At 68.9% G+C, this 47,077-nt stretch carries 41 protein-coding genes; 26 read left to right on the top strand and 15 right to left on the bottom strand.

Annotation, left to right across the window (positions count from 1 at the left end; all coding sequences use genetic code 11):
* Positions 1 to 1,406 (bottom strand): DEAD/DEAH box helicase (locus RJ03_RS07410; RefSeq protein WP_051024427.1); only part of this gene is annotated, 1,406 nt, incomplete at its 3' end.
* A gap of 345 nt (positions 1,407 to 1,751) precedes the next feature.
* Here RJ03_RS07410 and RJ03_RS07415 point away from each other — a divergent pair.
* Together RJ03_RS07415 and RJ03_RS07420 are read left to right on the top strand one after the other, a co-directional pair.
* Positions 1,752 to 3,905, top strand: a complete 2,154-nt coding sequence (locus tag RJ03_RS07415) for an ArnT family glycosyltransferase (protein ID WP_036499417.1) — start codon at positions 1,752 to 1,754, stop codon at positions 3,903 to 3,905.
* Positions 3,906 to 3,968: 63 nt separating this feature from the next.
* Entirely contained in the window at positions 3,969 to 4,460 is a 492-nt protein-coding gene (locus RJ03_RS07420) for an NUDIX hydrolase (RefSeq protein WP_036499494.1), read from the top strand.
* A 3-nt stretch (positions 4,461 to 4,463) separates the two neighbouring features.
* Here RJ03_RS07420 and RJ03_RS07425 read toward each other — a convergent pair whose 3' ends face one another.
* Positions 4,464 to 5,054, bottom strand: coding sequence for a condensation domain-containing protein (locus RJ03_RS07425; protein ID WP_036499420.1), 591 nt, complete (start codon positions 5,052 to 5,054; stop codon positions 4,464 to 4,466).
* A gap of 100 nt (positions 5,055 to 5,154) precedes the next feature.
* Positions 5,155 to 7,551, bottom strand: a complete 2,397-nt coding sequence (locus tag RJ03_RS07430) for a phosphoketolase family protein (RefSeq protein WP_083870656.1) — start codon at positions 7,549 to 7,551, stop codon at positions 5,155 to 5,157.
* A gap of 310 nt (positions 7,552 to 7,861) precedes the next feature.
* Between RJ03_RS07430 and RJ03_RS07435 the strand changes: the two genes are divergently transcribed.
* The 5 genes from RJ03_RS07435 (at position 7,862) to clpX (ending at position 13,258) form a co-directional block, all read left to right on the top strand.
* Positions 7,862 to 8,443 (top strand): FKBP-type peptidyl-prolyl cis-trans isomerase, encoded by a 582-nt coding sequence (locus RJ03_RS07435; RefSeq protein ID WP_036499499.1) that lies wholly within the window; start codon positions 7,862 to 7,864, stop codon positions 8,441 to 8,443.
* Between the two features lie 206 nt (positions 8,444 to 8,649).
* Complete coding sequence (tig, locus tag RJ03_RS07440; RefSeq protein ID WP_036499500.1) at positions 8,650 to 10,029, top strand: trigger factor; 1,380 nt, start codon at positions 8,650 to 8,652, stop codon at positions 10,027 to 10,029.
* A 264-nt stretch (positions 10,030 to 10,293) separates the two neighbouring features.
* Positions 10,294 to 10,881, top strand: a complete 588-nt coding sequence (locus RJ03_RS07445; RefSeq protein ID WP_036499422.1) for an ATP-dependent Clp protease proteolytic subunit — start codon at positions 10,294 to 10,296, stop codon at positions 10,879 to 10,881.
* 40 nt (positions 10,882 to 10,921) lie between these two features.
* Positions 10,922 to 11,590, top strand: coding sequence for an ATP-dependent Clp protease proteolytic subunit (locus tag RJ03_RS07450; protein ID WP_036499423.1), 669 nt, complete (start codon positions 10,922 to 10,924; stop codon positions 11,588 to 11,590).
* A 387-nt stretch (positions 11,591 to 11,977) separates the two neighbouring features.
* Positions 11,978 to 13,258, top strand: a complete 1,281-nt coding sequence (gene clpX, locus RJ03_RS07455) for an ATP-dependent Clp protease ATP-binding subunit ClpX (RefSeq protein WP_036499502.1) — start codon at positions 11,978 to 11,980, stop codon at positions 13,256 to 13,258.
* A gap of 88 nt (positions 13,259 to 13,346) precedes the next feature.
* Here clpX and RJ03_RS07460 read toward each other — a convergent pair whose 3' ends face one another.
* On the bottom strand, positions 13,347 to 13,922 hold the full coding sequence (locus tag RJ03_RS07460) for a carboxymuconolactone decarboxylase family protein (protein WP_036499426.1): 576 nt from the start codon (positions 13,920 to 13,922) through the stop codon (positions 13,347 to 13,349).
* A 161-nt stretch (positions 13,923 to 14,083) separates the two neighbouring features.
* On the opposite strand from RJ03_RS07460, the gene RJ03_RS07465 reads away from it, so the two are divergent.
* Positions 14,084 to 14,683, top strand: coding sequence for a TIGR03086 family metal-binding protein (locus RJ03_RS07465; RefSeq protein ID WP_036499428.1), 600 nt, complete (start codon positions 14,084 to 14,086; stop codon positions 14,681 to 14,683).
* Between the two features lie 109 nt (positions 14,684 to 14,792).
* The gene (locus tag RJ03_RS07470; protein WP_036499430.1) at positions 14,793 to 15,251 is read left to right on the top strand and encodes a MarR family winged helix-turn-helix transcriptional regulator; all 459 of its coding nucleotides are present in this window, start codon (positions 14,793 to 14,795) and stop codon (positions 15,249 to 15,251) included.
* A 204-nt stretch (positions 15,252 to 15,455) separates the two neighbouring features.
* On the opposite strand, the gene RJ03_RS34895 is transcribed toward RJ03_RS07470, so the two are convergent.
* From RJ03_RS34895 to RJ03_RS07490, 4 genes are all read right to left on the bottom strand, one after another.
* On the bottom strand, positions 15,456 to 15,989 hold the full coding sequence (locus tag RJ03_RS34895) for a hypothetical protein (RefSeq protein WP_051024428.1): 534 nt from the start codon (positions 15,987 to 15,989) through the stop codon (positions 15,456 to 15,458).
* Positions 15,990 to 16,086: 97 nt separating this feature from the next.
* Positions 16,087 to 16,461: a nuclear transport factor 2 family protein gene (locus RJ03_RS07480; RefSeq protein ID WP_030512726.1), complete on the bottom strand. Its 375-nt coding sequence runs from the start codon at positions 16,459 to 16,461 to the stop codon at positions 16,087 to 16,089.
* 77 nt (positions 16,462 to 16,538) lie between these two features.
* Entirely contained in the window at positions 16,539 to 17,375 is an 837-nt protein-coding gene (gene fdhD / locus RJ03_RS07485; RefSeq protein WP_036499434.1) for a formate dehydrogenase accessory sulfurtransferase FdhD, read from the bottom strand.
* Between the two features lie 45 nt (positions 17,376 to 17,420).
* A complete protein-coding gene (locus RJ03_RS07490; RefSeq protein ID WP_036499437.1) occupies positions 17,421 to 19,724 on the bottom strand; it encodes an FdhF/YdeP family oxidoreductase in 2,304 nt (767 codons plus the stop codon).
* A gap of 102 nt (positions 19,725 to 19,826) precedes the next feature.
* Here RJ03_RS07490 and RJ03_RS07495 point away from each other — a divergent pair, with 102 nt between their 5' ends.
* Positions 19,827 to 20,366, top strand: coding sequence for a hypothetical protein (locus tag RJ03_RS07495; protein ID WP_157163369.1), 540 nt, complete (start codon positions 19,827 to 19,829; stop codon positions 20,364 to 20,366).
* A gap of 3 nt (positions 20,367 to 20,369) precedes the next feature.
* Here the strand turns inward: RJ03_RS07495 and RJ03_RS07500 are convergent, their stop codons facing one another.
* Positions 20,370 to 20,654: a winged helix DNA-binding protein gene (locus tag RJ03_RS07500; protein ID WP_051024429.1), complete on the bottom strand. Its 285-nt coding sequence runs from the start codon at positions 20,652 to 20,654 to the stop codon at positions 20,370 to 20,372.
* A gap of 147 nt (positions 20,655 to 20,801) precedes the next feature.
* Between RJ03_RS07500 and RJ03_RS38780 the strand changes: the two genes are divergently transcribed.
* Positions 20,802 to 20,933: a hypothetical protein gene (locus RJ03_RS38780; RefSeq protein WP_269750229.1), complete on the top strand. Its 132-nt coding sequence runs from the start codon at positions 20,802 to 20,804 to the stop codon at positions 20,931 to 20,933.
* A 22-nt stretch (positions 20,934 to 20,955) separates the two neighbouring features.
* Here the strand turns inward: RJ03_RS38780 and RJ03_RS07505 are convergent, their stop codons facing one another.
* Positions 20,956 to 22,428 carry an MFS transporter gene (locus RJ03_RS07505; RefSeq protein WP_232329650.1) on the bottom strand — a complete coding sequence of 491 codons (1,473 nt, stop codon included), beginning with the start codon at positions 22,426 to 22,428 and terminating at the stop codon, positions 20,956 to 20,958.
* Between the two features lie 99 nt (positions 22,429 to 22,527).
* On the opposite strand from RJ03_RS07505, the gene RJ03_RS07510 reads away from it, so the two are divergent.
* Positions 22,528 to 22,965: a MarR family winged helix-turn-helix transcriptional regulator gene (locus RJ03_RS07510; RefSeq protein WP_036499443.1), complete on the top strand. Its 438-nt coding sequence runs from the start codon at positions 22,528 to 22,530 to the stop codon at positions 22,963 to 22,965.
* A gap of 20 nt (positions 22,966 to 22,985) precedes the next feature.
* Here the strand turns inward: RJ03_RS07510 and RJ03_RS07515 are convergent, their stop codons facing one another.
* On the bottom strand, positions 22,986 to 23,483 hold the full coding sequence (locus tag RJ03_RS07515; protein WP_036499445.1) for a winged helix-turn-helix transcriptional regulator: 498 nt from the start codon (positions 23,481 to 23,483) through the stop codon (positions 22,986 to 22,988).
* Positions 23,480 to 25,723, bottom strand: a complete 2,244-nt coding sequence (locus tag RJ03_RS07520) for a molybdopterin-dependent oxidoreductase (protein WP_036499448.1) — start codon at positions 25,721 to 25,723, stop codon at positions 23,480 to 23,482. The genes RJ03_RS07515 and RJ03_RS07520 overlap by 4 nt, the downstream gene beginning before the upstream one ends.
* A 154-nt stretch (positions 25,724 to 25,877) precedes the next feature.
* Between RJ03_RS07520 and RJ03_RS07525 the strand changes: the two genes are divergently transcribed.
* Complete coding sequence (locus RJ03_RS07525) at positions 25,878 to 26,672, top strand: VOC family protein (RefSeq protein ID WP_036499451.1); 795 nt, start codon at positions 25,878 to 25,880, stop codon at positions 26,670 to 26,672.
* A gap of 98 nt (positions 26,673 to 26,770) precedes the next feature.
* The gene (locus tag RJ03_RS07530; protein ID WP_051024435.1) at positions 26,771 to 27,613 is read left to right on the top strand and encodes a patatin-like phospholipase family protein; all 843 of its coding nucleotides are present in this window, start codon (positions 26,771 to 26,773) and stop codon (positions 27,611 to 27,613) included.
* Positions 27,614 to 27,619: 6 nt separating this feature from the next.
* On the opposite strand, the gene RJ03_RS07535 is transcribed toward RJ03_RS07530, so the two are convergent.
* Both RJ03_RS07535 and RJ03_RS07540 read right to left on the bottom strand, forming a co-directional pair.
* Complete coding sequence (locus RJ03_RS07535; protein WP_051024431.1) at positions 27,620 to 29,200, bottom strand: glycerol-3-phosphate dehydrogenase/oxidase; 1,581 nt, start codon at positions 29,198 to 29,200, stop codon at positions 27,620 to 27,622.
* A 45-nt stretch (positions 29,201 to 29,245) separates the two neighbouring features.
* Positions 29,246 to 29,851 carry a TetR/AcrR family transcriptional regulator gene (locus RJ03_RS07540; RefSeq protein WP_051024432.1) on the bottom strand — a complete coding sequence of 202 codons (606 nt, stop codon included), beginning with the start codon at positions 29,849 to 29,851 and terminating at the stop codon, positions 29,246 to 29,248.
* Positions 29,852 to 30,009: 158 nt separating this feature from the next.
* Between RJ03_RS07540 and RJ03_RS07545 the strand changes: the two genes are divergently transcribed.
* From RJ03_RS07545 to proB, 12 genes are all read left to right on the top strand, one after another.
* Positions 30,010 to 31,587: an FAD-binding oxidoreductase gene (locus RJ03_RS07545; RefSeq protein WP_036499516.1), complete on the top strand. Its 1,578-nt coding sequence runs from the start codon at positions 30,010 to 30,012 to the stop codon at positions 31,585 to 31,587.
* Entirely contained in the window at positions 31,584 to 32,555 is a 972-nt protein-coding gene (locus RJ03_RS07550) for a diacylglycerol/lipid kinase family protein (RefSeq protein ID WP_051024433.1), read from the top strand. Before RJ03_RS07545 ends, RJ03_RS07550 begins: the two co-directional genes overlap by 4 nt.
* A 341-nt stretch (positions 32,556 to 32,896) precedes the next feature.
* Complete coding sequence (locus RJ03_RS07555) at positions 32,897 to 35,599, top strand: valine--tRNA ligase (RefSeq protein WP_036499454.1); 2,703 nt, start codon at positions 32,897 to 32,899, stop codon at positions 35,597 to 35,599.
* Between the two features lie 50 nt (positions 35,600 to 35,649).
* Positions 35,650 to 37,074: a bifunctional tetrahydrofolate synthase/dihydrofolate synthase gene (gene folC, locus RJ03_RS07560; RefSeq protein ID WP_036499520.1), complete on the top strand. Its 1,425-nt coding sequence runs from the start codon at positions 35,650 to 35,652 to the stop codon at positions 37,072 to 37,074.
* A 165-nt stretch (positions 37,075 to 37,239) separates the two neighbouring features.
* A complete protein-coding gene (locus tag RJ03_RS07565; protein ID WP_082857361.1) occupies positions 37,240 to 37,581 on the top strand; it encodes a DUF4233 domain-containing protein in 342 nt (113 codons plus the stop codon).
* Positions 37,582 to 37,626: 45 nt separating this feature from the next.
* Complete coding sequence (gene ndk / locus RJ03_RS07570) at positions 37,627 to 38,028, top strand: nucleoside-diphosphate kinase (protein ID WP_036499457.1); 402 nt, start codon at positions 37,627 to 37,629, stop codon at positions 38,026 to 38,028.
* Between the two features lie 253 nt (positions 38,029 to 38,281).
* Positions 38,282 to 38,479 carry a hypothetical protein gene (locus tag RJ03_RS37005; RefSeq protein WP_143859875.1) on the top strand — a complete coding sequence of 66 codons (198 nt, stop codon included), beginning with the start codon at positions 38,282 to 38,284 and terminating at the stop codon, positions 38,477 to 38,479.
* Between the two features lie 127 nt (positions 38,480 to 38,606).
* A complete protein-coding gene (locus RJ03_RS07575; RefSeq protein WP_036499459.1) occupies positions 38,607 to 42,035 on the top strand; it encodes a translation initiation factor IF-2 N-terminal domain-containing protein in 3,429 nt (1,142 codons plus the stop codon).
* A gap of 339 nt (positions 42,036 to 42,374) precedes the next feature.
* Complete coding sequence (gene rplU, locus RJ03_RS07580) at positions 42,375 to 42,686, top strand: 50S ribosomal protein L21 (RefSeq protein WP_036499461.1); 312 nt, start codon at positions 42,375 to 42,377, stop codon at positions 42,684 to 42,686.
* Positions 42,687 to 42,734: 48 nt separating this feature from the next.
* Positions 42,735 to 43,001, top strand: coding sequence for a 50S ribosomal protein L27 (gene rpmA, locus RJ03_RS07585; RefSeq protein ID WP_025352062.1), 267 nt, complete (start codon positions 42,735 to 42,737; stop codon positions 42,999 to 43,001).
* Between the two features lie 126 nt (positions 43,002 to 43,127).
* Entirely contained in the window at positions 43,128 to 44,588 is a 1,461-nt protein-coding gene (gene obgE, locus RJ03_RS07590; RefSeq protein ID WP_036499485.1) for a GTPase ObgE, read from the top strand.
* A gap of 107 nt (positions 44,589 to 44,695) precedes the next feature.
* On the top strand, positions 44,696 to 45,814 hold the full coding sequence (gene proB, locus RJ03_RS07595; protein WP_036499487.1) for a glutamate 5-kinase: 1,119 nt from the start codon (positions 44,696 to 44,698) through the stop codon (positions 45,812 to 45,814).
* A 60-nt stretch (positions 45,815 to 45,874) separates the two neighbouring features.
* Here the strand turns inward: proB and RJ03_RS37935 are convergent.
* Positions 45,875 to 47,077, bottom strand: a 1,203-nt coding sequence (locus RJ03_RS37935; protein ID WP_218000936.1) for a superantigen-like protein SSL4, incomplete at its 5' end; no start/stop codon positions are given.

The following is a 47,077-nucleotide window of genomic DNA, read 5'->3' on the forward strand; positions in this document are numbered from 1 at the left end:
AAACGGTCGCGTGGCGGCGCGGTGCGGTCCGCGGTCGCGGTGCGACCGGTAGCTGTGGTGGTGCGGCCGGTGGTGGTGCGGCCGTTGTGCGCCGATTCGCCGCGTTCGTTCCTCGTCGCCGGGCCGCGCCGCCGGGGGTTGCGGGCCGCGCTGCCGCCTCGGGCGGGGCGGCGGGAATTCTGCTCGGCGCGTTCAGGTTTCGCGGCGGGCGCGACCGGTGCCGCGACCGTGCCGACCAATGCGGTGACCTGGGCCGAATCCGGGCTCACCTGTTGCGGGCGGACGTCGAGTCCGGCCTTGCGCAGCAGTACCGCGACGTCCTTGCGCTGTTCCGGCAGCATGATCGTCACGACGTCGCCGGTGCTGCCGGCGCGGGCGGTGCGCCCCGAGCGGTGCAGATAGGCCTTGTGTTCGGCGGGCGGGTCGACGTGCACGACGAGTTCGACATCGTCGACGTGCACGCCGCGGGCCGCGATATCGGTCGCGACCAGGACGCGCGTGGTGCCGTCGGCGAAGGCGGCCAGATTGCGGTCGCGCGCGACCTGCGACAGATTGCCGTGCAGATCGGCGGCCGGAATTCCGGCGGTGGTGAGCTGTTTGGCCAGCCGCCGCGCATGATGTTTGGTGCGCATGAACAGGATTCGCCGTCCGGTTCCGGAGGCGAGGGTCTGGACCAGCACGCGCTTGGCCTCGCTGTCGCCGATCTCGAAGACGTGATGGGTCATCGCGGGCACCGGTGAGTGGGCCTCGTCGACCGTGTGCGACAACGGGTTTCGCAGGAAGCGCTGCACCAGCTTGTTCACGCCGTTGTCCAGGGTGGCGGAGAACAGCATCCGCTGCCCGTCGGCGGGGGTCGCGGCCAGGATTCGGGTGACGCCGGGCAGGAAGCCGAGATCGGCCATGTGGTCGGCCTCGTCCAGCACCGTGATCCGCACCTCGTCCAGGGCGACCAGGCGCTGTTTGATCAGATCCTCCAGCCGGCCCGGGCAGGCGACGACGATATCCGCCCCCGAGCGCAGTTCGCGGACCTGGCGCGCCTGCGGCACCCCACCGAACACCGTCACCACTCGCAGATCGCAGGCATCGGCCAACGGCTGGAGGGTCGCGGCGATCTGAGTGGCCAATTCGCGGGTGGGCGCCAGCACCAGACCTGCGGGCCGGCCCGGGACGCGCCGGTGACCGAGGCGGTGCAGCCGGTCGACCATCGGAATCGAGAAGGCGAGGGTCTTACCGCTGCCGGTGCGCCCGCGAGCGAGCACATCGCGGCCGGCCAGCGTGTCCGGAAGTGTCGCGGCCTGGATCGGCAGCGGTGCGGTGAAACCCTGTGCGGTCAGCGCGCGCACCAGCGGCGCATCGACGCCGAGGGTTGCGAAGGTGGCGGCAGGGCTCGATGAACGAGTCGTCATGAGTAGTCGTGGTGCCTTTCGAGCAGCAGAGTCAACCGCAGCGGCGCTGGGGTTGCAGCGGCGCCGGGCTTCGTAGCACGCACGGAGGCTGACCGCTGGGTGGCCGACGCGAAGAGTAGACATCCACGACGGAGGGAGTACGAGTAACCGATACTCCTCGATCAGCCTATCCCGTCCCGGCGGTTTCCCGGGCATCACGGGACAGTGACGGTTCTCTCCTCACCGGGCGACGTGGATCACCGGGCTGTGGGGACCACTCGGCCGCGTGAACCGCTGGGCGAGTTCACAGGTTTCTCCCAGCGGCGTCCCAGCCGGTCGGCGGCGCGGACGACCATCATGGCAGCCATGACCGAAACTGCTATCGCGCCGGGCCGGCCGGCGGACGGCGTGACGACGCCCGGCCGGGGCCGCACGCGGAGGCTGCCGTGGGAGCACCTGGGACTCGTCGCGCTGCTGGGCGGCACCGCGATCGCCTATCTGTGGAATCTGAGCGCGAACGGCTGGGCCAACTCCTTCTATGCCGCCGCGGTGCAGTCGGGTGCGAAATCGTGGAAGGCGTTCTTCTTCGGTTCCTCGGACTGGGGCAATTCGATCACCGTCGACAAGACGCCGGCGTCGCTGTGGCCGATGGAGATCTCGGCTCGCCTCTTCGGGATGAACAGCTGGAGCATGCTGATCCCGCAGGTGCTGATCGCGGTCGCCGCGGTCGCCCTGCTGTGGGCGACACTGCGCCGGACCTTCGGCCCCGGGGCCGGGCTGCTCGGCGGTCTCGCGCTGGCGGTGACGCCCGTCGCGACGCTGATGTTCCGCTACAACAACCCCGACGTGCTGCTCGTCTTTCTGATGGTCGCGGCCGTCTGGGCGATGACGCGTGCCCTCGAGGACGGCCGGTGGCGCTGGCTCGTGCTGTGCGGAGGTTTCGTCGGCATGGGTTTTTTGGCCAAACAGCTGCAGGTGCTGCTGGTGGTTCCCGCGCTGGCGCTGACCTACCTGTTCGCCGGACCGCCGAAACTGGGTAAACGGCTGCTGCAACTGCTGGCCGCCGGTGCGGGTCTGGTGGTCGGCGCGGGTTGGTGGGTGCTGATCGCCCAGCTGTGGCCCGCCGACGTGCGGCCGTATTTCGGTGGGTCCAAGAACAACTCGATCATCGAACTCACCCTCGGCTACAACGGTCTGCAGCGACTGGGCATGGATTCCGGCGGTTTCGGCGGCGGTCTGCCCGGGCCGCCGCCCGGCGGTGGCCACGGCCGCGGACCGTCCTTCGGGTCCGAGGCCGGGATCACCCGGATGTTCAGTGAGACCGTCGGCGGTCAGATCGCATGGCTGATACCGGCCGCGCTGATTCTGTTCGTCGCGGGACTCGCGCTGCGCGGCAAGGCTTCTCGCACCGATCCGCGGCGCGCCTCGCTCCTGCTGTGGGGCGGCTGGGCGCTGGTGACCGCGCTGGTGTTCAGCTTCATGAAGGGAATCTTCCATCAGTACTACACCGTGGCACTGGCTCCGGCCGTCGCCGGTGTGGCCGGCATCGGCGCTGTGTTGCTGTGGCGCGAACGCGACCGCTTGTGGGTCCGGCTGGCCCTCGCGGGCGCCTCGGCCTCGACCACGGTCACCGCGGTGGTTCTGCTGAACCGGACTCCTGATTTCGTTCCGTGGCTGCGATGGGTGATCGCGGTGACCGGAGCGGTGGCCGCCGTCGCGCTCATCGTTCCTCAGCCGCGCCGGATGGCGGGCTGGGCCGCGACCCTCGCCGTGGTCACCGCTCTCGCCGGGCCGGTGGCCTACTCGATCCAGACCATCGCCTCCGCCCACAACGGCGGCATCGTCCTCGCCGGACCGAAGACCAGCGGCGGCTTCGGCTTCGGCTTCGGGCCGGGTGGCCCAGATGGCGCGTGCGGCCCCGCCGGGCCGGGTGGTACCGGCAGCGGACCCTCCGCACCCGCACCGGGCGTGAACGGAACTCGTCCGGGTGTCTCGGGCCAGGAGGTACCCGGCGCCCCGCCCGCTGGGGCGGAGAACGGATGCGCGCCGGCCGGACTCAGCGCAGGACCGGCGAACGACGGTTCGGATTCGGCCGGCACCGCCCAGCCTCCCGGACAACCGGGCCGGGCGCCGCGGTCCGGCGAGCCGACGGCTACCGGGCCCGGCATGGGTGAGCGGACGAATCAGCAGTTGATCGATCTGCTGAAGAACACCGGCGCCGGCTACACGTGGGCGGCCGCGGCGATCAGCTCGATGGGTGCCGCGGACCTGCAGCTCGATTCCGGTTACGCGGTCATGTCGATCGGCGGATTCGGTGGCGGTGATCCGTCGCCGACCCTCGATCAGTTCCGCGCCGATGTCGCGCAGGGGCGCATCCACTACTTCATCGGCTCCGAGCGGCGCGGTCCCGGATCGGGTGAAACCTCGGAGGCGAGCCGGATCGCCCAGTGGGTCGAGAGTACGTATGTGGCGACCGATGTCGGCGGAACGAAGGTCTACGACCTGACGGCCACCCGGTAACCCGCGGGGCGGGTGGCGGCCCCGCGCCGCCACCGCCTCGGTTCGGTGCGGCAGACTGCGACCATGACCGGAGCCACGGCGTCGAAATACAGTGCGGGAGTTCTGCTGTTCCGGCATGCCCCGCGGCTGCAGGTGTTGCTCGGACATATGGGCGGTCCGTACTGGGCGCGCAAGGATGCCGGTGCCTGGTCGGTCCCCAAGGGCGAGTACGCACCGGATTCCGAGGATGCCCGGACGGCCGCGGCGCGTGAGTTCACCGAGGAACTGGGCCTGCCCGTACCCGACGGTGACTGGATCGCGCTGGGGGAGTCGCACTACGGCAGCGGTCGCTCCCGCAAGCGGGTCACCGTATGGGCCGTGGCAGGCGATCTGGATCCCGAGCAGGTGGTCCCCGGCACCTTCGAGATGCAGTGGCCGCCGAGATCCGGCCGCACGCAGACGTTTCCGGAGATCGATCGGGTCGAGTGGCTCGAACCGGAGCTCGCGCGCGAGAAGATCGTTACTGGTCAGCGTCCCTTTCTGGACCGGCTCACCGAGGTGCTCGCGGACGGCTGAGGTTCAGCGGTAGGCGTCGGCGGTCCCGTCACCACCGGATTCGACGAGCCGTACGCCCCGGAGTTCGTGCACGGTCAGCCGATGGGCGGGGCGCGCCCCGTCCCACGTCGGGACGAGGTTGCGACGACGCGCGGCGTAGGCGGTCATGAGATCGCGCGCCAGCCGGGCCGGCGATACCCGGTCGACCGCGGCCCGCCGCAGAATCACCACCAGCAGATGGTGCGGAATGTCCTCGGGATCGCCGAGCGGCCGGAACATTCTCGCCCGCACCGGAACCGACAGTGGCGCAGCCGTTTCCGCGTCCATGAATTCGGTGATCGCGTCCGGCAATTCGGCTGCGATCACCGGCGTCGGCACCAGTCGTGGCAACACCGCGGCGGTCGCGGACAAAACCCGGGGCGCCGCACTCGAACCGGGCATCGGGTAGACGGTGCGTAGCTGTGCGTGCCGCGCGATCAGATCGGCGAAGGCGTCGCGCAATCCGACGGCATAGAGATATCCCGTGAAATGCACGGTGAACGATGCCGTCCCCGCGGGCGTCGGACCGACAGGCGGCACGGCGGGGACCACCGCGGCGGTAGAGCGCAGTTCCATCCGGCATTTCCGTTCCTCGTCCGTACCCCAGTCCCGGCGGGCACACGCGGAGCCTAACTCCGAACACGCGTCCGCGCTGTTCGACGGGTACGGGCGAGGGTTATCGGCCGTACGGCCAGCGCCAGTCGGCCACCTCCGGAATATCGGCGCCGTGCTCGCGCGTCCAGATACGCGCGGCCAGACGGGCATCGGCCATGTCCTGGCGCAGCCCGGCCGCCTGGGTGCCCAGTCCGGGAACGCGGTCGATCACATCCATCACCAGGTGATAGCGGTCGAGGTCGTTGAGCATCACCATGTCGAACGGGGTGGTCGTGGTGCCTTTCTCCTTGTATCCGCGCACGTGCAGCCCGGAGTGGTTGGTGCGCTGATAGGTGAGCCGGTGGATCAGCCAGGGATAGCCGTGGAAGGCGAAGATGACCGGCCGATCCCGGGTGAACAAGGTGTCGAATTCGCGATCGGGCAGGCCGTGCGGATGTTCGTCCGCCGGCAGCAGCCGCATCAGATCGACCACATTCACCACGCGAATGCGCAACTGCGGCAACCGTTCGCGCAGAATGGCGGCGGCCGCCAGTGTCTCCAGGGTCGGTACGTCGCCGGCGCAGGCCAGCACCACATCGGGAGTCGTGCCCGTCTCGTCGTTGTGGCCGGCCCATTCCCAAATACCGGCCCCGCGGGCACAGTGCAGCCGCGCCTCGTCGACCGACAGCCAATCCGCCTGCGGCTGTTTGCCGGCCACCACCACGTTCACGTAATGCCGGGACCGCAGGCAGTGGTCGTAGGTCGACAGCAGCGTGTTGGCGTCCGGCGGCAGATAGACGCGCACGATCGAAGGCTGCTTGTTCATCACCACATCGAGGAAACCCGGGTCCTGATGGGTGAATCCGTTGTGATCCTGCCGCCACACATGGGAGGTCAGCAGATAGTTCAGGCTCGGAACGGGCCGGCGCCACGGCACCGCGCTGCTGGCGTCCAGCCACTTCGCGTGCTGGTTGAACATCGCGTCGACGATGTGGATGAAGGCCTCGTAACAGGTGAACACACCGTGCCGCCCGGTGAGCAGGTAGCCCTCCAGCAGGCCCTGGCACATATGTTCCGACAGCACCTCGATCACGCGGCCGCGGCGGTCCAATTTCACGTCGAATTCCCCGATGTCGGCCTGCCAGTTGCGGCCGGTGACGGTGAGGACGTCCTGGAGCCGGTTACTGGCCAATTCGTCGGGTGCGAGGATCAGGAAATTGTCGCGGTTGGCAGCGGTGACGTCGCGCAGCCACGTGCCCAGCACCTGGGTGGCCTCGTGCGAGGTGGCGCCCGGCGCGGGGACCTCCACGCCGTAGCGGCGCCAATCCGGCAGTCGCAGATCCTGCACCGTCGCGCCGCCGTTGGCTACCGGATTGGCGCTCATCCGCCGCGGCCCCGCCGGGACCTGGCGCAGCAACTGCGGATACGGGCGGCCGTCCTCGTCGAACAGTTCCGCGGGACGATACGACTGCAGCCACTGCTCGAGCACCCGGCGGTGCCCGTCGTCGGAACGCGCGGCGGGCAGCGGCACCTGATGGGCGCGGAAGGTGCCCTCGACCTGGTCGCCGTCGACCACCGGCGGGCACGTCCAGCCCTTCGGCGTGCGCAGCACGATCATCGGCCAGCGGGGACGCGTCCCGTCGCCGCTCTCGCGCGCGGCGCGCTGGAATTCGGCGATGCGGTCCAGGCCGCGATCCAGCGCGGCGGCCATCGCCTGGTGTACGGCCGCGGGGTCGTGCCCGGCGACGATGATCGGGTCGTAGCCGTACCCGTGCAGCAGCGACAGCAGTTCGGATTCCGGAATGCGGGCCAGCAGGGTCGGATTCGCGATCTTGTATTCGTTGAGCGCCAGAATCGGCAGCACCGCGCCGTCGCGCGCCGGATTGAGGAATTTGTTCGCATGCCAGCTGGTCGCCAGCGGCCCGGTCTCGGCCTCGCCGTCGCCGATCACGCAGAACACGGTCAGGTCGGGATGGTCGAGTGCGGCGCCGTAGGCGTGCAACAGGGAATAGCCGAGCTCGCCGCCCTCGTGGAAGGAACCCGGTGTCTCGGGCGCGCAATGGCTGGGCACGCCGCCGGGATAGGAGAACTGCGCGAACAGCGCGCCCATTCCGGCCCCGTCGCGCGAAATATTGCTGTACAGCTCGGAATACGTGCCTTCCAGCCAGGCACACGCATTCGGCCCCGGCCCTCCGTGTCCCGGCCCGGCGACGAAGACCGCGTCCAGATCGCGGGTCCGGATCGCCCGGTTGGCATGGGCCCACACCAGATTCAGTCCCGGCACGGTTCCGAAGTGCCCGAGCAGACGCGGTTTGATGTGCTCGGCCGCCAGCGGGGTGCGCAGCAGGGGATTGGCCGTCAGATAGATCTGGCCCACCGCCAGATAGTTCGCCGCGCGCCACCACGCGTCCAGATCGGCGAGTTCGTCCGGTGAGAGCGGGCCGGGGACCTCGGCCAGCCGATACGGTTCGGGTGCGATCGTGGCCCCGCCGCTGCCGCCGATATTGTCGGCGGCCGTATCCGCGCCGGTCGGGTCGGTGGCCGGGACCCGTCCTTCCGAACTCGCCAAGTCGGTCACGATCGTGCTCCTCGCAGTGGGGTGTTCGGGTAACCGCTTCGGATGGAGACTCGACGCCAGGCTACCGGGCCGCGGCGATCCCGGGCCGATCCGCACCCGCAGCCCGGATATCCGCACCCGATGCCGGAAAACCTCCCGCGCCCGCCGGATCGAACGGGCGGTGACGGGGCCCACAGCCGGTCCGTCCGCCGCACCGATTAGGGTGCGGCGCATGCAGACTTTGGCCAGGATCATCGGCACGGCCGCCGTCGCGGTCGCGGCGGTCGCCCTCACCGCCTGCGGCGGCAACGACGACAACGGCTCGGCGACGACCTCGAGCACCGTCGCAGGCGCCCAGCCGAGCGCGGGCACCTCGGCCGCCGCGGCTCCCACGGCGAGCCACGGCCGCGAATGCACCGCCGACGACATCGGTGTCACCGGCGGCTTCGGCCAGGCGCCGACCATCACCATTCCCGACAATTGCGATCCGCCGAAGCAGCTGGTCACCAAGGATCTCGTCGAGGGCACCGGTCCGGCGGCGGCGACCGGCCAGCCGGTGGAGATGAACTACACGCTGGTCACCTGGTCGGACAAGAAGAAGCTGGACAGCTCCTTCGACCGCGGCCAGACCTTCCCGCTCACCCTCGGTACCGGTGAGGTCATCCAGGGCTGGGACCAGGGCCTGATCGGTATCAAACAGGGCGGCCGCCGCCTGCTGATCATCCCGCCCGACCTCGGCTACGGCCAGGGCGGCCAGGGTGTGAAGCCCAACGAAACCCTCGTCTTCGTCACCGATGCCGTGAAGGTCGGTTGATCGACGCCTTCGGCGGCAAAGCCGCCGCCGACCGAGGCGGGCCAGCCGATTGCGGCCCGAATACCGCTGTCGACTACCCTTGATCGGATGCGATTTCGGGGGGAAACAGCGCCGTTGTATGGCGGCACCCGAACATCGTCGCCGGCGGATCACACCTCCGTCCGGCGGCCACACAGACCAGTGAACAACGAACAAGGAGCATGTCCGTGAAGAGCACCGTCGAGCAGCTGAGCCCGACCCGGGTCCGCATCAATGTCGAGGTGCCCTTCGAGGAGCTGAAGCCGGACTTCGACAAGGCGTACCGGGCGCTGGCCCAGCAGGTTCGCATTCCCGGCTTCCGTCCGGGCAAGGCCCCGGCCAAGCTGCTCGAGGCCCGCCTCGGTCGCGGCGCCATCCTGGAGCAGGTCGTCAACGACGCGCTGCCGGCTCGCTACAGCGAGGCCGTCACCGCCTCCGAGGTGAAGGTGCTCGGCCAGCCCGAGATCGAGATCACCAAGATCGAGGACGGCGACGAGCTGGCGTTCACCGCCGAGGTCGACGTCCGTCCCGAGATCGCGCTGCCCGACTACGAGAGCATCGAGGTCACCGTCGATCCGCTGAGCATCGGCGACGAGGACATCGACCAGCAGCTGCAGTCGCTGCGCCAGCGCTTCGGCACCCTGAAGAGCGTCGAGCGCGCCGTGCAGGAGGGCGACTTCGTCTCCATCGACCTGTCGGCCACCGTGGACGGCGAAGAGGTCTCCGAGGCGACGACCTCCGGTCTGTCGCACGAGGTCGGCTCCGGCCAGCTGATCGAGGGCCTGGACGACACCCTCATCGGCCTGAAGGCGGAGGAGTCCAAGGACTTCACCTCCACCCTGGTGGCCGGCGAGCACGCCGGTAAGGAAGCCGTCATCACCGTGAAGGTGAACTCGGTCAAGGAGCGCGAGCTGCCCGAGGCCGACGACGAATTCGCCCAGATGGCAAGCGAATTCGACACCATCGACGAGTTGAAGGAAGATCTGCGCAAGCGGGTCGAGCAGGGCAAGAAGGTGGAGCAGGCCGGCGAGATTCGCGACAAGGTGCTCGAGGCGCTGCTGGACAAGACCGAGGTGCCGCTGCCCGAGGCGGCGGTACAGGCCGAGGTCGACGCCGTGCTGCACGACGCGGTGCACGGCTTCGACCACGACGAGGCGAAGTTCGCCGAGGCGCTCGAGGCTCAGGGCAGCACCCGCGAGGAGTTCGACAAGGACTCCAAGGAGGCCGCCGAGAAGTCGGTGAAGACCCAGCTGCTGCTGGACGCGATCGCCGAATCGGAGAACACCCAGGTCGGCCAGCAGGAGCTGACCGAGCGGATCCTGTTCCAGTCGCAGCGCTACGGCATGGCGCCGGAACAGTTCATCCAGCAGATCCAGCAGGCCGGACAGCTCGGCGCGATCTTCGCCGACGTGCGCCGCGGTAAGGCGCTGGCCGGCGTGGTGATCAAGGCCAAGGTCACCGACACCGACGGCAACACGGTCGACACCGCCGAGATGTTCGGTGAGCCGGCCGAGGCGGTGGCGGATTCCGAGGGCGCCGCGGAGTCGGCCGAGAACGCCGCCGAGTAGCCATCGGCGACATATGAGTCAGCTGTAAGCGAAGCAAGGCGGTACCGGGAGTTCGGTGCCGCCTTGTTTCGTTAGGGTTTGTGTCAACCGAATCAGGCCGCGGTCGGACGTCGGGGACGGAAGCGGTAGCTTGCGTAACCACGAAGGGCCCCGGAAGACCGCATATTGGACAGAGGCTGTGCCGGCAGGCATCGTGCCGGCGAGAGAGGGCAGGTATCCGTGACAATCAATCAGGCTGTGGCACCTTTGAAGTCGGGGCCGGTCATGACATCCGCGACTGCTGGGCTCAACCTCAGTGATTCGGTGTACGAGCGTTTGCTCCGCGACCGCATCATCTTCCTGGGCACCCAGGTCGACGACGACATCGCCAACAAGCTGTGCGCGCAGATCCTGCTGCTCACGGCCGAGGACCCGAACCGCGACATCTCGCTCTACATCAACTCCCCCGGCGGGTCGGTCACCGCGGGCATGGCCATCTACGACACCATGCAGTTCGCCGAATGCGATATCGCGACCATCTCGTTCGGCCTGGCGGCCTCGATGGGCCAGTTCCTGCTCACCGCGGGCACCAAGGGCAAGCGCTATGCGCTGCCGCACACCCGGATCATGATGCACCAGCCCTCCGCCGGTATCGGCGGTAGCGCGGCCGACATCTCGATCTACGCCGAGCAGCTCGCCCACACCAAGCGGGAGCTGAACGAACTGCAGGCACAGCACACCGGACAGTCCGTGGAGCAGGTCACCGCCGACGCCGACCGCGACCGCTGGTTCACCGCGGCCCAGGCGCTGGAGTACGGCTTCATCGACCACGTGATCACCAATGCCCGCCAGGCGAACGGCGCCGGTAACTGAGCGCGAAACCGCTCATCCCCCATCGACTTTGGAGACGAAGATGACCCTGATCGACCCGCGTGCCGGCCTGTCCGGTAGCGCACCGGCGAGCCCGCAGGCCCGCTACATTCTGCCGTCGTTCATCGAGCACTCGAGCTTCGGCGTCAAGGAGTCCAACCCCTACAACAAGCTGTTCGAGGAGCGCATCATCTTCCTCGGCGTGCAGGTGGACGACGCCTCGGCCAACGACGTCATGGCGCAGCTGCTGGTACTGGAGTCGCTCGATCCCGACCGCGACATCACCATGTACATCAACTCGCCCGGTGGTTCCTTCACCTCGCTGATGGCCATCTACGACACCATGCAGTACGTGCGTGCCGATGTCGCGACGGTCTGCCTGGGCCAGGCGGCGTCGGCGGCGGCTGTGCTGCTGGCGGCGGGAACCCCTGGCAAGCGGGCCTGCCTGCCGAACGCCCGCGTGCTGATCCACCAGCCGTCGCTGGAGGGTGGCATCCAGGGCCAGGTCTCCGACCTGGAGATCCAGGCCGCCGAGATCGAGCGCATGCGCCGGTTGATGGAGACCACGCTGGCCCGCCACACCGGTAAGGATGCCGACACCATCCGCAAGGACACCGATCGCGACAAGATCCTGACCGCCGACGAGGCCAAGGATTACGGGATCATCGACACGGTGTTCGACTACCGCAAGCTGAGCGCCCAGAAGAAGTGATCCGGAAGAAGTGATCCGGCCGCGGGGCTCGCCGAGCGGGCCCCGCGGGCGCTGGTCCGGGCGGCGGAGCGAGGTCGGCACCGCCCGGATCGGCAGCCGGGATGGCCGTGGTGAGGGCGCGTCGGGTGAGCTTTCCGACACTCTCTCCGCGAGAAACATCCTCGAGTTGTCGACCTCCGTCGCGTCGACCGGGTACGGTCGGTCTAGGGACCTTGGCTCATGGGGTGTCGGCATGAACGACCGACCCGGACGACATACGCCGAAGTGCGAGAATCCGATCGACGCGCGACACTGATCGGATGCACGGCGGGTAGCGTTGTTCGAAGGCGGCTTGTCGGCATCCGGGACAGACGGTTGCACGCGGACAAGGAAGTAGGGACCCACGAGATGGCGCGCATCGGTGATGGCGGCGATCTGCTGAAATGCTCGTTCTGCGGAAAGAGTCAGAAGCAGGTCAAGAAGCTCATTGCGGGACCAGGGGTGTACATCTGCGACGAGTGCATCGACCTCTGCAACGAGATCATCGAAGAGGAGCTGGCCGAGTCGAGTGAGGTCAAACTCGACGAGCTGCCCAAGCCGGCGGAGATCCGGGAATTCCTCGAGCAGTACGTGATCGGCCAGGATTCGGCCAAGCGCACGCTGGCCGTGGCCGTCTACAACCATTACAAGCGCATCCAGGCCGGTGACAAGGGCCGCGACAGCCGCGGCGAGCCGGTCGAGCTGATGAAGTCGAACATTCTCATGCTCGGCCCCACCGGCTGCGGTAAGACCTACCTCGCGCAGACGCTGGCCAAGATGCTCAACGTCCCCTTCGCCATCGCGGACGCCACCGCGCTGACCGAGGCCGGCTATGTCGGTGAGGATGTCGAGAACATCCTGCTCAAGCTGATCCAGGCCGCCGATTACGACGTCAAGCGCGCCGAGACCGGCATCATCTACATCGACGAGGTCGACAAGATCGCCCGCAAGAGCGAGAACCCGTCGATCACTCGCGACGTCTCCGGTGAGGGCGTGCAGCAGGCGCTGCTGAAGATTCTCGAGGGCACCCAGGCGAGCGTGCCGCCGCAGGGCGGGCGCAAGCATCCGCATCAGGAGTTCATCCAGATCGACACGACGAACGTGTTGTTCATCGTGGCCGGCGCCTTCGCCGGGCTGGAGAAGATCGTGCAGGACCGGGTCGGCAAGCGCGGCATCGGTTTCGGCGCCGAGGTCCGGTCCAAGGCCGAGATCGACACCGCCGACCACTTCGCCGAGGTCATGCCCGAGGATCTGATCAAATTCGGCCTGATCCCCGAATTCATCGGCCGCCTGCCGATGGTCGCCTCGGTGACCAACCTCGACAAGGAATCGCTGGTCCGCATCCTGTCCGAGCCGAAGAACGCACTGGTGAAGCAGTACGTGCGCCTGTTCGAGATGGACGGTGTGGACCTGGAGTTCACCAAGGACGCCTTGGAGGCGGTGGCGGATCAAGCCATCCTGCGCGGCACCGGTGCCCGCGGTCTGCGCGCCATCATGGAAGAAGTGCTGCTGCCGGTGATGTACGACATCCCGAGCCGCGACGATGTCGCCAAGGTGGTCATCAACGCCGAGACGGTCAACGACAACGTGCTGCCGACGATCGTGCCGCGCAAGCGCCAGGCGGCCGAGCGCCGCGAGAAGTCGGCCTGAGCGGAGAGCGTTTCCGAGAGCTGCGAAAGGGGCGGGAGGTCTGAACCTCCCGCCCCTTGTCGTGCCCGTGATCCGGAATGGCTTCTTGCTAGTCCTGTGCCCAGGGCACCCGGCAGGAATCGGTGCTGAAGCCTTGCGCGGTGATGCCGAGCGCCGAATACGTACGGGCGCGGGAATTCTCCAGCGCGATCTGATAACTCAACTCCACGACGCCCGCGTCACCGAAGCGGGCCCGCAGGTCCTCGATCTGCTCATCGGTGACCGTGGTGGGAGTGGCGGTCATGGCGTCGGCGTAGCCGATCGCGGCGCGCTCGTCCGCGCTGTAGGCCGGCGAGGTCTGGTACTCGGCGATCTGCTTCAGCTTGTCGATATCGAGGTGGCTCAGCCGCATCAGCATCGTGCCGAAATCGACGCACCAGGAACAGCCGATCGTCCAGGCCACCCGGTAGACCGCGATCTCGAGAACATCGTCGGGAACGACGGAGGTGGCGCGGCCGACCAAAGACTCGTGGGCCGCGTACGCCGTGAGCATTTTCGGATGATTGGCGAGCACAGCCATCGGCTCGGGCACCTCGCCGAACCTGCGCTTGCTGACGCGGTACATAAACCGGGTCAGTGGGCCCGCCTGCTGCGGCGGCACCGGGGGGATGCGGGTGGCACTCATGATTCTCCCTTCGGAAGACGGTTCACCCCTTGGACGAGACGCCGTCCCTCGATGTGACGGGGCCGAAATGTGATGCCGGTCTCATCCCTCCGAGCGTAGTCGCGGTGAACCAAAAAGTAATAAGCGTAGACATATGATATGCGTCAGCCTACGATAAGTTCATGACTAATATTTCCGAACTCGATCGCAAGGCGGTCGACTACAGCGTGACGATCGTGTCGAAGGTGGCCCGTAACGATCTGCACCGGCCCACACCCTGTGGCGAATGGGATCTGACCCAGCTGCTCACCCATATGGCCGCGCAGCACCGCGGCTTCGCGGCCGCCGCGCGTGGCCACGGTGGCGATCCGGCCGTCTGGCAGCTGGATCCACCGGCGGATCCGGTGGCGGTGTATCGCGAGGCGGCGGCCGATGTAACGGCGGCCTTCTCCGAAACCGGTGTGCTGGAAAGGGATTTCGCACTTCCGGAATTCGGCCCCGGGTTCACCGCCGCGGGCGGTCAGGCCATCGGTTTCCATCTCATCGACTACATCGTGCACGGGTGGGATGTGGCCCGGGCGATCGGTCTGCCCTACGAGCTGGATCCGGAACTGGCCGAGCCCGCCTTGCGGATCGCCGAGGCGGTGCCCGACGGAGACTTTCGCTTGCAGCCGGGTTCGGCGTTCGCGCCCGCGGTGCCGGATGTCGACCCCTCCGATCCGCTCGCTCGGATCCTCGGCCTGCTGGGCCGATCGCCGTCGTGGCCGGTAGGGGCGAAATAGGCGTTCGCCCAATGGAATTGCGCAACCCGGCGCCCGAGCTTCCGGCGGCGCCGGCGAAGTCGGCCGGACCGCGGCGGAAGCGGACCGGCGAGCACGTATCTTGTTCGGCATGGCGGATGCGCAGCGACCCGATCTGGCGGCGATGATCGTCCCACTCGGACGTGCCCTGATGGCGGCCGAGCGGCCGGTACTCGAATCGCACGGGCTGACCATGTGGGCGTATTCGGTGCTGCTGGCGCTGGGCCGGGGGCCGGCGCGCGGGCAGGGCGTGCTCGCGGAGGAGATCGGCGCCGACAAGACCCGCATCATCGCCGTCCTCGACGATCTGCAGGAACGCGGCCTGATCGAGCGCTATCCGGATCCGGCCGACCGGCGGGCCCGCCTGCTGGCCGTGACCGAGGCGGGGCAGGCGCTGGTGCAGGCGGCACAGACCGATATCCAGGCCAAGGAAGAAGCGCTGCTCGACCGCCTGGATGCGGCGGACCGGGAGGGATTCCTCAACGCCCTGATGGCGCTTGCGGTGGTTCCCCGCGCCGACATCGTCGATGCCGGCGCGGATTCGCAATAGAAGTATCGAGTTCTGGCGGTAGCGCGTGGAGTTGGTCGGAGGCGGTGACGACCGGTTGCCCCGTCGCGCCCGTTGCCGAAGATCGCCGTTGATCTTCCGTGGTTCGCCGTTGAACCTTTTCTCCGATGCTTGCTCATCGCCGGCGGGAGCGAACCCGTTACTGCTGTTCGGAGGCGCTTTCCCGGCGGCGGCTGGGCGGTTGCCTCACCTACTACGACGGCGTGGGAACCGGATATTCATCGGCGCCGGATCGCGCAGTTGCACGCGCTCCCGGGGTGCGGCCACGACGACGGCGGCGGCGAGTGCCGGCAGCAGCACGGCGGCGATCAGGCTGAGGGCGAAATTGCCGCCGCTCATCTGTTCCGGCTTGTGCGCGGCGTGGTAGATGAGGTGGGGAATTCCGAAGACCAGCCAGCCGATCCCGGCGACTCGGGCCACCACGCTGTCGCGGTAGTACAGCGCCGCCAGGCTGACCGCGCCGAGGCCGAGGAAGAATGCCCCGACGTCGGTGGCCAGGTGGTGGTTGTAGGGGCCGTCCATGCCCACCCAGTTCAGCCCGAAGCCGGGGAAACTGCGAAACCACGGTTCCGGCAGCAGTAGCGCCCAGAGTCCGACCACGAGGCCGTTGATCGCCAACAGCCACAACGAGATTCTGGTGATCAGCCGGCGGCGGCGGTTGGCGTCCAGGCGCATGCGCACCTGGACCCCCTCACCTGTGCCGTGTACCGAAATCCGCATCGCGTGCCCTCCCGTCCGCCGGTTGTCGCCTTACGGTAGGCCGGGCGAAACGCCAGGGACAAGAGGTGGAAGGCCTACGCCGATGCCGTCGCGGGACTCAGATCTGTTCGCTGATCAGGTCGTCGGGTCCCCAGTAGGCCCGCATGCTCGTGATCCGGCCCTGCTCGTCGAATTCCATGGCGTCGATGGCCGAGAGGGTCATGCGGTGGCCGCCGGCCTCGCCGACGAGGGTGAACGAGACGGCGGCGTGGTTGCCGACGATCCGGGCGGCGTGCAGCTCGGTCTTGCGTTCCATGGACTCCAGCGCCTGGTAGAGCTGGCCGATGGCCTCGTGCCCGTGGCGCGGGTCGCTGCCGATCGGGTCCTCGACGACGGCATCGGGTGCGTAGAGCGACAGGATTTCCGAGGTCGGACCGGTGGCCACCAACTGCACGTAGCGTTCGGCCGTTTCGCGGATCTGCTGCGCTGCCATGTGAACTCCCAAGAATTGAAACGTGTTCTAGTTGGCAGGGTAGCAGCATTCCACGGATCGGGGCGCCGGTTCGCGGGTCAGGTGCCGGTGGCTGCCGCGGGTGCGGTCTCGAGCCGGTCGGCCCCGCTGTAGATGTTCATCGTGTCGCCACGCAGGAAGCCGGCCAGGGTGAGGCCGTTGTCGGCGGCCAGGTCGACGGCCAGCGAACTGGGCGCCGAGACCGCGCCGAGCACCGGGATCCCCGCCATGACCGCCTTCTGGACGAGTTCGAACGAGGCCCGGCCACTGACGATCAGAAGGGTGTCGTGAGCCGGTACGCGCCCCTCGCGCAGCGCCCAGCCGATCACCTTGTCCACCGCGTTGTGCCGGCCGATGTCCTCCCGCACGGCCAGCACGGTGCCGTCGGGGGTGAACAGCCCGGCCGCGTGCAGTCCGCCGGTGGCGTCGAACACCGTTTGGCGCGAACGCAACTCATCCGGCAGGGCGGCCAGCAGCGCCGGATCGACGCGCGGTGACTCGGTCGGCAGCGGGAAGCGGCTGCGTGTGCGCACCTGATCCAGCGCGGTGGTGCCGCACAACCCGCACGAGCTGTTGGTCACGAACCCGCGGGGCTGGACCGCAACGGCCCGGCGCAGCTGGATATCGAGCACGTTGTAGGTGTTGCGACCTTCGTCGTCGGTCCCCGCGCAGTACCTCGCCGATACGATGTCGTCCGCCGACTCGATGATGTTCTCGCTGAACAGGAATCCGTGCAGCAGGTCGATGTCGTTGCCGGGGGTGCGCATGGTGACGGTCAGTGCCGTCCCGTCGACGCGCAGTTCCAGCGGCTCCTCCACGGCGAGCGTATCGGGCCGGGAGACGATACCCGCGGGCGTGATGCGCCGGGTGGGTCTGCGCGCGGTTACTCTGCTCACACGCTTCCTCGCAGTTCTGGTCGGTGCCGCCGCGCGGCCGGGCGGTCAGGCGGTGGTGTGGCGGTGCGGTTCCAGCCGGATCACGACCGCCTTGGAAACCGGGGTGTTGGAGCGCTCGGCGACGTGGTCGAGCGGGACCAGCGGGTTGGTTTCGGGGTAGTAGGCCGCGGCATTGCCGCGCGGCGTCGCGTAGCCGACGATCCGGAAACCGGTGACCCGGCGCTCGACCCCGTCGCTGAATTCGGAGATCAGATCCACGAGATCGCCGTCGGTGTAACCGAATTCGGCGATGTCGTCCGGATGCACCAGGACCACGCGCCGTGCGTTGTGGATGCCCCGATAACGGTCGTCGAGGCCGTATATCGTCGTGTTGTACTGGTCGTGGCTGCGCAGCGTCTGCAACAACAGCCGCCCCTGCGGGATCCGCGGCCAGTGCAGGTCGTTGACCGCGAAGTTGGCCTTCCCGGAGGCGGTGCGGAATTCGCGGTTGTCGCGGGGCGGATGCGGCAGCTGGAAACCGTTGCGACTGCGCACCTTCCGGTTGTAGTCGGCGCAGCCGGGCACCACCCGGGAGATGGCGTCGCGGATGTGGTCGTAGTCGCGGCGGAACCGCTCCCACGGCACGGGATGATCGGGGCCGAACAGCGCGAGTGCCAGCTCGCAGACGATCGCGACCTCACTGCGCAGATCGTCGCTCACCGGCTGCAGCCGTCCGGTGGACAGATGCACCATCGACATCGAATCCTCCACCGAAACCTGCTGTTTCGTCCCGTTCTGCAGATCGAGGTCGGTGCGGCCGAGGGTCGGCAGAATCAGTGCGGTACGGCCGTGCACGACATGGCTGCGGTTGAGTTTGGTCGAAATCTGCACGGTCAGCTCACAGGCGCGCAGAGCGGCCTCGGTGACCTCGGTATCCGGGGTCGCCGAGACGAAGTTGCCACCCATGCCGACGAACACCTTCGCGCGCCCGTCGCGCATGGCGCGGATGGAATCGACCGTGTCCCATCCGTGTTCGCGCGGTGCGGTGATGCCGAATTCGGAATCCAACGCGTCGAGGAAACTCGCGGGCATCTTCTCCCAGATGCCCATGGTCCGGTCGCCCTGCACATTGGAATGTCCGCGCACCGGGCACACCCCCGCGCCCGGTTTGCCGATCATGCCGCGCAGCAGCAGCAGATTCGTCGCCTCCTCGATGGTGGCGACGCCGTGGCGCTGCTGCGTCAGGCCCATGGCCCAGCAGATGATGGTGGACTTCGAGCGCGCCAGCAGCTCGGCGGTACGGTCGAGCTGTTCGCGGGTCAGGCCCGTCGCCTCGATGACCTCGTCGAGATCCACTGCGCGCATATGCTTTTCGTACTCGGCGAATCCGGCGGTGTGCGCGTCGACGAAGAGCCGGTCCACCACGGTGCCGGGGGCGCGATCCTCCGCGTCGAACAGCAGTTTCGCCAGGCCCTGGAACAGGGCCATATCGCCGCCGAGGCGAATCTGCAGGAAGTCGTCGGCGATGGTGACGCCGGTGGTGAAACCCTTCACCGTCTGCGGATCCCGGAAGCCGATCAGTCCGGTCTCCGGCAGCGGATTCACCGCGATCACCGTGGCGCCGTGCGCTTTCGCGGTACTCAGCGCCGAGAGCATGCGCGGATGGTTGGTGCCGGGGTTCTGCCCGGCCACGATGATCAGATCGGCCGCGGCGAAATCGTCGATCGACACCGACCCCTTGCCGATACCGATCGACCGGGTGAGCGCCGCACCGGAGGATTCGTGGCACATATTCGAACAGTCGGGCAGATTGTTCGTGCCGAAGCTGCGCACCAGCAGCTGATAGAGAAAGGCCGTCTCGTTGGCGGTGCGCCCGGAGGTGTAGAACACGGCCTCGTCCGGAGAGGACAGGGCGCGCAGGGTGTCCGCGATCAGTCGGTAGGCCTGCTCCCAGGCGATGGGGGAGTAGTGGGTGTCGCCGGGCCGCAACACCATCGGATGGGTCAGACGTCCCTGCTGTCCGAGCCAGTACCCGGTCTTGCCGGCGAGGTCGTCCACCGCGTGGGTGGCGAAGAATTCCGGCGTGACCGTGCGTAGTGTCGCCTCCTCGGCGACGGCCTTGGCGCCGTTCTCGCAGAATTCGGCCGGGCGGCGGTGGCCGGTGGGTTCGGGCCACGCGCAGCCGGGGCAGTCGAAACCGTGGCGCTGATTGACCCGGGCGAGGGTGCGGGCCGTGCGCACGATGCCCATCTCCTCGACGGCCCGGTCGAGGGCGACCGCGACGGCCGTGACGCCGGCGGCCTGCTCCTTCGGCGGGGTCACCGCCAGCTGGGCTTCGTCGATATCGCGAGTCGGCGGTTTGCGGTGCATAGCCCCATCGTCCTCCTGTGCGCGCGGGCGCCGTCTCCGGCCCGCCGATCGCGCGACATCGAGACCTCGAACGGGGCCGCGCGGCCGAGCCTACGGGGTATCGTGCCGACAGACCGTGCGGCGCCGTCGGGGATTTCGCGCACGACAGACGGTCTCGGTTCGCGCTGCGGCGCCTACGACGAGGACGGCATCATGCACGAGACGACGATCGGTGGGCCGCCCCGGCAGCGGGTGCGCCGTCGGGCCGGCACGGTAGTGGCGGGCGGCATCCTCGGGGCCGCGGCGGTGTTCGCGCTCGCGATCCCGCAGACGGCGAATGCCTCGGTGACCAGACTCGGCGCTACCCCCGACATGAACTTCGGTATCGCCACCAATTACGGCAGCGGATGCAGCTACACCCTGCAGGCGAACGTCACCGATCCGGTCGCGCCGGTCACCTTCTACGACAATGGCGCTCCGATCGACGTGGCGCCGCCCGGCGGTGCGTATGCGCTCATCACCTGGGTTCCGGCGGTCCCGGGGCGGCACACGCTCAGTGCGGTGCAAGCCGGCCAGCCCGCGCAGATGCCCGCGGCGACGCTCGATCTTCCGGTCGGCACCGGTATCCACCTCGGGTATGCCTGCCTGGTCGCCGGCGGTTAGAGCTCACCCCGGCGAGTGAACATCTCCCTCGCCCGGTAGTCCGGCGTCGGCGGCGAGGACGGCCAATGCCGGCTGCAGGGCGGTGCGCTGCGCAGCCGTCAAGGAGCCGGTGAATTCGCGGTCGAGCCGACGCGCCCGCTTCTCGGTCGCGGCGAGTAGCTCGCGCCCGTGGTCGGTGAGGGTGAGGATCTGGCGCCGGCGGTCGTCCGGATCCCGGTCGCGACGGACCGCTCCCAGGCGTTCGAGATGATCGGCCACTGCCACCACCAGGCTGGGCGCGACGCCCAAACTCCTCGATCGCCGCGGCGAAACGATCGGTCACGATCGCGCCCAGGGTGCCGAGGCGGAAGGCGATCGTCGCGGGAACGGCGGTCTTGACGTGCGTCACGCCGGTGGTGGCCGGGAGGAACGAGGCGGCCGCGCTACCGGTGCTGGGTGGTCGCGGGACTGGCTCAGATCGGCGATGCGATGGTCGGTGTGCGCCAACGGAATACGCCGATGGCGATCACCTGCGTCGGGTTGGCGGCGGTGCACCTGGGCACGGCGGCATGGCTGTTCGCGCGGTGAGCCGGCCATGCCGCCGTCGAGCTCAGCCGACCCTGCTCGGGAGCTCGGACCGCTCGAACGATCCTGTGCCACTTCCCGTTTCGGCCGCGTCGAGTTCGATGCCGTCGGTTCCGGCGCCTTCCGGTCGTAAGCCGAACAGTGCCGCCAGCACGGTCGCCGCACACGCCGCGGCGCCGACCCAGAACGCGATGGTGAACTGACTCTCCTGCGGCAGCGGCAGATGAGGTAGTAGTTTCGCGGTCAGCAGAGTGGTGATGATGGCGCTGGCCAGCGAGCTGCCGACGGTGCGGGAGATCGAATTGATGCCGTTGGCGATTCCGCTCTGGTGATGGGGGACGCTCGCCGCGATCAGCGCCGGCATCGCCGCGTAGGCGAAGCTGATCGCGACGCCGATCACCACGCTCGCCGCGATCACCGAGCCGGTCGCATCGTGTGCCACTGCCAGCCAGGCGAATCCGGCCGCGCCGATCGCTCCCGACAGGGCCAGCACGCGACGCCCGCCCAGCCGGCCGACCAGAATTCCGCCCGCGGGCGCGGCCAGCATCGACGACAGCGTCGCGGGCAGCAGGTACTCGACCGAGGCGCGCAGAATCGAGGCGCCGAATCCGTAACCGGCTACCCGCGAGGGCATCTGGGCCAGATACGACACGCCCATGAACTGCATGAACATCGCGAATCCGATGAACATGCCGGACAGATTGGTGAACAGCACCGGCCGGTGGGTGAACATCCGCAGATCGACCAGCGGAGTGCGCACCCGCCGCTCGGTCACCACCCAGGCCACCGCCAACGCGACCGCGCCGGCGAAGCAGGCGATCGTGGTCGCGGAGGTCCAACCCCATTCGTGCCCTTGGGAAATGGGCAGTAGCAGCAGGACCAGGAAGCCGCCGAGGGTGAGCGCGCCGGGGAGATCGACGCTGCCCGGATGCCGTTTACCCGTGGCCGGCACCGCCACCGCGGCCGCGGCCAGCGCCACCACCGACAGCACCGCGGTGAACCAGAACACGATGTGATAGTCCGGGTCGGCTCCCTTGGTCAGCAGACCGGTCGACACCAGGCCGAGGCCGCCGCCGAAGCCGAGCGTGCCGCTGACGATCGCCATCGCATGATGCAGCCGGCGCGCCGGAATCTCCTCGCGCAGCACGGCCAGGGCGAGCGGGAAGATCGCGGTCGCCACACCCTGCAGCACCCGGCCGACCAGCAGCACGCCCAGTGAATTCGCCAGCGCCGAGACGACGGAACCGGCCGTGGCCACCGCGAGCACGCCCAGCAGCGTCGGCTTCTTGCCGTAGAGGTCGCCGATGCGGCCCAGCAGCGGTGTGAACACCGCGGCCGACAGCAGCGTCGCAGTGGTCACCCAGCTCACCGATGTGGTCGAGACCTGCAGCTTCGTCGCGATCAGGCCCAGAATCGGCACGGCCTGGGTCTGCATGACCGTGACGATCATCGCCGCGAAGGCCAAAACGCCGGTCAGCAGCGAACCTCTGCGCTCCACATCCACCTCCAGAAGTTTGAAGACCTATATGTTTGAAGACCTCAAGTATTTAAGGAGTCGACGATAGCCGTTGTCAATCGTTTCGGTAGCATCGGAGCTATGTCACCGGACACAGCGCAGAGCCCGCTGGCATTGCTGATCGCGCGATTCGTCTCGGCCTACCTGCAGGATTTCCTGACCGCGGCCGAGGGACACGGGCTCACGCTGACCCAGGCGAAGCTGCTGCTGGCGCTCAACGAACCGCCCGCCGAACTGCCCATGCGGGTGCTGGCCGACCGGATGGCGTGTGATCCGTCGAATCTCACCGGTGTCGCCGACCGGATGGAAACGCGAGGGCTGGTCCGACGCACGGTGAATCCGGCGGACCGGCGCGTCAAATATCTCGTGTCCACCGATGCCGGCCGTGAGCTGGCCGCACAGATCCGCGGCTCGCAGGTGCGCGCGTACAAGGCGCTGGCCGAATTGGCGCCGGAGGACGAAGAGGTGCTGCGGGAACTACTGGAACGCCTGGTCCCGAAACTGGAGAACGCGGACTAGCGCCGCCGCGGCGCTGCCTCTCAGGAGGCGAATCGTCCGCTGCGCACAGCGCTGTCGCGGTGCTGCGGTGGGAAGCCCGGGCCCAGTCGCGCCGAGACGTCGCCGTGCCGCAGGGGTTCTCCGCACTGGGCGCACACCACTTCGGCGTGGGTGTCGTGACCGCAGGTGTCGTGGTGGACGACCACCGGCGGTCCGGCCTCCGGGGCTAGCCAGCGGTCACCCCAGCGCATCATGGCCGTGAGCACCGGGAAGAAATCGCGTCCCTTGTCGGTCAGCCGGTACTCGTAGCGGACCGGGCGATCCTGGTAGGGAACCTTCTCCAGCATCTGCTCCTCCACCAGCCGGGTCAGGCGTTGGGTGAGGACGTTGCGGCTCAGGCCCAGCGTGCGTTCGAAATCGTCGAAACGCGTTGTGCCGTAAAAGGCTTCGCGCAGCACCAGCGGCGTCCACCAGTCGCCGATCAGATCGACCGTGCGGGCGACCGAACAGGGCCAGGTGGCGAAGGTGGTGCGCTTCATGTCCCCACCGTATCGATCCGGGCCGGGACGTACTTGTGCCACGGGGTGCCGACCCATTCGTCGCGTTCGTCGAAGGCGGTCAGCTCGTTGGGCGCCGCCCCGCTGGTGAGGACCTCGTCCGCCTCGACGACGGACAGGCCCAGGCCGTTGGGCAGCGACAGATGTCCGCTGCGCATGCGATCGGTCGGTTCGACGGTCACCTGCGCACTGCCGTTGCGAGTCGTGAGCCGCACCTGGTCGCCGGAGGTCAGGCCCAATCGGAGAGCATCGGTGGTGCTGATGCGCAGGGCGCCGCCGGGATCGCGTTTGCGCCAGGCCGGATCGCGCATGATGGTGTTGGCGGTGAAGGCGCGCCGTTCCCCGGCGGCCAGGACGAACGGCCAGTCGCGGTCCTCGGCCGGTGCGGGGAGTGTGGCCAGCGCCGACAGCAGTTCCGGGACGGCGAGGCGGACGATGCCGCCGCGCAGCCGGTTCCAGGTCTCGCCGACCTCGTCGTCGGTGATCACCACGCCGTGCTCGCCGGTGAGGATCGCCTCGAACAGCCGCTCTCCCGCGGCGAGACCAGTGCCGTAGCCGGCTCGCTCGACGCCGGACGGGTTCTTCCGGGCGCAGGTGTACGCGGCGCCCCACAGCACCGCGGCGGCAGCGGCGCCGTCGGGCAGCGTCGGGCCGAGGGTGCGGTAGAGCAGGATCGGAGCCAGCTTCGCTTTCGCCGGATCGGCGAGGACGGCGAGAAATGCCATGGCGAAGGCCTCGCGGCCCTGATCGAGGGCCGTGCGCAGCGGCCGGTAATCGTCCTCGGTCAGGACGCCGGCCGCCTCGACCAGCCGGGCGTGGATCTCGGGTTCGGCGAGTACACCCGCCGGAGCGGGGAGCACCGGATGCCGCAGATGGAAGACGTTGCGGGGGAATTCGAAGTTGAAGAAGGTCGCCTCGTACTTCTCGAACTGGGTCGGCGCGGGCAGCACGTAGTCGGCCGCGCGGGCGGTTTCGGTCATCGCCACGTCGATGACGACCACCAGCTCCAGCGCCGCCAGCGCGGCGCGCATCCGGGCCGAATCCGCCAGTGAATGAACAGGATTGGCGCTCTCGATGAGCATCGCCCGATACCGGGCGGGATGGTCGGTCAGGATCTCCTCGGTGATCACATTGCACGGCACCAGCCCGCTGATGATGCGCGCGCCCACGACCGGGCTGCGCGGACCGGAGTCGGCGGGATGGCCACGATCGTGCCCGATCGCCGCCATTCCGGAGAAGGCGTACTGCGTACCGGATTTGCCGAGGTTTCCGGTGAGCAGCCAGAGCAGTTTCTCGACGTAGCTGACCAGGGTCGAGTGGCGGTTCATCTGCACGCCGAGGTCCTCGAGCGCGGCCACCGATTCCGCCGCGGCCAGGCGGTGGGTCGCCGCGGTGACCAGGTCGATCTCGACATCGGCCAGGGCGCAGTACTCGTCGATCGGCACCGTGCGCAGCACCGCCGCCACCTCGTCGAAACCTTCGGTGTGCGCGGCGAGCCAGTCGTGGTCGACCAGGTCGTCGCGAACCAGGATCGCCGCCATCGCCGCCAGCAGATAGATATCGGTCCCGGGCCGCAGTTGCAGATGGAAGTCCGCCAGTTCGGCGGTTTCGGTGCGGACCGGATCGAGCACGATGATCGAGCGCCGGGGATCGCGCGCGATCTCCTTCAACACCGAACGGGCGCGCGGGAAGCCGTGGGATTGATACGGGTTCTTGCCGATGAACAACGCCACCTCGGCATGTTCGACGTCCGAGCGGACCGGATGGCCGGTCATCCGCGCGCCGACCCAGAAATCGCCGGTCTTCTCCTGGGCCAGCGCGCTGGATCGATAACGCATGCCGTAGGCGGCCATGGTGGCCGGCGCGTAGGCGCCGCCGAGATGATTGCCCTGGCCGCCGCCCCCGTAGTAGAAGATCGACTCGCCGCCGTATTCGGCGCCGATCTCGCGCATGCGCGCGGAGATCTCCGAAATGGCGGTATCCCAATCGATTTCGGTGAACGAGCCGTCGGGGTTGCGGCGCAGCGGCGCGGTGAGGCGACCGGTGCGCCCGTTCTGGTACCGATCCAGCTGCAGGGCCTTGTTGCAGGTGTAGCCCGCCGAGGAGGGATGCAGCTTGTCGCCGCGAATCTTGTCGAAGCTGCGGCCGTCGGCGCCCAGCAGCACCTGGATGCCGCAGTTGCACTCGCACAGGATGCATGCCGTCGGATGCCATTCGGTCATAGAGGCAGCGTAGAAGAGTTAGTTCACAAGCGCTACCCACAAATCGGGCCGATGGTCGCCGCGCCGTGCCAGGCTTGGACAGGGGCCGATGAGTTTGTCCGTTCGGCGCCGTCGTACCGGTGAGAGAACGCAATCCCCATCCAGAGGAGCGAGCATGTCCTACACCTTCGAACCCGGAGACCCGTGCTGGATCGAACTGTTCACCGCCGACACCGATCGAGCCGTCGATTTCTACGGTGAGTTGTTCGGCTGGACCTCCGACAGCGATGAGCAGTACGGCGGTTACATCACCTTCCGCAAGGACGGCAATGCCGTCGCCGGCGGGATGCGCAACGACGGCTCGGACGGCGCACCCGATCAGTGGACCGTGTACTTGACCAGTGTCGACGTCCAAGCCACCGCCGCCTCCGCCGCCGACCACGGCGGCCGGGTCGTGGTGGAGCCGATGGCCGTCGGCGAGCTGGGCAGTATGGCCGTCCTCGCCGATCCGTCCGGTGCGGGAGTCGGTGCCTGGCAGCCCGGCGTCCACCACGGTTTCGGTTCCTTCGGCGTCGCCGGCGGCGGGAACTGGAGCGGGCACGTCGGGTACCCGTCGTGGTTCGAACTGCACACGCCGGCCTATGCCGACGCGCTGAAGTTCTACCGCGAGGTGTTCGGCTGGCGCGATCCCTTCACCGTCGGTGATTCGCCCGAGTTCCGGTACACGACAATCCATTCCGCCACGCCGATGCTGGGTGGTGTGATGGATTCGGCGGCGTACCTGCCCCCGGGATCGACCGGCGGGTGGCGGATCTACATCGGCGCCGAGGACGTCGACGCCACGGTGAAGCAGGTGCTGAGTCTGGGGGGTTCGGTCGAATCCGAGCCCGAGAATACGCCGTACGGGCGGTTGGCCGCGCTCCGCGATCCGAGCGGAATCGCGTTCAGCGTCGGCGGTAACGCGTCCTGATATGTCATTACCCGGCCGGTAATCGCGCCGGGGGAATGGTCATCGCTACCGTCGAGGTTGTCCCGAGCGGTCGGGAACGCGGAACGAATGTGGGAGCGATGATGTCGGACGAACGGGCGCTGGTGATCGGCGGCGGTGGGGTGGCGGGAATCGCCTGGGCGAACGGCGTGATCGCCGGATTGGCCGATGCGGGCATCGATCTCACCGCCGCCGATCTGTACCTCGGCACGTCGGCGGGCGCCAACGTGGCGGCACAGCTGACCAGCGGGCTGACCACGGAGGAGCTGTTCCGCCGCCAGATCGACCCCACGGTGCAGAGCGCCGAGATCGTGCCGGAGGGCAATCCGCTCGAGGGCGTGTGGGACACGATCAACCGGATCATCACCGAGAGCGGCGGGGATATGGCGGTGGCGCGGCGGCGACTCGGCAACCTCGCCCTGGCGACCGAGACGGTGCCGGAGTCTGCCCGGCGCGCGGTGATCGAATCGCGGTTGCCGGTGCACGAATGGCCTCGGCAGCGGCTGCTGATCACCGCCGTCGACGCCGGCACGGGTGAACCGCGCGTGTTCGATCGCGACTCCGGGGTCGCGCTGGTCGACGCGGTGACCGCGAGTTCGGCGGTGCCGCTGGTCTGGCCGCCGCACACCGTCGACGGCGTGCGCTATACCGACGGCGGCGTGCGGACCAGTGTCAATGCCGATCTGGCGGCCGGATTCGGTCGGGTGCTGATCATCGCGCCGCTGCCCGATCCGGCGCTGGAAGGTGAGATCGCGGGCCTGATCGAACGGGGTGCGCGAGTGGAATCGATCGCCCCCGACGAGGCCGCGATCGCCGCCTTCGGGGCGAATCCGCTCGACACCGCCTCTCGTGTGCCGTCGGCGCATGCCGGTCGGGTGCAGGGCAAGTCGGCGGCGGCGCGGATCGCCGAGCTCTGGAGCTAGGCGGCGTCAGGCTCGGCTGGCCGCGAGCACTTCCCGCGCGGACGGAAGGGCGGCGGCTCGGTCGCTGTCGACCAGGCCGATCCGGGTCCGGCGGTCCAGCAGGTCGGCTTCGTCCAGCGCGCCTTCGTGGGTTGTCGCAAAGGCGAATTCGGCACGCAGCACGTCGATACCGGGTGCGACCGGTTCGGCGAGGCGCGGATCGCGCTGCGCCGCGGCGAGTACCTGTGTGGCCTGATCTCCGTAACGCTCGACCAGCACCGGTGGCGCCGCGATCCGGTCCCGCGCGCGCCCGGATACCGCTCCCACCAACGGGATTCGCTTGGTCCGGCAGGGCGCTGCGGTCAGGCCGGCGGCGGCCACGGCGGCGTCGACCGCGTCCTCGGCCATCTGCCGGTAGGTGGTCAGCTTGCCGCCGACGACGGTGATCGGGCCGCCGGGGGAGTGCAGGACCGCGTGTTCGCGGGAGATGTCGGCGGTGGCGTCGTCGGCGGTGCGCAGCAGTGGCCGCAGGCCCGCGAAGGATCCGCGGATATCGCTGCGCCGCAACGGTTCCCGGAGCACGGTGTTCACGGTGTCGAGCAGGAAATCGATCTCGGAGTCGGTGGGCTTCGGTTCGTCCGGAACCGGGCCGGGTGCGTCCTCGTCGGTCAGCCCCAGATACACGCGGCCGTGTGCGGCCGGGAAGGCGAAGACGAAGCGGCTGGTGCTGCCCGGAATCGGCACGGTCAGCGAGGCGGTGAGACCGCCGAAGGCCGCGGCGTCGAAGACCAGGTGGGTGCCGCGGCTGGGCCGCAACTCGATACTCGGATCGACCCGGTCGGCCCACACCCCGGCCGCGTTGATCACCGAACGTGCTCGTACGGACAGGGTTTCACCGGTCAGCACATCGTGCAGCACCGCCGAGTCGCCGCTCACCCGCTCGGCGCGGACGCGGGTGAGCACGGTCGCGCCGTGCGCCGCGGCGGTGCGCGCGATCGTCACCACCAACCGGGCGTCGTCGACGAGCTGACCGTCCCAGGCCGTCATCCCGCCGCGCAGTCCGGCGCGGCGCAGTGTCGGCGCCAGCCGCAGCGCTTCGGCCGCGGCGACCCGGCGCGATCGCGGCAACACCTCCGGAGAGGTTCCGGCGCTGCGCCGCAGCACATCTCCGGCCAGGAAGCCCGCGCGGACCAGCAGTCGCTGTGGCACGGAACCGCCGGCGAACGCCGGGACGAGCTGGGGAATCGAGCGAGTCAGATGGGGTGCGGTGGTGGTGAGCAGGATGTCGCGTTCGACCGCGCTCTCGTGGGCGATACCGACCCCGCCGGAGGCCAGATACCGCAATCCGCCGTGGACGAGTTTCGAACTCCATCGGCTGGTTCCGAACGCCAGATCGTGCGCCTCCACCAGAACGGTCCGCAATCCGCGCGCCGCCGCGTCCAATGCCACGCCCGCCCCGGTGACACCGCCGCCGACGACCAGGACGTCGATGCGGTCCGCATCGCCGAGCGCCCGCAGTTCGCGGCCGCGGCGGGCGGCGTTGAGTGCCGAATCTCCCGCGGTGCCGCCGAACCCGTGGCCCGCGGCCGGTGTGCTCTCGTCGAGCATGCGCTGTCTCGCTCTCTGTTCTCGGACTGATCGGTATCGGGGCGGCTAATCGGTATCGGGGCGCAGGTACCGGTCGACGACGCGGGCGAGCTCGACATCGAGTCCGGCGTCGTCGAGCAGATGGCTGACCGTGCCGGCCGACTGCACGGTGGACTGACCGATCAGCAGCAGCATGGTTGCCAGATGATCGGGATCGCCGGCGCGGATGGAACCGTCGCGCTGTCCCTCGCGGACGGCGCTGGAGAACACCTGGATCAATTGCCGCTGATTGCGGCCGAGCCGGCCGAACACATAGGTCAGCATCAGATCGGTGTCGATGCGGAAGATCTTGGCGAACAACGGGTTCGACCTGATCTCGGCCGCACCCGAGACGATGCCCTCCACCAGGCGCGCACGCGCCGGACCATCGATGGGAATGCTGGCTGCCACGATCTCGCTCAGCTCCCGGACCAGCAACTCGGCGATCAGCGACCGGGTATCGGGCCAGCGCCGGTACACCGTGGGGCGACTGACGCCGGCGCGCCGGGCGACTTCGCTCAGCGTGGTCCGGCGCACGCCGAATTCCTCGACACAGGCGCGTCCCGCCGCCAGGATCGCCAAGTCGATAGCCGACAGCTCGCCGTCGGGGCCGGGGGGTTCGTTCGGATCCATCAACAACTCACCATCGGTCTGTGTTCGTCACTGCGATTCGCGTTCGTTACTGCTTGACAGTCTATGTCAGACTGTAACGCATGGTCGATACGCGACAGGACACATCCGCGACAGAATCGGAAAACTCGACACCGGGCGAGTCGTCCGATCGCCCGAGTATGGTGTGGGACGCCTGGGGCATCGCCTCGGCTCATGCGCCGCTCTCGGACCGGATCCGGACCCTGGTGGCGCAGGTCTTCGGAGTGTCCGGGGAACCGGTGGCCCGTCGTGATGAGGGCGACGTGCCACTGCGGGAATCCGGCTTGACGGCCGCGCATCGCGCGGGGCTGTCGGCGGTGGTCGGCGCGGATCAGGTGTCGGCCGACCACCGCGACCGGCTGCTGCACGCGGGCGGCAAGAGTACGCCCGACCTGCTGCGCCGCCGCGCCGAAGCGCCGCAGGACGCACCCGATGCCGTCGTCTTCCCGGCCGATCACGACCAGGTCCTGTCCGTGCTCACCTACTGCGCCGAACAGTCGATCGCCGTCGTGCCCTTCGGTGGCGGCACCAGCGTGGTGGGCGGAGTGGATCCCGCCCGCGGCCGCTTCGACACCGTGATCGCCCTGGATCTGCGGCGACTCGACGGGCTGTCCGACGTCGACCCGGTGAGCGGCACCGCGACCCTGGGCGCCGGACTGACCGGGCCGCAGGCGGAGAAACTACTTGCCGCCCACGGACTTTCGCTGGGGCATTTCCCGCAGAGTTTCGAATACGCCAGCATCGGCGGCTTCGCGGCCACCCGATCCTCGGGTCAGGCCTCGGCCGGCTACGGCCGCTTCGACGACATGATCATGCGCCTGAAGATCGCAACCCCCACGGGCACAGTCGATCTCGGCCGCGCCCCCGCCTCGGCCGCCGGACCGGATCTGCGCGAGCTGTTCGCCGGATCCGAGGGCACGCTCGGCGTCATCACCGAGGTGACGCTGCGGGTGCACCCGATTCCGGAGACCACCGCGTATCAGGCGTGGTCGTTCCCGGACTTCGCCACCGGCGCCGCCGCGCTGCGCACCGTGGTGCAGAACGGCGCGGCGCCGACCGTGCTGCGATTGTCCGACGAAGCCGAGACCGGGCTCAACCTGGCCCGTTCCGGCGATATCGGCGGCGCGCCGGTCAGCGGCTGCCTGGCCGTCACCACGTTCGAGGGCACCCGAGCCCACGTGGCCGCGCGCAGCGCCGAGGCTTCGGCCCTGCTCGCCGCCGCGGGCGGCACCTCACTCGGTGAACAACCGGCGCGGGAATGGGAGCACGGCCGTTTCGGCGCCCCTTATCTGCGTGATGCGCTGCTGGATATCGGCGTCCTGTGCGAAACCCTCGAGACGGCGACCGACTGGTCGAATGTCGAGCGGCTCAAGGCGGCGGTCACCACCGCGCTCACCGAATCGCTCGGCGCGCAGGGCACTCCCGCGCTGGTGATGTGCCATATCTCGCATACCTACCCGACCGGCGCCTCGCTGTACTTCACCGTCGTCGCCAAGCAGGCCGACGATCCGTCGGCACAATGGGCGCAGGCCAAACGCGCCGTCGGCGACGCCATCGCCGGACACGGAGGGACCATCACCCATCACCATGCCGTCGGCACCGACCACCGGCCGTGGATGACCGCCGAGATCGGCGACCTGGGCGCGCGCATCCTGCGAGCGGTCAAGGATGCCGTCGACCCGGCGGGAATCCTCAACCCGGGCAAGCTGATTCCGTGACCGCCATCCGATCGGTCGCGCTGGTGACCAACCCGCACTCCGGCCACGGCCGGGGACTGGCGGCCGCCGCCGCGGCCACCGCCCGCTTCGCCGAGCGTAGGGTGCGGGTGCGCGAGATCCGCGGTGCCGACGCGGCCGAAACCGTTCGCCTGGTCCGGGATTCGGTGCGCGGGCCGGAGCGCCCCGACGCCGTCGTCTGCGCGGGCGGTGACGGACTGGTCTGCGTCACGCTGCAGGCCATCGCCTCGACCGGGGTGCCGCTGGGGCTGCTGCCCGGCGGGACCGGTAACGACCTGGCCCGGGAGCTGGGAGTACCCGACGACGATCCGCGGGCCGCAGCCGACATCGTGCTCGGCGGTCGCGTGCGCACCATCGACCTCGGCGCGATCGAATCCACGCCCGATCCCGAGCACGCGCAGGGCTGGGCGGCCGGAATCGAACCCGCCGTCGCCCATCGGCCCATGCGATTCGCCACCGTCGCCGGCACCGGCTTCGACGCGCGAGTGACCTTGCGCGCCAACCGTATGCGTCGTCCGAAGGGCTCGCTGCGGTACTCCTTCGCCGCGGTTCCGGAACTGCTCGGTCAGCTCGGCGTGCCCTACCGCATCGAATTGTCCGGCGAGCCGGACGGAGCCGGTGATCGCGTCGTCGAGACCGAGGCCGTCATGGTGGCGGTCGGCAATACCCGGACCTACGGCGGCGGCATGCTCATCTGCCCCGACGCCATCGTCGACGACGGCCTGCTCGACCTGACCGTGGTCGGCGCGATGTCGCGACTGGAGATGGTCCGCCTGCTCCCGGCCCTGGCCGCCGGCAAGCGCATCGACCATCCCGCGGTCGGGCACTACCGGGCCCGCACCATCACCCTGACCGCCGCGGTACCGGCGACCGCCGACGGCGACCCGGCGGGACTGCTCCCGGCGACCTTCCGCGCCGAACCCGGAGCACTGGCGATCCTCGTGCCGTGATCCGCCGTCCACCCGCTCGGCGCGGCCTCCGCATCCTCGTGGCGAATCTGCGAGCATGCTGAGTGGCAAACCCGCACCTGCACAACGGATTCGGGCAAAAGCTGAGAATTGCATATGGATTGGTGTATTGCGCCGATCCGGGCGGTAGTCTCGAAGACGTGGGCGGGGTTTTCGGTGTCCCTCATCCGCCGAAAACCCCGCCCTACATCTTTCTCCGGTCGGCCCGCCTCTTTCGCTGCGCGGCGCGACCCGGCCCGCACGTCCGGCGCTCGAGTGGCGGGGTCTCAGGGGTGTGGCGGGGCCGTGTCGAGTCCTCCTGCTCAACTCCGTAGAATCGCACGGTGACCAGCGCAGCCCCTGATAACTCGCGAAATCGTGCCGACGCCCTCCCCAAGAGCTGGAACCCCAGCGATGTAGAGGCCGACCTGTACGAGCGCTGGGTAGCGGCCGGTTACTTCACCGCCGACCCGGCCAGCGACAAGCCGCCCTATTCGATCGTGCTGCCGCCGCCGAACGTCACCGGCAACCTGCACATGGGCCACGCCTTCGACCACACCCTGATGGACCTGCTCACCCGCCGCAAGCGGATGCAGGGCTACGAGGTGCTGTGGCTGCCCGGTATGGACCACGCCGGCATCGCCACCCAGACCGTGGTCGAGAAGCAGCTCGCCGTCGACGGCAAGACCAAGGAAGACTTCGGCCGCGAACTGTTCGTCGACAAGGTCTGGGACTGGAAGCGTGAATCCGGCGGAGCCATCCAGGGCCAGATGCGCCGCCTCGGCGACGGCGTCGACTGGAGCCGCGACCGCTTCACCATGGACGAGGGCCTGTCCCGCGCGGTGCAGACCATCTTCAAACGCCTCTACGACGCCGGGCTGATCTACCGCGCCGAGCGCCTGGTGAACTGGTCGCCCTCGCTCGAGACCGCCATCTCCGACGTCGAGGTGAAATACGAGGACGTCGAGGGTGAGCTCGTCTCGCTGCGCTACGGCTCGCTGAACGACGACGAACCGCACGTCATCGTGGCCACCACCCGCGTGGAGACCATGCTCGGCGATACCGCGGTGGCGGTGCACCCCGAGGACGAGCGGTACAAGGCGCTGATCGGCACCACCGTCTACCACCCGATCACCGGCCACCAGATCCCGATCGTCGCCGACGACTACGTCGACCCCGAATTCGGTTCCGGCGCAGTGAAGATCACCCCCGCGCACGACCCCAACGACTTCGAGATCGGCCTGCGGCACAACCTGCCGATGCCGACCATCATGGACAAGACCGGCAAGATCGCCGACACCGGAACCGAATTCGACGGAATGGACCGGTTCGAGGCGCGCGTCAAGATCCGCGAGCGGCTGGCCGGCGAGGGGCGCATCGTCGCCGAGAAGCGCCCGTACGTGCACAGCGTCGGCCACTCCGAACGCTCCGGCGAACCGATCGAACCGCGGCTGTCGATGCAGTGGTGGGTGAAGGTCGAATCACTGGCCAAGGCCGCCGGTGACGCCGTGCGCAACGGCGCGGTGACGATCTACCCGGCCAGCCAGGAACCGCGCTGGTTCGAATGGGTCGACAACATGCACGACTGGTGCATCTCGCGGCAGCTGTGGTGGGGCCACCGCATCCCGATCTGGTACGGCCCCGAGGGCGAGATCGCGTGCGTCGGCCCCGACGAACAGGCGCCCGAGGGCTGGGTGCAGGACCCCGACGTCCTCGACACCTGGTTCTCCTCCGGCCTGTGGCCCTTCTCCACCATGGGCTGGCCGGACGCCACCCCGGAACTGTCGAAGTTCTATCCCACCAGCGTGCTCGTGACCGGCTACGACATCCTGTTCTTCTGGGTGGCCCGGATGATGATGTTCGGCATGTTCGTCTCCGACGACCCGGTCATCGCCACCGGAAAGGACTCCGGCCGGCAGCAGGTTCCGTTCGACGACGTCTTCCTGCACGGCCTCATCCGTGACGAATTCGGCCGCAAATACTCCAAGTCCAAGGGCATCGGCGTCGACCCGCTGCTGTGGATCGACGAATACGGTGCCGACGCAACGCGTTTCACCCTCGCCCGGGGTGCGCAGCCGGGCAGCGACCTGTCGGTGGGGCCGCCGCACGTGCAGGCTTCGCGCAACTTCATCACGAAGCTGTTCAACGCCAGCAAGTTCGCGCTCATGAACGGTGCCGCGCCGGGTGACCTGCCCCAACGCGCCACCCTCACCGACACCGACCGTTGGATCCTCGACCGGCTCGACGAGGTGCGCGCCGAGGTGGACGGCGCCTTCGACCGCTACGAATTCGGCAAGGCCTGTGAGGCGCTGTACCACTTCGCCTGGGACGAACTGTGCGACTGGTACCTCGAATTGGCGAAGGTGCAGTTCGCCGAGTCGGAGGAGCGGGCCGCGAGCACGCGCATCGTCCTCGGCAACGTGCTGGATTCGGTGCTGCGCCTGCTGCACCCGGCCATCCCGTTCGTCACCGAAACGCTGTGGCAGGCCCTCACCGAGGCCGGTGCGGACGACTCCCTGGTGATCGCCGCGTGGCCGCAGCCCTCGGGGGTCGCCACCGATACCGTTGCGGCACAGCGCATCGCGGATCTGCAGAAGCTCGTCACCGAGATCCGCCGGTTCCGCAGCGATCAGGGGCTGACCGACAAGCAGAAGGTCGCCGCGAAACTGATCGGCATCGATACCGCCGACCTCACCGGGCTGCACGCCGAAATCGCCAGCCTGGCCCGGCTCACCGCACCGGACGCCGATTTCTCCGCGACCGCCGCGGTCGAGGTGCGCCTGTCCGGTGCCACCGTCACCGTCGAACTGGACACTTCCGGCACGGTCGACCTCGACGCCGAACGCCGCCGGCTGGAGAAGGATCTCGCGGCCGCGCAGAAGGACCTCGCCGCCACCACCGCCAAACTCGGCAACGAGGCCTTCCTGGCCAAGGCGCCCGACGAGGTGGTCGCCAAGATTCGCACCCGCCGCGAGGTCGCCGAATCCGAGGTGACCCGGATCGGGGCGCGGCTGGCCCAGATCACGGAGTCGGTGGCGAAGAAGTGATCGGCGGCGAAGGTTTCGACCACGAACCGCTCGCCGGCGGTGCGGACCGGCTGCGCACCGGTCCCTCGCCGGTCGACCTCGCCGAAATGGCGCTGGTCGAGGCCGAACTCGACCAGCGCTGGGGCGAGACCAAGATCGAGCCGTCGCTGACCCGGATCGCGACCCTGATGGATCTGCTCGGTTCCCCGCAGCAGAGCTATCCCGCCATCCACATCGCCGGTACCAACGGCAAGACCTCGGTTACCCGCATGGTCGACGCGCTGCTCACCGCGCTGCACCGGCGCACCGGCCGGTTCACCAGCCCGCATCTGCAACTGGCGACCGAACGCATCGCCATCGACAACGCGCCGATCACCCCGGCCCGCTACGTCGAGATCTATCGGGAACTGCTGCCCTACGTCGAGATGATCGACGCGCGCTCGACCGACGGCACCCTCGGCGACGGACCGGGACCCCGGATGAGCAAATTCGAGGTCCTGGTGGCGATGGCGTACGCCGCGTTCGCCGAGGCGCCGGTCGATGTCGCGGTCGTCGAGACCGGGATGGGCGGCACCTGGGACGCGACCAACGTCATCGACGGGCAGGTCGCGGTGATCACGCCGATCGGCTTGGACCACACCGACTATCTGGGCCCGGATCTGGCGTCGATCGCCGGAGAGAAGGCCGGGATCATCAAGAAGTCGCCGCAGGACCTGCTGATTCCGCGCGACACCGTCGCCATCATCGCCGAACAGGAACCCGAGGCGATGGAGGTGCTGCTGCGGCGCGCGGTGGACGCCGACGCCGCGGTCGCCCGTGCCGGTTCCGAGTTCCGGGTGCTGTCGCGACGCGTCGCGATCGGCGGTCAGGTCCTGGAGATCCAGGGGCTCGGTGGGGTCTACGACGAGATCTTCCTGCCGCTGCACGGTGAACACCAGGCGCACAACGCGGCGCTCGCGCTGGCCGCGGTCGAGGCGTTCTTCGGCGCCGGCGCGCAGAAGCAGCTCGATATCGACGCGGTGCGAGCGGGATTCGCCGCGGCGGCCAGCCCGGGCCGGATGGAACGGATGCGCAGCGCGCCCACCATTTTCATCGACGCCGCGCACAACCCCGCCGGCGCGCGGGCGCTGGCCGCGACACTCACCGAGGAATTCGACTTTCGCAAGTTGGTGGGGGTGGTCGCGGTGCTCTCCGACAAGGACGCGGCCGGCATCCTCGCCGCGCTGGAGCCGGTGCTGGACGAGGTCGTCGTCACCACCAACGGCTCACCGCGGGCGCTCGGCGTCGACGAACTCGCCGACCTGGCCGTCCAGCGGTTCGGCGACGAGCGAGTCGTCACCGCGAACAGCCTCGCCGATGCGGTCGAAACCGCCATCGCCATCGCCGAGGAAGCGGGAGGCGCCGGCGAACCGGTATCCGGCGCGGGCATCGTGGTCACCGGCTCGGTGGTCACCGCGGGCGCGGCGCGCTCGCTGTTCGGGAAGGACCCCGCGTGAAGCAGCGGGCCGGAGGCGGTGGGAAGCTGGGTGCCGAGGGCATCGGCGGGCCGGCGCGGAGGAGGCAACGTGGGTAGCGAGGACGATGTGCGCGGCGAGGCCGGCGCACCGAAGCCGGGTGTACCCGCGCCCGCGACCGACCCGTGGAAGGGTTTTCGCGGCGTGATGGCCGGCGCGCTGGTACTCGAGGCCATCACCGTGCTGCTGGCGCTGCCGGTGGTCGGGGCCGTCGGCGGCGGACTCAGCTGGTGGTCGGTGACCTATCTGGTCGGTCTGGCCGTCCTGATGTTCGTCGGCTCCGGCATGCAGCGCCGTTCCTGGGCCGTGCCGTTCAATCTCGGCCTGCAGGTGCTGGTGCTGGCCGGTGGGTTCATCCATCTGTCGATCGGCATCATCGGCGTCGTGTTCGCGGCGGTGTGGGCATTCATTCTGGTGCTGCGCTCCGACGTCAAACGCCGCATGGACCAGGGTCTGCTGCCGAGCCAGCGAATGCAGGGCTCATCCTGACGGCTCGGTTCGGAATCCGGTGGCAGCGACGGTTAGAGTGTCGCCGTGACTGAGCAGACGTTGGTACTCATCAAGCCGGACGGCGTGGCCCGAGGCCTGGTTGGTGAGATCATCACCCGCATCGAACGCAAAGGCCTGAAGATCGCGGCCCTCAAGCTCGAGCAGGTTTCCGAGGAACTTGCCGCCGCCCACTACGCCGAACACGCCGACAAGCCGTTCTACGGCTCGCTGATCGAATTCATCACCTCCGGCCCGGTCGTCGCGGCCGTTCTCGAGGGTCCGCGCGCCATCGCCGCCTTCCGCCAGCTCGCCGGTGGCACCGACCCCGTCGAGAAGGCCGTCCCCGGCAGCATCCGCGGCGACTACGCCCTGGAAACCCAGTTCAACCTCGTGCACGGCTCCGATTCCCCCGAATCCGCGAAGCGCGAGATCGCGCTCTGGTTCTGAGCTCTGCCCTTCGGCCTCCAGGGCTCGCCGTCCGGGTACCGCTGCTTGCGCCTTCGTCGCGTACGCAGCGGTACCCGAACGCCACCGTGATCATTTGCTCGTGGGTCGCGGCGACACTCCAGCGGATGATCCGCATCCGCCGGAAAAGACCTACTCAGGTGTAGGAAAGTCTCCCCGGTCGGGCCACGGAAACGGTGCGGGCACGCTCCGATGACGTACCAGTGGGTCGCTGTGTGGGATACTGGAAGCGGATGTGATCGACGCCCGCCTATCGGGGCAGGTGGCGAACGCAACCGAATGGCACCGCGGCTCGACGCCGATCATCGCTGCCCCGGACGGTTCCAAGACTCGGCTGTTCGGCGGCACGCTGGATGAGCGCTCGAGCTCAGGTGTGAAAGCCAACAGCCAGGCGCCGCGTGACCAGTTAGCCCGAACGACGTACGACAGGTGATAACCGGGCACGCGGGGCGAGACCATCAGACCTTGCGCCACAGGCGTGAGGCGAACGGACAGCGCCCCCGCGTCGGCCGCGTCACTCTCGTACGAGTGGGACGCGCCCGGGGGCCCGAGGAGATTTCGTGGCCGATCAAGAGCCGCAAGGAACGTCGCAGAGCAATGGTGATTCCACCTCTACCGAGGTGGCCGGGGTAGGGGAGGCAGCGCAGTTGCCCGAACGTATCCGGGTGCACGCGCTGGCGAAACTTCTGGGTACCACCAGCAAACGCATCCTTGCCCATCTGACCGAACTGGGCGCCGAAGCTCGCAGCGCCCAATCCAGCCTGGACCGGACCGTCGCCGAATCCGTGCGCGACGCGCTCGTTCCGCCACAGGCCGGCACCGAGCAACCGGTGGCCGAGCCCGCGACGGAACAGGCCGAGACGCCTGCTCCGGCGCCCGCCGAGAGTGCGTCTCCGGCGACCACATCCACCGCCGCGGCCGATACCGCGCAGACCGCCACCGCGCCGGAGACGGCCGGCGAACCCGAGCCGAGCGAGTCCGGCGCATCCACCGCGGTCGCCGAAACCGAGGTCACCGGTACCGCGCAGGCCGCGGACGTCGTCGAGGCCGCCGGCACTGCGAACCCGGCAGTGATATCGGAATCGCCGGTAGCGACAGAGTCGCCGGCGGCATCCGGCGAGCCCGAATCGGCGCCGCACACGTCGCTGTTCACCAGCCCGTTCCAGCAGTCCGCCGCGCAGCGCGAGGAGCCGGTCGTCTTCGAGCCGGCGAGTATCGCGGCCGCGCCGCTGTTCCTGCCGCCGGATGCCGCGGCCGCCGAGGAGATGCGCCGCCGCCGGCGTGCCGAGCGCGAGGCCGAGGCCGCCGAAAAGGCCGCTGAGAAGGCTGAAAAGGCCGCGGAGAAGGCTGAAAAGGCCGCGGAGAAGGCCACCGAAAAGGTCGCCGAACCCGCGCCGGAGAAAGCACCCGCGGAGTCCGAGACCGTCGCGGCAGCAGAGACCGAGACCGAATCCGGCGACTGGGACGACGAGCAGTCGCGCGACGAGCAGGAGGACGGTGGTCGTTCGCGTCGCCGCCGCCGGGGCCGCCGCGGTCGCGGCCGGGGCCGGGGTGAGCAGCACGCCGATCACGAGTCCGACGACGACTCCGACGACGAGGACATCGAGGCGCACGCCGACGCCGACGAATCCGCCGAGGACAACGCTGCCGAGCAGACCGGCGAGGAGAGCGACGACGACTCGGGTTCGACGCCGGAGGGTTCCACCCGCCGTCGCCGCCGTCGCCGTCGCCGCAAGGCCGGTGAGGACAACGAATCCGAGCCCGCCGACGACGATCCGCCGAACACCGTCGTGCACGAGCGGGAACCGCGTAACAAGCGCCGCACGGTAGACGAGGTGCAGGGCATCAGCGGGTCGACCCGGCTGGAGGCCAAGCGGCAGCGTCGTCGCGACGGTCGCGAGGCCGGTCGCCGCCGCCCGCCGATCCTCACCGAATCGGAATTCCTGGCCCGCCGCGAGGCGGTCGACCGGGTCATGGTGGTCCGCGAGAAGTCGTTCCCGGCCGGCGAACATTCGCATGTCGGTGCGACCACGCAGGTGGCCGTGCTCGAGGACAACATCCTGGTCGAGCACTTCGTCACCAACACCGGCACCGCGTCCATGGTCGGCAACGTCTACCTGGGCAAGGTGCAGAACGTGCTGCCCAGCATGGAGGCGGCGTTCGTCGACATCGGCCGCGGCCGCAACGGCGTGCTCTACGCCGGTGAGGTGAACTGGGAGGCCGCCGGGCTCGGCGGCAAGGAACGCAAGATCGAGCAGGCCCTCAAACCCGGCGACACCGTCCTGGTGCAGGTCAGCAAGGATCCGGTCGGGCACAAGGGCGCCCGGCTGACCACGCAGATCAGCCTGGCCGGTCGCTTCCTGGTCTATGTCCCGGGCGGGACCTCGACCGGTATCAGCCGCAAACTGCCCGATACCGAACGCAAGCGGCTCAAGGAGATCCTGCGCGATATCGTCCCGCAGGACGCCGGAGTGATCATCCGCACCGCGTCCGAGGGTGTGAGCGAGACCGAGCTGGCCCGCGACGTCGAGCGGCTGCAGGCCACCTGGAAGACCATCGAGAAGCAGGCCGAGAACGGGTCGGGCGCGCCGAAGACCCTGTACGAAGAGCCGGACCTGCTGGTGAAGGTCGTCCGGGACCTGTTCAACGAGGACTTCTCCAAGCTGGTCATCGAGGGCGACCGGGCGTGGACGACGGTCGAGAACTACGTCCGCACCGTCGCACCGGACATGCTGGCCCGGGTCGAGCGCTACGAGAACAACGGCGTCGACGTCTTCGGCAGCCTGCGCATCGACGAGCAGCTGGCGAAGGCTCTCGATCGCAAGGTGTGGCTGCCCTCCGGCGGCACCCTGGTCATCGACCGCACCGAGGCGATGACCGTGATCGACGTCAACACCGGCAAGTTCACCGGATCCGGCGGCAGCAACCTGGAAGAGACGGTCACCCGAAACAATCTGGAGGCCGCCGAGGAGATCGTGCGCCAGATGCGGTTGCGCGATATCGGCGGCATGATCGTCGTCGACTTCATCGATATGGTGCTGGAATCCAACCGGGATCTGGTGCTGCGCCGGCTGACCGAGGCGCTCGGGCGCGATCGCACCCGCCATCAGGTGTCGGAGGTCACCTCGCTCGGCCTGGTCCAGATGACCCGCAAGAAGCTGGGCACCGGACTGGTCGAGGCGTTCTCCACCACCTGTGAGCACTGCCACGGCCGCGGCATCATCGTGCACAACTATCCGGTCGAGACCGCCCCCGCCGAAGAGGGGTCCGGCCGCCGCGAAGGCCGTCGCCGTCGCAAGGACAAGGACCGCGACAAGGACACCAAGCAGACGAGCATCGCCGCGACGGACACCGCGGATGCGCATCCCGAGGAGGATGCGGCCGCCAAGCGCGCTCATCCGGTGGCGCTCGCGATGGCCGCGCATCACACCGACGAGGAGGTGGCCGAGGCCGGTGCGCCGGTCGAGGCGAAGGTCGAATCGCGGCCGCAGGCCAAGGATTCACGGGGTTCGCGCCGGGGACGCGGACGGGCCGCGGCGGCCGAGGTCGCCGAATCCGCCGAAGTCGAGTCCGTCGCAGCGGAAGCGGCCGAACCTGTGGCCGCCGAACGTGACGGCACCGAGCCGGTGGCGGCCGAACCTGCTGTTGCCGAGCCGGTCGCGGAGCCCGAGCGGCCCGTGGTGTCAGGCCGGGTCGGAGCACAGTCGGCGCCGGCCGAGCCCGCGGTTACTCCGGCACCGGCCGAGGAGAAGCCCGCCGAGCAGGCTCCGGAAACGGGTGCCCGTCGTGGCCGTCGCCGGGTGGCGCGCACCGCGTCGGCTCCGTCGACCGACAGCCGGGGCGCGGTCTTCGTGCTGACCGACGCCGATCAGGACAGCGCGCCGAAGTTCTCGCTCGACGAGCTGGCTCCGGCCGAGGTGACCCCGCGGCAGCGGACCCGTCGCCGGGCCGCCGGGCGAGCCGCGGGCGCGCCGGAATCGCCGAACTGATCCGGTCGCCGGACCGGAGAACTCGCAGCACAGGCCCCGCCCGCACGGCGGGCGGGGCGCCGCTGCGGACCGCGTTCACAGCGGTGGCGCCCCGGTTTGGTGCGGGGGGTGGCAGTCCTGTAATCTTGGACAGTCGCTGCCCGGTGACAGCACCGTGTTGTGTTGAGAAAACGCTGCGCTGTCATGAGATCCGGCTCGAAACGAGCCCTCCGGTACGGAAGAAGTGCCGAGGCGGCGGTGACTATCAGACCAGTCGTACGGCGGTTGCCGGTGTCCACCGGCACGCGGCCGTGCGAGCAGAGTGCCGAGCACTAGTTGAGGAAAGAGGGCAGCCGACCGATGGCAACGTACGCGATCGTCAAGACCGGCGGAAAGCAGTACAAGGTCGCGGTCGGTGACCTGGTGAAGGTCGAGAAGATCGAGGGTGAACCGGGCGCGGCCGTATCGCTGTCGCCGGTGCTGGTGGTTGACGGCGCCGAGCTGACTACCGATGCCGACAAGCTGGCCAAGGTTTCGGTGTCCGCCGAAGTGGTCGAGCAGACCAAGGGCCCGAAGATCCGGATCCACAAGTTCAAGAACAAGACCGGCTACCACAAGCGTCAGGGCCACCGTCAGAAGCTGACGGTCCTGAAGGTCACCGGCATCAAGTAATTTCGACCTAGCGAAACCACCCGGTTTCGAATCGAGGAGTTTTCAGCCATGGCACATAAGAAGGGTGCGTCCAGCTCTCGCAACGGTCGCGATTCCAATGCTCAGCGGCTCGGCGTGAAGCGCTTCGGCGGCCAGGCCGTCAAGGCCGGCGAGATCCTGGTTCGCCAGCGCGGAACCCACTTCCACCCCGGCGTCAACGTCGGTCGTGGCGGTGACGACACACTGTTCGCCCTCGAGGCGGGCGCGGTCCAGTTCGGCACCAAGCGTGGCCGCAAGACCGTCAACATCGTGGTACCGGAGCCGGCGCAGGCCTGAGCCGCGCCGGAGCCTTCTCCACACACTCTTCGAAGCGGGCCAGGGTTTAGCAGATAAACCCTGGCCCGTTCGCCGTTCCGGGAGGCTCACCACCACCGTCCACCGAAACACAGAGGTCCAACTGGCATGTCCAAATTCATCGATCGTGTGGTACTGCACGTCCGCGCCGGTAAGGGCGGTCACGGCTGTGCCTCGGTGCATCGGGAGAAGTACAAGCCGCTCGGCGGACCCGACGGTGGCAACGGTGGCAACGGCGGGGATGTGATCCTCGAAGTCGACCCGAATGTGCACACGCTGCTGGACTTCCATTTCCACCCGCACGCCAAGGCCGGTAACGGCAAACCCGGCGAGGGTGGCAACCGCGACGGCAAACAGGGCGGGGAACTGCTGCTGAAGGTGCCCGACGGCACTGTCGTCATCGACGATGACGGTGAGGTCGTCGCCGATCTGGTCGGCGCGGGCACCCGGTTCGTGGCGGCCCGCGGTGGACGCGGCGGTCTCGGTAACGCGGCGCTGGTGTCGCGCGCCCGCAAGGCCCCCGGCTTCGCCCTGCTGGGTGAGGAGGGCGAGGAGCGCGATCTCGTTCTCGAACTCAAATCCGTGGCCGATGTCGGCCTGGTCGGTTTCCCGTCGGCCGGAAAGTCCTCACTCGTCTCGGTGCTCTCCGCGGCCAAGCCCAAGATCGCCGACTACCCGTTCACCACGCTGGTGCCGAATCTCGGCGTGGTCTCCAGCGGTGACACCACCTTCACCGTCGCCGATGTGCCGGGTCTGATCCCCGGTGCCAGCGACGGACGCGGCCTCGGGCTGGACTTCCTGCGGCATCTCGAGCGGTGCGCGGTGCTGGCCCACGTAGTCGATTGCGCGACACTGGAACCCGGCCGCGACCCGATCTCCGATGTCGACGCGCTCGAGGCCGAACTGGCCGCCTACCGCCCGGCCCTGCAGGCCGACGCCGGATTGGGCGATCTGGCCGACCGGCCCCGCGTGGTCATCCTCAACAAGGCCGATATCCCCGACGCCGCCGAATTGGCCGAGATGGTGACGCCCGAGTTCACCGAACGCGGCTGGCCGGTGTTCACGATTTCCGCGGTGAGCCGGGAAGGTCTGCGCCCGTTGACCTTCGCGCTGGCCGATATGGTCCGCGAATATCGCGAGGCGCATCCGAAGGCGGCGCCGAAGCGTCCGGTGATCCGGCCTGTCGTGGCCGGTGAGACCGGCTTCACCGTCGCACCCGATCCGGAGGTCGAGGGCGGATTCATCGTTCGCGGCGAGCGCCCCGAAAGGTGGGTGCGCCAAACGCAGTTCGACAACGACGAGGCCGTCGGCTACCTGGCCGACCGGCTCGCGCGCCTCGGCGTCGAGGACGAGCTGGTCCGCCAGGGTGCGGTGCCCGGCGCCGAGGTCACCATCGGCGATGTGAGCTTCGAATGGGAGCCGCAGATTTCGGCCGGTGTCGATATGGTGATGACCGGGCGCGGGACCGACCCCCGCTTGGACCAGACCGACCGCATCTCCGCCGCCGAGCGCAAACATGCCTCCCGGGTACGCCGCGGCCTGGTCTCGGAGGACGAGGACCAACCGTGATCGCCCGCCACGCCGGTATTTCCGGTGTGCGCGGGCGTATCGGTCCGGTTTGTCGTCGTGCGCCACGGTGGTGGCGTGTCAAGTGAGTGAGTGTTGTTGTGACACACGTGGATTCTGACAAGGGAGCGGTAACTACTCGGCAGTCGATCCGGACCGCGCGCAGCGTGGTGGTGAAGATCGGCTCGTCGGCGCTGACCAGCCTCGAGGGCGGACTCGACACCGCGCGCCTGGACAAGCTCGCCGAGGCGATCGAGGCGCGGATGCGCGCGGGCTCGGATGTGGTGGTGGTGTCGTCCGGTGCGATCGGCGCCGGCATCGCCCCGCTCGGATTGGCCGCCCGCCCAAGGGATCTCGCGACGAAACAGGCGGCGGCGAGCGTCGGCCAACTGGCCTTGGCCCACGCCTGGGGAACCTCGTTCGCCCGATTCGATCGCGTGGTGGGGCAGGTGCTGCTGACCGCGGGTGACTTCGCCCGGCGCGAACATCACCGCAACGCGCAGCGCACCCTCGACCGATTGCGCGCCCTGCACGCGGTCGCGGTGGTCAACGAGAACGACACCATCGCCACCGAGGAGATTCGCTTCGGCGACAACGACCGGCTGGCCGCGCTGGTGGCGCACTTGGTCGGTGCGGACGCGCTGATCCTGCTGTCGGACGTGGACGGTCTCTACGACGGCGACCCCCGCAGGGGCGCCGCCACATTCATTCCCGAGGTGCGCAGCAGCGCCGACCTCGACGGTGTGATCGCCGGCAGCGGCGGTGCTCTCGGCACCGGCGGTATGGCGTCGAAGCTCTCGGCCGCCCGCCTCGCCGCCGACGCCGGCGTGCCCGTCCTGCTGGCCGCAGCCTCCGATGCGGCGCTGGCACTGCGCGACGCCTCGGTCGGCACGGCCTTCGCCGCGCGTCCGGTCCGGTTGTCGGCGCGCAAGTTCTGGGTCCGCCACGCCGCCGACAGCCGCGGTGCCATCCACCTCGACGCAGGCGCCGTCAGAGCCGTCGCGCATTCGCGCCGCTCACTCCTCGCCGCCGGTATCACCGGCGTCAGGGGTCGCTTCTACGGCGGCGATGTGGTCGACCTGCTCGCCCCCGACGGTCGCACGGTGGCTCGGGGCGTCGTGGAATACGACAGCACCGAACTACAGGCCATGGCCGGCCATTCCACCTCCGAACTGCCGGAAGGTATGCAACGCCCTGTCATTCACGCCGACGATCTGGTCAAGGTGTAGGGCTCTCGGCACCACCCCGGCCGCGCACCTGGCGAAATCTCTCGCGCTTCCGACCTCGGCTCAACCCGGCGGGGACACCCCGGGCTGGTCGGGAGTCGTCGGCGTATCGGTGTTCGGGATCGGGCCGGTGATACCCGGCTGACCTTCCTGGTCGGTGAGCGGAGGCGCCGACGGATCGGGTGGCACGGGGGCCGGAGGTGGTGTGGGCGCGGGGGGTTGGAGCGGCGGAGCGGATGCCGACGGGTCGGGCGACTGCGGGGCGGGAGGTGGTGCGGGCGTGGGGGATTGGGGCGGTGGAGCGGATGCCGACGGGTCGGGGGACTGCGGGGCGGGGGTGTCGGATGGTGGCGCAGCCGGTGCGGCGGGGGCGGGGGCGGGGGTGACGGGTGGCGCGTCATGCGGGCCGGTCGTCGGGGGACCCGGCGGTGGCACCGGACTGCTCGGGCTGGACGGTGCGGGTGGCTGTGTCGGGTCCGGCGAGGTGGGGGCGGAAGAGGCCGGCGGCGCCGGGGTCGGCGTGGGGCCCGGATCGTGCGTCGGCAAGGCGGGTGCCGGGGCCGACGAACTCGGGGCCGGGTCGCCGGGAGTGGGTGCGGGTTGCGTGTGGGGAGGCGCCGGTGCCGTGCTCTCGGGTGCGGGTGCGGGTGCGGGTGCGGGTGCGGGTGCGGGTGCGGGTGCGGGTGCGGGTGCGGGTTCGGGCTGCGGCGACGCGGGTGCACCGGGCACAGTGGCCGAGTTCGGAGCTTGGTCCGGTGTCGAGGGCTCGGACTCGGACGACGGTGGGGCGGTAGGGCTTTGGAGCGCTTGCGGACGGTCGCCGTTCGGGCGCGCGGGAGCGCTGGGCCGCGGTCCGGCCGGGTCGGCTTGTGCCGGGGGTTCGGGCAGCGCCGGGACCGCGGTGCCCGCCGCGGAGTAGGCCGGTTTGTAGATCATGTTCATCGCCAGAATCGCCTCCTGACGCATGACCTCCTCGGCGATGCGCGCATCGATCACGTGCGCGGCCTCCAACACTCGGGCGATGGCGCCCACCGGCCCGGAATCGCCCGGTGGCGGTACCGCCAGTTTGACCGCCTCCGCGGCGCCGGCGACCGCACCGAGCCGCGCGCCGACCTCGCCGAAGACGGCGGCCAATTCGTCGACGGAGGCGGCGAAACTGTGCGCGCTCGCGGCGGCGGCCTCGGCGGCCGGGCCCTGCCAACCGGCATGGTCCATGATTCGTTCGACCTGTGAGCGGGTGGCCGGCATCGAACCGGTCAGCGTGGC

This window comes from Nocardia aobensis NBRC 100429 (genome assembly GCF_000308375.1).
Classification (GTDB): domain Bacteria; phylum Actinomycetota; class Actinomycetes; order Mycobacteriales; family Mycobacteriaceae; genus Nocardia; species Nocardia aobensis.

Coding starts and splice junctions, on each gene's coding strand:
- RJ03_RS07530 (WP_051024435.1), top strand. CDS start 26,771: ATGATGTCGGACGAACGGGCGCTGGTGATCGGCGGCGGTGGGGTGGCG.
- RJ03_RS07480 (WP_030512726.1), bottom strand. CDS start 16,461: ATGGCAGCGCAGCAGATCCGCGAAACGGCCGAACGCTACGTGCAGTTG.
- RJ03_RS07470 (WP_036499430.1), top strand. CDS start 14,793: ATGGCGGATGCGCAGCGACCCGATCTGGCGGCGATGATCGTCCCACTC.
- RJ03_RS07525 (WP_036499451.1), top strand. CDS start 25,878: ATGTCCTACACCTTCGAACCCGGAGACCCGTGCTGGATCGAACTGTTC.
- RJ03_RS07415 (WP_036499417.1), top strand. CDS start 1,752: ATGACCGAAACTGCTATCGCGCCGGGCCGGCCGGCGGACGGCGTGACG.
- RJ03_RS07510 (WP_036499443.1), top strand. CDS start 22,528: ATGTCACCGGACACAGCGCAGAGCCCGCTGGCATTGCTGATCGCGCGA.
- RJ03_RS07520 (WP_036499448.1), bottom strand. CDS start 25,723: ATGACCGAATGGCATCCGACGGCATGCATCCTGTGCGAGTGCAACTGC.
- rpmA (WP_025352062.1), top strand. CDS start 42,735: ATGGCACATAAGAAGGGTGCGTCCAGCTCTCGCAACGGTCGCGATTCC.
- RJ03_RS07420 (WP_036499494.1), top strand. CDS start 3,969: ATGACCGGAGCCACGGCGTCGAAATACAGTGCGGGAGTTCTGCTGTTC.
- RJ03_RS07545 (WP_036499516.1), top strand. CDS start 30,010: ATGGTGTGGGACGCCTGGGGCATCGCCTCGGCTCATGCGCCGCTCTCG.
- RJ03_RS07490 (WP_036499437.1), bottom strand. CDS start 19,724: ATGCACCGCAAACCGCCGACTCGCGATATCGACGAAGCCCAGCTGGCG.
- RJ03_RS07465 (WP_036499428.1), top strand. CDS start 14,084: ATGACTAATATTTCCGAACTCGATCGCAAGGCGGTCGACTACAGCGTG.
- RJ03_RS07425 (WP_036499420.1), bottom strand. CDS start 5,054: ATGGAACTGCGCTCTACCGCCGCGGTGGTCCCCGCCGTGCCGCCTGTC.
- RJ03_RS07450 (WP_036499423.1), top strand. CDS start 10,922: ATGACCCTGATCGACCCGCGTGCCGGCCTGTCCGGTAGCGCACCGGCG.
- RJ03_RS07460 (WP_036499426.1), bottom strand. CDS start 13,922: ATGAGTGCCACCCGCATCCCCCCGGTGCCGCCGCAGCAGGCGGGCCCA.
- rplU (WP_036499461.1), top strand. CDS start 42,375: ATGGCAACGTACGCGATCGTCAAGACCGGCGGAAAGCAGTACAAGGTC.
- RJ03_RS07515 (WP_036499445.1), bottom strand. CDS start 23,483: ATGAAGCGCACCACCTTCGCCACCTGGCCCTGTTCGGTCGCCCGCACG.
- RJ03_RS07535 (WP_051024431.1), bottom strand. CDS start 29,200: ATGCTCGACGAGAGCACACCGGCCGCGGGCCACGGGTTCGGCGGCACC.
- clpX (WP_036499502.1), top strand. CDS start 11,978: ATGGCGCGCATCGGTGATGGCGGCGATCTGCTGAAATGCTCGTTCTGC.
- RJ03_RS34895 (WP_051024428.1), bottom strand. CDS start 15,989: ATGCGGATTTCGGTACACGGCACAGGTGAGGGGGTCCAGGTGCGCATG.
- obgE (WP_036499485.1), top strand. CDS start 43,128: ATGTCCAAATTCATCGATCGTGTGGTACTGCACGTCCGCGCCGGTAAG.
- RJ03_RS07445 (WP_036499422.1), top strand. CDS start 10,294: ATGACATCCGCGACTGCTGGGCTCAACCTCAGTGATTCGGTGTACGAG.
- RJ03_RS07540 (WP_051024432.1), bottom strand. CDS start 29,851: ATGGATCCGAACGAACCCCCCGGCCCCGACGGCGAGCTGTCGGCTATC.
- RJ03_RS07565 (WP_082857361.1), top strand. CDS start 37,240: ATGGCCGGCGCGCTGGTACTCGAGGCCATCACCGTGCTGCTGGCGCTG.
- RJ03_RS07435 (WP_036499499.1), top strand. CDS start 7,862: ATGCAGACTTTGGCCAGGATCATCGGCACGGCCGCCGTCGCGGTCGCG.